Raw genomic sequence first — 46,281 nt, forward strand, 5'->3', positions numbered from 1 at the left:
ATCAAACGTCTGCAAGATGGACAATCATCCTTCCTGCAGGCGCCTTCACAAGATACCTGCGCATACTTTCAAAGATCCGGGGAAGTGGCCTCAGCGCCATTCCCGTGTGCTGCGAAGTTTCCTTCGTAGCGAGCCGCCCATTATAGCCGGCTTTTCCGCTTCGTCAACACCTTTTTTCAAGGCCGTCTCACCGAAGTGGACGTTGTTGCCGATGCTGCTTCGGCGTTGGACCCGAAGGCCTTTCGTCGTTGCGAGCCGCCTATTATGCCGGACTTTTCGAGTCCGTCAACACCTTCGTTCGATGATCTCGTCCGGCGGTGGTGGCGTTGCTGTTCGCGTTGCCGGCTTCCGAAGAAGTCGCCGCGCTGCAGCAAGGGAGCGAATTCTAGAGATCCTGCAGAATTCGTCAACACATTTTTTTCAGGAACATGACAACGCATCGGCTGCTGCATGCACAACGGGCGTGCAACGATCACGGCGGCGTTGCCCGCGCGTTGCGCGGTCAACGCCGCAGGCGCTATCTATAGCCGGATGCATACAGGAAGGAAGACGATGGACACGACGGTACGACAGGGATGGTGGCGCGATCTTTCGATGCCGGCGATCGTCGCCGGCTTCATCACCGTGCTGGTCGGCTTCGCCAGCTCGGCGGTGATCGTGTTCCAGGCCGCGCAGGCCGTGGGTGCCGACCAGGCCCACATCGCCTCGTGGATGTGGGCGCTGGGGCTGGGCATGGGCGTGACCTGCATCAGCCTGTCACTGCGCTACCGGGTGCCGGTGGTCACCGCATGGTCGACGCCTGGGGCGGCGATGCTGGTCGTCGGTGCGGGTGGCGCCTCTCTGTCCGAGGCCACCGGTGCGTTCCTGCTTGCGGCAGTGCTGGGCATGCTCGCCGGCTTCTCGGGAGTGTTCGCCCGGCTGATGAAACGCGTGCCCATGGCCCTGGCCGCCGGCATGCTGGCCGGTGTACTGCTGCGCTTCGGGCTGGACGTGTTCGTGGCGATGAACACCCAGCGCGTGCTGGCATTGGCCATGTTCGCTACCTGGCTGCTGGGCCGCCGCCTGTTCCCCCGCTATGCGGTGATCGCCACCCTGCTGGTCGGCATCGCCATCGCTGCCAGCCAGGGTCTGCTGCATGCACAGCAGGTGCACCTGCAACTGGCGGTACCGCAATGGGTCACTCCCTCGCTGTCGTGGACGGCGATGGTCGGCATCGCCCTGCCCCTGTTCGTGGTCACCATGGCGTCGCAGAACATTCCCGGTGTGGCGGTGATGCGCGCCTCCGGCTACGACGCGCCGGTGTCACCGGTGATCGGCTGGATCGGCGTGGTCAACACGCTGCTGGCGCCCTTCGGTGCCTACGCATTGAACCTGGCCGCCATCACCGCGGCGATCTGCATGGGCCGTGATGCCCACGAAGACCCGGCACGGCGCTACACGGCGGCGATGGCGGCCGGCGCCTTCTATATCGTCATCGGCCTGTTCGGGGCCACCGTAGCGGCCCTGTTCGCTGCCTTTCCCAAGGAACTGGTGGCCTGTGTGGCCGGCATCGCCCTGTTCGGCACCATCGGCAACAGCCTGGCCAGCGCATTGGCAGTGGAGCGCGACCGCGAGGCCGCGCTGGTCACTTTCCTGGTGACCGCCTCGGGCATGACGCTGGCCGGTGTCGGTTCTGCGTTCTGGGGCCTGGTCGCCGGAACGCTCTGCCTGTGGGTGCTGCGGCCGCGTTCGCCGGCTCAGTGATAGGTCTGCAGGAGGCCCTGGGTGATGTAACGCAGCGCGTAGATCAGGCCCAGGCAGACCACCACGGCCGAGGCACGGGTGCCACCACGGCGAAGCAGCTCGGCGCGGATGCGGTTCGGCTGGCCGGCGTGGGTCGCCTGCACCCTTGCCAGCAGACGGCTGCAATGGCGCAGGTACAGGGCGTTGGCGAAGATGGCCAGGGCGATACGCGGGAGCAGCATGCCAAAGGCGATCTGCGGTATGCCCGCGTCGGCCAGCAGCATCAGGATCGGCAGCAGCGTGGTGACCAGGTAGAAGCCGATGGCGGCCAAGTACATCCGGCGATGCACCATCCACAGGGTGCCGAACAGGAAGGCGGGCCAGTTCCAACGGCGCGGAGGCTTCGGCAGCGCACTGTCCACATGCCAGAAACGACGGTAGGCGGCGGCATTGGGCCCGACCACCAGCGTCAGGTAGTCGGCATCTTCCAGTGCAGTGTCTACATCGGCGTCAGCGCCGGGCGCCAGATAGGGGTTCTCGCTACCGGGCGAAGTCTGCGGATCGAGGGCGCTCATGCTGGCCTTCCATGCCAAAGGGAGAGCCTGCTATAGCGGCGCGCTGGACAGGATCTGAAGCAGAACATGACGCCCGCCCGGTGCCACGGTGACCACATCGGGACCGGCGTTGGCCGCTTCCAGGCAGACATAGTCGCGCCATCCGTCACCGACATCGGCCATCTTGGCGGCACCTTCGGCGCCAGGGTTCCATGCCACCAGCGAGCGGCTGCCTTCAGTGCGGAGGTCGATGCGGCGCTTGAGCACCGGGTCGCGCAGCACATAGTGCCCACCGGCCTGGGTGTAGATGCGGTCGCTGCGGCCCGGGTCACGCGGATCACGCAGCGACCAGGGGCCCTGCTGGCGGCGCGGCTGGGCGTAGTTCTCGAACTTGTCGAGGTAGTCCAGGCCGTCGACGCCGTCGACATCGACCTTGCTGGCGTCACCGACACGGAAGTAGTTGTGCAGCGCCTGGGTGATGGTGGCCGGAGCCTTGCCGGTGTTCTCGGTGACCAGCTGCTGGCGCAGTTCACGGCCGACACGGACGGTCATGGTCAGGCGCAGGCCGAGGTTGTCCAACGCCGGCGGGGCCAGGGTCAGCTCGATGCTGCCATCGTCGAGCCGGCGCGCCTGCTGCAGTTCCCAGGGCAAGGTGCGCACGAAACCGTGGGCGGGCACGTCGTCGCCCTGCCCCTGGCGGCCGAAGTAGGGCCAGCACACCGGGCTGCCGCCACGGATCGGCGTGGGCAGCGCGGCACGCTTGGGCGAGAGCCACATCACATCGGGCTGGCCCTTGGGCACGAACGAGAGGAGTTGGCCGCCGAACACGCTGATCGCGGCGGTGGCCTGGGGAGTTTCCACCAGCCAGGCGTCGAGTCCCTGGAACTGGCCACTGCTGACACCCTGGATCTGTTGCACGCTGGATCGACTCCGGATGGCCGGCGACTGCACGGCACTGTAGTTGTTGGGAAGGCTGAAGCGGGTCGGCGCGGCTGGCGCCTGTGCCTGCGGTTGTGCCTGCAGCGCGCGCAGGATGCGCTGGCCGGCGCGACCGTCGGCGTCGGCCCATCCGAGCCGACGCTGCTCGACCTGGATGGCACGACGACTGGCGGTACCGATCATGCCATCGGCGGCGCCGATGTCATGGCCGCGCGCGAGCAGCAGGGTCTGCAGTTGGCGGCGCTCGTCGCGGCCAAGGCCAGGATCATCGGTTGGCCAGGCGGTGACCAGGCCGTTGCTGCCACGCAGGCGGTCGGCCAGGGTGGCTATGGCCAGCGCATAGCTCTCGGCCGCGTTGTAACTGTAGATCGCGTCGTAATTGCGGAACACCAGCAGCGCCGGGCCTTTTGTCCCGGACGGCAGCAGCAGCGCGGCGCGGGCATCGGCGGGCAGGCCGGACGGTGCCAGCGCGCTGCCGTCCAGGCCGGTCACGCCCAGTGCGCGCCAGTCGGCCAGTGACCGGCGCTGGGTGCGTCCCGCCTGGCTGGCGTTGAAACCGGCGGGGACACGGACTTCCATGCCCCACGGTTCGCCGGTTCGCCAGCCGGCACGCTTCAGATAGTTCGCGGTGGAAGCCAATGCATCGGGAATGCTGCCGACCAGATCGCGGCGGCCATCGCCATCACCATCGACGGCAATGCGTGCGTAGGTGCTGGGCATGAACTGGGTGTGGCCGAAGGCACCGGCCCAGGAACCGGTCAGGCCCTGCGCCTGCAGGTCGCCCTGGTCGATGAGCTTGACCAACGCCAGCAGTTCGCCGCGGAAGAAGGGCTGCCGGCGGCCGGCACAGGACAGTGTGGCCAGCGACTGCAGCAGCGGGCGTTTGCCGAACACGCGGCCGTAGTCGCTCTCTACACCCCATACGGCGACGATGGTGACTGGATCGACGCCGTACTGCGCCGATACCCGCTGAAGCAGGTCACGGTGCTGCTGCAGCATGGCGCGACCGTCGTCCACGCGCTGGCGATCGACCAGTGCGGCCAGGTAGTCCCAGATCGGCGTGGTGAACTCCGGCTGCGCATCGAGCAGCGGCAGCACGGTAGGATCGGGCTGCAGTCCGGCGGTGATCGCATTGAAGCGGTCAGCGGCAATGCCCTGGCTGGCAGCCGTCGCCTGCAGGCCCGCCATGCAGCGGGCAAACGCGGGATCAGCGGTTGCCGCTGCTGCCGGCGGCGCGGCCGCTGGCATGGCAAGCGCGGCGGCCAGGCCGAGCGTGGTCAGAATGGGCATGGCGTCCTCCGTGTTGCCGGTGCTGCAGCCATGGTAACGCGGAGGGGCGACAAGGTTGGTCGAGATTGCTGGCCAGCGGCCGGTACTACCTGTGCCTAGGGTGAGGGGCGCAGGAGGCGCAGGCCATAGGCGGGATCGTCCGCGTTCCAGGATGCCGCCACCTCCAGCCCTGCCTGCTGCAGCAGGTGGCCGAAGCTGGCATCGGTGTACTTGTGGCTGTACTCAACGCGGATCGGTTCGCCAGCGCTGAAGTGGAAGGTACGGCCGTCGAGATGCACGTCCTGCTCGCGTTGGCTCACCAGATCGGTTTCGATGCGCAGGCGTGCGGTGCTGTAACGGGCCCGGTGACGGAAGCCGTCGAGATCGAAATCGCTGCCGACCTCGCGGTTGAGACGCGCCAGCAGGTTCAGGGTGAAGGCGGCGGTAACACCGTCGGCGTCGTTGTAGGCGGCCTCGATCAGTGCAGGGTCCTTGTGCAGATCGATGCCGACCAGGGCCAGGCCGTGCTTGCCCATGGTCTGGCGCATTGCGCGCAGCAGCGCGATCGCATCCTCATCGGCGAAGTTGCCCAGCGTGGAGCCCGGGAAGAACAGCAGCCGGCGCGCGGCAGGCCGCTCTGGCGCGGGGACCTGCACAGGGCGGGTGAAGTCCGCACACACCGGCAGCATTTCCACGTCCGGCAGCGCCGGGGCCAGGTGGTCGATGCTGGACAGCAACGCCGCGCGCGAGATCTCGATGGGTGTGTAGGCCACCGGGTCCTGCAGGGCAGCCAGCAGGCGCGCGGTCTTGCGGCCGCTGCCGCTGCCCAGTTCGACCACATGCACGCGCGGCCCCACCGCCTGCGCGATCTCCGGCAACACCCGGTCCAGCAGGGCCAGCTCGGTGCGTGTGGGGTAGTACTCGCGGGTGTGGGTGATCTGCTCGAACAAGCGCGAGCCGCGTGCGTCGTAGAAGTACTTGGAAGGCAGCTGCCGTGAGGCGTGCGACAACCCCGCCACGGCGTCGGCAAGGATCTGCTGGCGGCCGGGGGTAAGGTCGGTCAGCGCCTGCAGCGCATCCTGGACGGTACTCATGAAAGATCCCTTGCCAGGCGCACGCCTGAGAACTGCCAACGCGCTGGTGGCATGAAGAAGTTGCGGTAGCTGGCCCGTACATGGCCGCGCGGCGTGGCGCAGCTGCCACCGCGCAGGACCCACTGGCCACACATGAATTTGCCGTTGTATTCGCCGAGGTTGCCGGCGAAGGGACGGAAGCCGGGATAGGCGCCATAGGCGCTGCTGGTCCATTCCCACACGTCGCCGAACAACTGGCGCAGTCCATCGCCCTGCCCTGCCATCGGGTGCAGATGGTCGTCATCGGCGAAGTGGCCTTCGACCGGCTGCGTGGCGGCAGCCGCTTCCCATTCGAATTCGGTGGGCAGGCGGGCACCGGCCCAGCGTGCGCAGGCATCGGCTTCGTAGTAACTGAGGTGACAGACCGGCGCATGCGGATCGAGCTCGCGCCAGCCGCCGAGGGTGAACTCGCGCAGCAGGTCGTCATCCCAGTACAGCGGATGCTGCCACTGCTCGGCCTCGCGCAGCGCCCAGCCTTCGCTCAGCCACCAGCGCGGATCGCGGTAGCCGCCGGCGTCGATGAAGGCGCGGTACTCGGCGTTGCTGAGCGGGCGTTCGGCGATGGCATGCGCAGGAAGCAGCACGCGATGCACGGGCGATTCATTGTCATAGGCGAAGGCCGTGTGCTGCGGCCAGGCGGACGCACCGATGCTGACGATGCGTTCGCCCTGTTCGACCCAACCCTGCGTGCCGAGGGCGCTGACGGCGATGGGCAGGTCTTCGCGGTACGGCGGCTGCAGCGGATTGCACCAGAAGGCATGCTTGATGTCGGTGAGCAGCAGCTCCTGGTGCTGTTGTTCGTGCTGCAACCCGAGCTGCAGGTGCTGCAGGGCGTCGCTGCCGAGATCGCCATCGCGCAGTCCTGCCAGCACCTGCTCATCCACATGCTGGCGGTAGGCGTGGACCTGCTGCAGCGAGGGCCGCGACAGCAACCAGCGCTGAGGCCGTGCGTGGGCGGGGCCGAGACTCTTGTAGTAACTGTTGAACAGATAGTCCCAGGCCGGATCCCAGGGTGTGTAGCCGGGCTGGCTGGCCAGCACGAAGCGTTCGAAGAACCAGGTGGTGTGGGCCAGGTGCCACTTGGCCGGGCTGGCATCAGCCATGCTCTGCAGCAGGGCGTCTTCCGGGCTGAGGGGTGCGGCCAGCTGCACGCTGCGCCCCCGCACATGGGTGAAGTGGCGGGCGAGGTCACGCTGCGGGGCAGCGACGGCGGCGGGTACGCTGTCCATGCGACCAGCTTCGACCGCGGCCGGTGAGCGCAATGTCATGGCCCGGTGCCGTGGTGTTCACATCAGGCTGCGCGCATTCAAGAAGGGCACCGTTGCGCCGCTAACGGCAGTGCTGCGGCCGCGTCGTGACCGCGCTGGAATTCCGTGTGTCCCATCATCCGCTTCGACAGCCTGTGCACTATCTGTTCGTGCTGCCCGCCGTGCTGGTCGCGCTGGTGCTGTGGGCGAGCCTGGAAAGCGATGATGTCGGCCGCGCCGGGCAGCGCATCCTGCCGTGGTTGCTGGCCTGCCTGGGTGCAGGGCTGGCGCTGCTGTACAACCAGGTGCGCACGCTGTGCCTGTTGCTGCTGGTGGCGCTGGCCTTCGCGGTGCTGCACCAGGACCTTGGGCACTACCTGCGCGAGGGCCGGGTGACGGCGTTGACGCCACTGCGCTTCCACGCGATCTCGACCTGGCTGCCGTTGCTGTTCGCCGTCCATGCGTTGTGGCCCGAACGTGGCCGGCGCCGCCAGGACCTGCTGCTGAGGGCCACGATCAGTGGTGTTGCGGTGGCGATTTTCATCCTGCTTGCCGCACAGCAGCCACAGGGCATGCACGACCTGCTGTCGAACCGGCACTTCCCCTGGATACCGAGCGACTGGAACGCGCTGGCGCAGCTGCCTGCCGTGCTGTTCCTGCTGGCCACCGCTGCGCTGGCATGGCAGGCGTGGCGCCAGCCACGGCCGCTGCATACGGCGATGCTGCTGGCCCTGCTGTGCCTGTGGTGGATGCTGCCGCGGATCTTCCTGCAGCCGGCACTGCTGCCGGCGCTGAGCGTAGCGGCACTGCTGCTGATGCTGGGCGCGACCCTGCAGGAGTCCTTCCACATGGCCTTCGGCGACGAGCTGACCGGCCTGCCCGGTCGCCGTGCGTTCAACGAGACCCTCAAGCGCGCCACCGGCACTTACAGCATCGCGATGATCGACGTGGATCATTTCAAGAAATTCAATGACACCCACGGCCACGACACCGGCGATGACGTGCTGAAACTGGTGGCCTCACGGCTGTCGCGGGTGGGCGACGGCGGCCGTGCGTTCCGTTATGGCGGCGAGGAATTCGCCGTGGTTTTCCTCGACCGCCCGGCATCGGCCTGCGTGGACGCGGTGGAGGCGCTGCGACAGGGCATCGAGCAGAGCCGCATGCAACTGCGCGACCGCAGCACGCGCACCCGCGACGATACGCTCGGCCAGCAGCAGCGCGGGCGCGGCGGTGGCGGTGCGGTGGTGCAGGTAACCGTCAGCATCGGCCTGGCCGACAGCCGGGTCGATCGGCGCCCTGCCGGGGTGGTCAAAGCGGCCGACCAGGCGCTGTATGCGGCCAAGGAGGAAGGCCGCAACCGCGTGTGCGCGCATGGCGGCCAGCGCGTGCTGGCCGTGCGCGGCAGCCAGGCTCAGACGGCGTCGAGGTAGTACCAGCGACCCTCGACCCGCAGGAAGCGGCTGTGCTCGGTCATTTTCACCGCGCTGCCGCCACCGACGCGGTAACGGGCGGTGAAGCGGACCTCGGCGCTGTCGCTGCCGGTCACCTGGTGGTCCTGCACGGTCAGGCCCAGCCATTTGGTGCGCTGGCCGGGGGCATCATCGAGCGACAGTTCTGCCGGACGGGTGTCCGGGTGCCAGGTGGCACGCAGGTAGTCCGGCAGGTGGCGCACATAGGCGCTGTAACGCGAGCGCATCAGGCGCTCGGCATCCGGCGCGGCGTCGCCGGCATGGAAGCGACCGCAGCAGGCAGCGTAGTCGGCGGCCAGGCCACAGGGACAGGGATCGGGGGCGGTTCGGCTCATGCGGGTATTGTCGCGTGGGCGGCGGCAATGTGACAGGCGTATGCTGTCGCGCCCCCACTTCGATCGATCGCCGTGCTGGAACTGATTCCTCCTGAGTTGTGGTGGCTGGTGGTGATCGCCTTCATTGCCGGCCTGGTCGATGCGGCCGTGGGCGGCGGCGGACTGGTGCAGCTGCCCGGCCTGTTCACGGTACTGCCGCAGCAGACCCCGGCGATGCTGTTTGGCACCAACAAGTTCAGCTCGATGTTCGGCACCGGCGCAGCGGCATGGCGCTATGCGCGCAACGTGCGCTTCCCGTGGAAGCCGGTGCTGTTCGCCGCCGGTACGGCCTTCGTGTTCTCCTTCCTTGGCGCTACGGCGGTCAGCCTGTTACCCAAGGACGCAGTGCGGCCACTGGTGCTGGTGCTGCTCGTGGCGATGCTGGCCTACACGCTATGGAAGAAGGACTTCGGCGCGTTGCACCGGCCGCAGGACATCGGCCGCCGCGAGCTGGTGATCGCGCTGGCGATCGGTGCGGCGATCGGCTTCTACGATGGCTTCTTCGGGCCCGGCACCGGCAGCTTCCTGATCTTCCTGTTCGTGCGCTTCTTCGGGCTGGACTTCCTGCGTGCGTCGGCTGCGTCGAAGGTGGTGAACCTGGCGACGAACGTGGCGGCGATCTCGTTCTTCGTACCGACCGGCAACATCCTCTGGCTGTTCGCGCTGCCGATGGCGGCGGCCAACATCATCGGTTCGGTGGTGGGCACGCGGTTGGCGCTGAAGGGCGGCACGCCGTTCATCCGCAAATTGTTCGTGGGCCTGGTGGTGGTGCTGATCGCGCGGATGGCGTGGGATACGTTCCGCGGTTCGTGAGCGATGTTGCCGGCCAGCGGCCGGCACTACCACTATCGGGGTTCATGACCCGGTAGGTGCCAACCTTGGTTGGCACGGCGTTTCCAGAGCGGTCAGGCTTCGGCTTCTTCCGGTTCGTCGGCCTGCTGGCGGCTGCGCTCCGGCAGCTTCAGGCGCTTGCCTTCTTCGTCGTACTCGATGAGCAGCACGCCCGAATCGTGGCGGCCACTGATCTCGACGAAGCAGGCGCCACCGATGAACGGTTCCAGCGTCATCACCGATTTCAGCGGGGTGGCCACCACCATCTGGAAACCGAAGTTGTCGAAGATGTTCATCGCCAGCGCGGTGAACTCGTTGTCGGCTTTGTCGAAGGCTTCGTCGAGCACGACTGCGGCATAGCTGGGCAGCTGGCTGTCGGCGCCGCCAAGCTGGTAGCGCAGCGCCGCCGCCAGGCAGGTGGTGGCCAGCTTCTGCCGCTGGCCACCGGATTTGCCGGCGCCGCTGCGGTAGATCTCGACCTGCTGGCGCGTTTCCGCATCCAGCTCCACGCCGATGAACTCCACGTGCAGGCGTACGTCCAGCACCACTTCGCGCCAGCGCTTGTCTTCGCCTTCCTGCGAGCCGAGGCGGTTGACCAGCTGGCGCAGGACGGTGAACTGCGTTTCGGCCAGGTCGCGCTGCTCGGTCTGCTGCTGCGACAACACCTCGCGCAGCTGCTGGTGGAACTCCTGCACTTCCGGCAGGCGCCGGTCGTTCAGTTCGATGGTCAGCAGGGTGCCACGGTTGAAGGGCACCTGCTCCAGGCTGGCGTTGACTTCGTCCAGGCGCTGGCCGATCGACTTGCGGGCCTCGGCGCTGTGACGCTGCAGCGCGAGCAGGTTGTTCTTGCTCTGGTTCTGCAGCAGGTCGAAGAAGCGTTCTTCATGCTGCGGCAGGCCATCGCGTTCAAGGCGTTCGAGGCGAGCGAGGAAATCCTCGGCCGAGGCCACCGACACGGTGAAGTCGCCCGATTCTTCCGGCCACTGCTGGATGAAGCGGCGGAAGCAGCCCAGCAGCAGGTTCTCGATGCGGTTGACGTCCTGCTGCGACGACGAGAGCTGTTCGTTCAGCGCGTTGCTGACCTGGCGCATGTGCGCTTCCAGCGTTTCCAGGCTGAGCGGGCCCTGCTCCTGCAGGCGCTCGGCCAGGCCGGCCTCCTGGTCTTCGGCAAGCGCTGGCAGGACCAGTGCGCGGCTCTGCTGGCGGGCACGGTCCAGGCGGTCGCGTTCGCGCACCAGCTGGCCGCGCTCGACGCGGGTGTCTTCGTAAGTGCGGCGGGCCTGCTCGATATCGGCGCGGGTGGCGTCGATCTGCTGGGCGATCCTGGCCAGGTCGGCATTGCCTTCGCGCAGAGCGTGCAGGCTGGCCTCGATGTCGGCCAGGCGCTGCTGCGGCGCGGCGACGTCGATTTCGTTCCAGCTGATGCCCACCAGCTGGTGGCAGGCCAGGCGACGTTCGTTGTCGCGGTCACGCTGGCTGCGCAGGCGCGCGATGTCGGTATCGCAGCTGGCGATACGGGCGGCCAGCTCCTGGGCTTCCTTCTCGAAGACGGCGAGCTTGTCGCGGTTGCTGAAGCCCAGCAGCCAGCGGCGGCGATCGTTCACCGCACTGCGGTCGTCCTTCTCGAAGCGGTCGCCCGGATGCTTGACCTGGCCTTCGCGGGTGATGCCGCGGTCGACGTTGCGCAGCTGCTTGGCGTCCACGCATTCGTAGTCGAAGCGCTTGCCCAACTCGCGGCGCAGCCAGCTTTCGAACACGTGATCGCGCAGTTCCAGCTTGTGCAGCAGCGACTTGGCGGACGGTTCGCGGGCGAACGCATCATCGTTGCGACGCACGCGGTAGTAGGTGAAGCGCATCCCCAGGTGGGTACGGTTCACCCATTCGGCGACGTCGTTGTAATGCTTGTCGTCGACCAGCAGCGACTGCGCGAAACCACCGAGCACGCGCTCGATCGCGCCCTGCCAGCTCTGCTCCTCCGAGCGGACCTGGATCAGTTCGCCGACGAACGGCAGGGCCGCTTCGGAGATGCCGGTTTCTTCGGCCAGGCGTGCGCGCAGCTTCTGCATCGGCGCCGGAATGCTGGAGGGCGTGCGCTGCATCGCCTCCAGTTCGCCGCGCACTTCGGAGAAGCGCCGCTCGTCGTCGCGCTTGCCGCCCAACCGTTCGCTGATGGCGTCGTCCAGGGCGCTCGACGCACGCTGACGGTCTTCCAGTTCGGACTGCGCCTGCTCAAGCAACTCGGCGAAGCCATGTGCATCCTCGGGCAACGCGGCCTGCAGCTTCTGTGCGGCGTCACGCGCCTGCGCCTGCTTGGCCAGGCGGCGATCACGTTCGGCTTCGGCGCGGCCCTGCTCGCGTTCCAGTTCCTCGATGCGCTCACCGCCCTGCTGGCGGCGCTGCAGTTCCAGCTCGGCCAGGCGCTCGGTGTGATTGTCCAGCGCCGCGCGACGCTGCGCTTCTTCGCCCAGCAGGCCACGGTCGCGCGTATCCATTTCACGCAGGCGCGCTTCGATCAACAACTGACGGCGGCTTTCGCGGAAGCTGTCGATACCGAGCTTGAGCGCTTCGTCGTCGCCGCGACGACGGCTCATCGCCTGCAGGTCGCCATAGTGCTCGCGCGCCGGCTGCAGGGTTTCGACCTGACGCCGCGCGGTGACCACGGCCTGGTGCGCGCCATCGAGTTCGGCGAAATCGCTGACCAGTCGTTCGGCAGCGTCGAAGGTCTTCGGCGTGTCGAGCATGAAGTCGCGCAGGAAGACGTTCAGGTCACCCAGGTTCTTCGCCGACTGCGTCTTGTGCAGCAGGCGCAGCGCCATCTCGTTGTCGATGCCGAGCAGGTGGCGGAAGCGTTCGGCATAGCCGGAGAACGTGTCGAAGTGATGGACGTCGGCCAGCTTCTGCTTGAGCTTGCGCAGGTCCAGATCGAAGCCGCCCAGATCCTTGGCGATGTCGAACGGGCGCTCGGCGATCATGTAGTGCTTGCGCACGTCACCGGCGGAGGTGCTGCTGCCGGCGATCCAGAGCAGGCGTACCAGGCTGACCACGCGGCCATCGCCGGCGCGGTACTCCAGCACCAGCGCGGTCCAGGTCGCGCCCTTGCGCAGGTACTGGGTGGCGATTTCACCGGTGCCACTGTCCTGCTGGTCGGCCCACGCGCCGCGCACGTAGGACACCAGGTTGCGGTCGCGGCCGCTGCGTTCGGCTTCACGCGCTGCGGCGTTGAAGTCGACGATGGCCGGTGGCGTCAGCAGGGCGGACATGGCATCGAGCAGGGTCGACTTGCCCGAGCCGGAGCGGCCGACGAACAGGAAGCCGCGCTCGGCGATCGGCACTTCGGTCAGGCCGTTGAAGGTGCCCCAGTTGTGCACCTGCAGGCGGCGCATGCGGAACTGCTGCAGGCGCGGGTCCGGCAGGCCTTCGTTGAACAGGGCGGGGGTGTGCTTGGAAATGGCCATGCGGTGCTCGGGTCTCTCAGGCTTCAGCGGCCGGGGTTTCGCGCAGCTGGCGGTAAACCGCCGACAGCTGGGATACGTCTTCGGCGGAGAACAGCAGCTTCAACGCCGGCGAGACTTCGTGGCGGTCTTCCTGGCCGCCGAGGCGGGTCAGGATGTGGTTGTCCTTCATTTTCTGCACCGCCGAGGCGACACGGCGGTTGAAGCCGGCGCGATCGGTGGACAGGTTCTTCTCGTAGATGGCCAGCGCCTCGGCCATTTCAGCATCGGCGACCACGGCGCGGTTGCCACGTGCATCGGCTTCGCCCAGCTGCTGGCGCAGGTACAGCAGCAGCACCGAATCGATGAAGGTCAACGGCGACGTGCGCAGCAGTACCGGTGCATCGACATCTTCGGTGTCGGCCTGGCGGGTGAACGCCACGCCACTGTCACGGTCGAGCACCAGTTCCAGGAACAGGTCCGACAGCGCCGAACGGATACCGGCTTCGCTGCGGATCAGTGCCGGCCACAGCTTGGCGTGACGCAGCTGGTCGATGCTGGGGCCGATCAGCAGCTGGCACAGCGCGCGGCGCGCATCCAGCGGCAGGCGGCCGGTATCGCCCATGTAGTAGACGTCGTTGCCGCGCCGGGGCTGGGCCACGGTCGCCACCGGCTCGGCCTGGTAAGCGTCTTCGGCCAGGTCGGCATGCGGTGCGTCGATGGGGTCTTCATGCCAGCTCATGGCGTCTCTCCTGGGTAAACCAAACCAGCGGGATGCGGGCACGACGGATCTGCCCGTCGCCACCTCGCCATTCGGCAAGCTCCTGTTCGCCGGCGATCACGCTGCCAAAGCGCGTGCCCAGCGAGAGGTAGCCGATGACACTGCCCAACCCCTGCGGCGCTTCGCGCTGCGACAGGGCCTGGGCGATGCTGAGTTTCGGCTGCCTGTCGAGCAGGTCGTGCAGGTCGCGGCGCAGGGTGCGGAAATCGATTTCCGACGACGCCACCAGATCGCCCACGCTTTCCAGGCTGATGCTGGCCGCATCGTTGTATTCGACGTTGCCATCGACCTGCGCACTGCGCGGGTCGTGCAGCTTCCACTGCGACCACGAACGCAGGCGGCTGGTGGTCAGCTGCAGGTCGCGGCCAATGGCGCGCTGCGCCGGGAAGTCATCGCGCAGTGCCAGTGCTTCGGACTGCGCCTGCTTCAACAGCTGGTTGAGGCGGCGCTGTTCCAGGTAGCCACGGCTCTGCACGAAACCACGCAGGCTGCGCGCGAAGTTCTGCAGCACGTCATGCACCTGGCCACCACGTTCGAGCATGGTGCTGGTGAAGCCGCGCAGGAAGTTGCGCTCGTTGCGATTCAGCCGCCGGGCGAAGCCACGGGCCAGCAGCGTCTCCAGCGCGGCATCGAGCTGGGCGCTCTGTTCGGCGTCGTTGAGCAGGCGCCAGAACGCCTGGAAACTACGGCCCGCGTCGCTCTCGCCGATCACGTCCACGCCTTCGAACAACTTGGACAGCACGTCGCCGCGCTCGCCTTCGTCATCGATGATGCGTTCGCGGAAATCACGGTTGAGCTGTTCGAAGTCGTCGCGCACGCGGCGGAAGTCTTCGGTCAACTCGTCGGCCAGGCCGATGATCTGCCGCGTGCGTTCCAGCGCGCGCTTGCCGTCCAGGGCCGTCACCCGGCCAGCGCTGACACGGGCGATCTCGGCATCGATGCGGTCGCGCTCGTCGCGCAATGCGGACAGGCGTGCGTCCGGGTCGGCCTCGGTCTGCGCGGCCAGCTGCGACAGCTGCTCGATCACCAGTGCCAGACGGCTCTCGGTGGCGGCCACGCGGGCCTGCTCCATGCTGTCGGCGAAGCGGATCGCCTGCAGCGCCTGGGTCGAGAGCTCGTACTGCTCCTGGTCGGCGCCTTCAGGCAGCCGGCGTTCCAGCCAGCCCTGCGCGAGCCAATGGGCGACGTAGGCCTGCGCGGTCCGCGGCAGCTCGCGCGACAACTCGTCGCCGTTGAGCTGGTCCAGCGCACGCTGCAGGCGCTCGTTGAGGACCGATGCCGGCAACGTGCGATCGCCGTCCATCAGCAGGCCCTGCAGCAGGCCGATGATTTCCGGTGCGTGGTCGGCGGCGAGCAGCTTCCATTGCGGCTGTTCGCGCAGGTGGCGATAACGGGTGATGCGTTCGCGGTGCTTCATGCAGCGAGATCGGTCGGAAGGGCGCGGCGGCCAGCGCGCGCGCGAAGGCGCGGCGCAGGCACGGCGAAAGCGGCGGCCACGCGCGGCCGCCACCGGGAGGCGACGGCGCTCAGCGCTTGCCGCCCACTTCGATGAAGCGCAGGAACTCGGCGCGGGTGCGGGCGTCCTCGCGGAAGCTGCCCAGCATCTTCGAGGTGACCATGCTGACGCCGCGCTTGTGGATGCCGCGGGTGGTCATGCACTCATGGGCGCCTTCGACGACGACGCCGACACCGACCGGCTGCAGCACGTCCTGGATGCACTGGGCGATCTGCGCGGTCATCTTTTCCTGCACCTGGAAGCGGCGGGCGTAGGCTTCGACCACGCGTGCCAGCTTGCTGATGCCCACCACCTTGCCGGCCGGCAGGTAGCCGACGTGCACGCGGCCGATGATCGGCGCCATGTGGTGCTCGCAGTGGCTTTCGTATTCGATGTCGCGCAGGACGATCAGTTCGTCGTAGCCGGCCACTTCCTCGAAGGTGCGTTCCATGTAGGCGCGCGGGTCGTCGCGGTAGCCGCTGAACCAGTCGCCATAGGCTTCGGCCACGCGGCGCGGGGTATCCAGCAGGCCTTCGCGGGTCGGGTCCTCACCGGCCCAACGCAGCAGGGTGCGCACGGCATCCTCGGCCTGGACCTGGGTCACTTCGCCCTGCGGGGCGGCCTTTTCGTTGTTCTTGCTCATTGCATACAGCGCCCGAACGGGGGGCGAGCATCGTACCCGACCGGGGGGTGGGTCGTCCTCTGGGGACGGTTCATCGGGGGGCCGCCCGGCGCCGGATTGCTATCGATCTGGAGCGGGAAGGGCGGCAGGGCAGGACACGCCGTAAACCCATCCATGGGGGCTCGGTCGGCGCATCCCTGCGCCTCACGGTCCTGCCCTGCCGCCCTTCCCGCTCCCTGACGGTTTCCTGCGGGCGCGGCCGGTCCGCCCGAAAGCGGGGTCAAAAGCTGGGGTTCATGGCTTCGGAGGGTGTCCTGGCTGCTGCTGTGGTGGGTGCGGACCGTTGGTCCGCACTGCTTCTGCCCTTGCCTTTAAAGAGCCAACCCACCGCGCCCGCGAGATGTGGGGTAGGTGGCGGAGGGCCGGGCGGGGTGGGACCGTGAGGCGCAGGGATGCGCCGATCGAGCTTACAGGGACGTACTTGCAGCGTGTCCTACCCCGCCCGGCCCTCCGCCACCCCAACCGATAGCCAGCAGGCGCAACGCTTTCCTCAGCCCACCACCCATTCAGTAAAATCTATTGATAGGAATGAAATTAGTAGTATCCTATCTATTACTTATGGACCGCCCCCTCGACGAGCGCACCGTGCTGCAGATGCAGCTCAGCTCCGGCCTGCTGTACGCAGGGCGGCAGTGGCAGCGCTTGGCCGACAGCCGGTTGGGCAGCTACGGCATCTCCACCGCCTGCACCATGCCCCTGCTGATGATCGGCCGCTCCGGCGGTGGCATCCGCCAGGTCGCGCTGGCGCAGCAGCTGGGCATGGAAGGCCCTTCCCTGGTGCGCCTGCTGGACAAGCTCTGCGCCAGTGGGCTGGTCCGCCGCGAATGCGATGCCAGCGACCGCCGCGCCAACCTGCTTTGGCTGACCGAGGAAGGCCAGGCGTTGGTGCGCGAACTGGAAGACCAGTTGATCGGCCTGCGCCAGGACGTATTCGGCGAGCTTTCCATGGATGAACTGCATGCCGTGCTGAAGGCATGGCGCCTGCTGGCCGAGGCTGCCGACCGCATCACGTAAGCCCGTTGTCGGTGAATACCGCCGCTGCCGTGCATGCGCCAGCGGCTTTTGCCCGTTGCCGTTGTCCTGTTCCACCTCCCCTTCCCCTACCGTCCCCGCCCCTACCGATGCCCGGTGAATTCAGTCTCCACGGAGTGTTCGTCCCGACCCTGCTCGGGTTGATGGTGTTGGCCTACCTGGTCAACAGCGGCCTGCACGCGCTGCTGCAGCGTGCCGGTGCCTATCGCCACGTATGGCACCCGGCGCTGTTCAACCTGGCCTTGTACGGGATCGTGCTGGGCCTGCTGTTCCACCTCCTGCGTTGGATGCAATCGTGAACAAGATCGTGAAGAAGACCCTGCCGGTGCTGCTTACCTGCGCAGCCGTGATCGTCGCCCTGCTGGTGCTGCGCCAGCTGTGGGTCTACTACATGGACGAGCCGTGGACCCGCGACGCCCACGTCGGCGCCGACGTGGTGCAAGTGGCGCCGGATGTGTCCGGCCTGGTCGAAACGGTGCAGGTAGCCGACAACCAGGCGGTGAAAAAGGGCGACCTGCTGTTCGTGATTGATCGCGCGCGCTACCGCATCGCGCTGGAGCAGAGCCGCGCCAGCCTGGCCGAACGCCAGGCATCGGTCGCGCAGCTGCGCCGCGAGATCGGACGCGACCGCAGCCTGCAGGATCTGGTCGCCGCCGAGGACGCCGAAGTGCGCCGGGCCAAGCTGCAGGCCGCACAGGCCGCATTGGCCACCGCACAGGCCGCGGTCGACCTGGCCGAACTCAACCTGGCCCGCACCGAAGTGCGTGCACCGGCCAATGGCCGGGTCAACGACCGCACCATGCGCGTGGGCGACTACGTGGTGGCCGGCAAGCCGGTGCTGGCGCTGCTGGATACCGGTTCGTTCCGCATCGATGGCTACTTCGAGGAAACCCGCCTGCGCGGCGTTTCCCCGGGGCAGCGCGTGGACATCCGCCTGATGGGCGAAGACACCCCTCTGCACGGCCATGTCGAAAGCATCGCCGCCGGCATCGAGGATCGCTACCGCAGCAACGGCAGCACCCTGCTGCCGAACGTGACCCCGGCCTTCGACTGGGTGCGGCTGGCGCAGCGCATCCCGGTGCGCATCGCCATCGACGAGGTGCCTGCCGGCGTGGAGCTGATCGCCGGGCGCACCGCCACGGTGACCGTGGATACCGGCCGCCACGTGCAGAACAAGAAGGCCGGCGCTGCGCCGACACAGGCGGGCCTGTGAACGCCGCCCTGCCCCGCCTTGGCCTGATCGTCGCGCTGGCCAGCCTGGCCGCGTGCAGAACCGTCGGCCCGGATTACGCATTGCCCGAGGGCTCGGCGTTCAAGCGGCCGCAAGCGAATGCCGCGTTCATCGATACCCACAACCCCGAAGTGGCTGCCAACCAGGCACTGCCGGCACGCTGGTGGTCGCTGTACAACGACCCGGTGCTGGATGGGCTGATCACCCAGGCGCTGCGCGACAACGTCGAACTGAAGGCCGCCGACGCGCATCTGCGCCGCGCTGCTGCGGTGTACGAGCAGGCGATGGACGCCGGTGGCTTCGAGTACGAGGCCGAAGCCGGTGTCAGCCGCGCACAGTTGTCGGCCGAGTCGTTCCTGCAGGAGCACGAGCTGCCGGTGATCAACCTGGCCGACGGCAAGTTCGCGGTGAGCTACCAGTTCGACCTGTTCGGCAAGCTCAAGCGCGGTGCTGAAGCAGCCCGCGCCGACGAACAGTCGGTGGCCGCTGCACGTGACCTGGCCCAGGTGAGCGTGGTGGCCGAGGTGGCCGACAGCTACCTGGAGATCTGCCACGCCAACCATGAGCTGCATGTCGCCGAGCATTCCCTGCAGCTGCAGCAGCGCAGCCGTTCGGTCACCCAGCGGTTGATCAGCGCAGGCCGCGGCACGCCGCCGGAACTGGCGCGCGCCAATGCCCAGGTCGCGCTGCTGGAAGCCGCATTGCCCCCGCTGCAGGCGCAGCGTTCGGCTGCCGCCTATTCGCTGGCGGCACTGCTTGGGCAGACCCCGGGCCAGCTGCCGGCCGGAGTGATCGACTGCGCGCACGCACCCACCCTTGCCCAGCCGCTGCCGGTCGGTGATGGCCGCGCGCTGCTGCAGCGCCGTCCCGACATCCGCCAGGCCGAACGCAAGCTGGCCTCGGCCACCGCGCGGATTGGTGTCGCCACTGCCGAGCTGTACCCGGACATCCGCCTGGGCGCCTCGGTCGGCGCCGCCGGCCTGCTGGAAGACTTCGGCCAGCCGATGACCCAGCAGTGGTCGTTCGGCCCGCTGATCTCGTGGACGCTGCCGTCCTCGGGCACGCATGCACGCATCCACGCCGCCGAGGCTGGCGCCGATGCCGCGCTGGCCGAGTTCGACCATGCCGTGCTGCAGGCACTGCGCGAAACACAGACCGCACTGGACCGCTATGCGCAGGATCTGCGCCGCCTGCAGTCGTTGCGCGTGGCGCAGGAGCAGGCCGCGATGGCCGCAGAGCAGAACCGCCGGCTGTACCAGGGCGGCCGCACGCCGTACCTGTCCAGCCTGGACGCCGACCGCAGCCTGGCCAGCAGCGATGCCACCCTGGCCGCGGCAGAAGCACAGGTCTCGCGCGACCAGATCCACCTGTTCCTGGTACTGGGCGGTGGCTGGCAGGACAGTGCCGCGGCTGCGGCTGCGCCCACGGCGGCGAGGTAAGCGATGAACGGGCTGACTGACCGCCAGGCCTGGCTGTTCTCGATCAAGACCTACCTGGCAGCGATCGTCGCGCTGTACATCGCCATGGCCGGCAACCTGTCGCGCCCGTACTGGGCGATGGGCACGGTGTACATCGTCAGCCAGCCGCTGCTGGGCCCGACCCGGGCCAAGGGCGTGTACCGCATCCTCGGCACCCTGGCCGCCGGCCTGGCCACCCTGCTGATGTTGCCCGCCCTGGTGGAAACGCCGCTGGTGCTGAGCGCAGCGATGTCGATCTGGCTGGCCGGCTGCCTGTTCCTGGCCCTGCTCAACCGTGGCCCGCGTGGCTACGCGTTCCTGCTGGCCGGCTACACCACTGCATTCATCGGTTTCCCGGCGGTGACTTCGCCGGAGACCATCTTCGACACCGTGGTGGCGCGCAGCGAGGAGATCATCCTCGGTACGGTGGTAGCGGTGCTGTTCGCCTCGCTGCTGTTCCCGGCCTCGGTGCGGCCGATGCTGGGCGCGCGCATCGGCAACTGGATGGAGGACGCGGCGCAGTGGTGCCGGCAGATCCTCGAGCGCGGCCGCGCGCATGCCCCACGCAACCGGCTGGCCGCCGACCTGGTGCAGTTCGAGGCGCTGATCGAGTTCCTGCGCCGCGATGATCCACGCCATGCCGGCGCGGCGGTGTCGATGGAGCGCCTGCGCGAACGCATGCTGTTGCTGCTGCCGGTGCTGTCATCGATCGCCGACCGCCTGAGTGCGCTGCGCAGCGATGGACAGACCCTGCCCGAGGGCCTGCCGACGCTGGTCGATGACATCCACGACTGGATAGACACGCCGTCCAGTGCCAGCGACTACGCGCGCCTGCGCGCACGCATCAGTGCGCTGAAGCCACAGGTGGACCGCGATCTGCAGCACCTGCAGCTGGCCAGCCTGCTGCTGCGCCTGGAGGAGCTGGTGGACCTGTGGCAGGACTGCCGCACCCTGCAGCACGCGATCGACCAGGGCACCGCGCCGCTGGACCGTGCGCACTACCGCATCCGCACCGAACGCACCGCCACCGACAAGCACGTCGACTACGGCATGGCACTGTTCTCCGCGCTCAGCGCCGGCGTGGCGCTGATGAGCTACTGCGTGCTGTGGATCGGCCTGGGCTGGGAGGGCGGTGGCAACGGCGCGATGATGGCCGCGGTGACCGCCGCGTTCTTCGCTGCACAGGATGATCCGGCGCCGAGCATGGTCTCGTTCCTGGTGTGGGCGATGGTGGCTTCGCTGGTCGCCGGCGTGTACCTGTTCGGCGTGTTCCCCGCCGTACACGACTTCGGCCTGCTGGCGCTGGTGCTGGCGGTGGTGTTCCTGCCGTTGGGCCTGCTGCTGCACCACCCGAAGAGCGCGCTGTTCGCGCTGCCGCTGACGGTCAACCTGGCTGCGCTGCTCAGCCTGCAGAACACCTACAGTGCCAACGTGCAGACCTTCGCCAACTCGTCGATCGCGATGTTCATCGGCATTGGCTTTGCGGTGGTGATGACCCGGCTGTTCCGCTCGGTGGGTGCCGAATGGACCGCGCGCCGGCTGGTACGGCAGGGCTGGACCACCTTGGCCGAGGCGGCCGAAGGCCGTGGCCAGCAGGATCGCCAGCGCTTCGCTGCGCGCATGCTGGATCTGCTCGGCCTGCTGGCACCGCGCCTGGCGGCGACCCCGGAAGGCAGCGACATCGCGTCGGTGGACATGCTCAACGAGGCGCGCATCGGCCTGAACATCCTGCAGCTGCGCCGCGCCCGCCTGGAGCTGCCGGAGCGCAGCCGCGAGGCGGTCGAGCACATCCTGGAGGAAGTGGCCGTGCACTATCGCCGGCAGATCGCCGCACGCAAGCCGATTGTGGCGGCCGAGGCGCTGCGCGAACGGCTGGACACCTCGCTGGGACGGGTCGGCAGCGTGGCCGCCTGCAAGGCGCGCGACGAGGCGCTGATGGGCCTGGTCGGCCTGCGGTTTGCGCTGTTCCCGGAAGCAAAGGCGTTGGCGCCGGGACTGCTGGCAGCCGAGGGGCCGCAGCCGTAGCACGCTACCCTGTGCACCCATAGACCCCGCACCGGGGTCGGATCCTTCGCCACGGGCGAGGGCTCTGACCCCTGCGCTGCACAGGACGGTTCAATGAGTTACGACATGATGGTGTTCGAGGCCAGCGTCGCCCCGCGTGAAGCGGCGGCGTTCATCGCCTGGTTCGAGAAGCAGGCGCAGTGGGGCGAGAGCCACGAGTACGACGATCCGGCGGTCAGCAGCCCGGCGCTGCAGGCATGGTTCGCGGAGATGGCGCAGGAATTTCCGCCGATGAACGGCCCGCTGAGCAATGACGATGATGATCGCGCCGAGGTGACCGAGTACAGCATCGGCCGCCATGTGATCTATGGCGCGTTCGCGTATTCGGTGGCCGAGCGCGCGCATGGGCGGGTGCAGGACCTGGCCGAGAAGCACGGCGTGGGGTTCTTCGATGTCAGTGCGGACGAAGCGGCGATCGTGTATCCGGATGGGTTGGTGTTGATGCCGGAATAGGTTTGGCGGCAGGGCTGCGCCCTGCACCCGCCGAATCAACGGCAACGGCAACGTCAACATCAAATGCGTGCTCTCCGTGGGTTGGCGGGGTGGGTCCGGTTGAGGGGGACGCCGTAAACCCATCCATGGGGGCTTGGTCGCGGCATCCATGCCGCTCACACCCCCTCAACCGGACCCACCCCGCCTTCGACAGTTTCCCGCGATCTGTCGGAATGGCATGGCCTGCTTCTGGTGGGTGTCGACCTTGGTCGACACGGTAGATCCACGCCGTGCGTGGATGAAGGTGACCGATGTGATGGTAAGGCTGGCGTTTAGAACAACGTGCCCTGCACGGTGGGTTCTTCGCCGCGCACCGGTTCCTCGGTCACCTCTTCCGCACCCAGCCGCCAGGCCAGGCCACCAAGGCGGCTGGCATGTCGTTTCAATGCCGCCTCCAGCACCTCGGCGCTGCCGGCCACCTGCAGGCGCTGGCGGGCGCGGGTCAGGCCGGTGTAGACCAGTTCGCGCGACAACACGCGGCTGTCCTGCCTTGGCAGCTGCAACCACACTTCATCGAATTCCGAGCCCTGCGCCTTGTGCACGGTCATTGCGAACGCGCTCTCGTGTGCGGGCAAGGCTGCCGGGTGGAAGGCGCGCGGCTGGTCGGCGGTCTCGCCGGGGAACCAGGCCACCATCGCACCGCTGCCATCGCGCAGGCAGATGCCGATATCGCCGTTGAACAGGCGGTGGCGGTAGCTGTTTTCGGTGATCAGCAGCAGCCGGCCCTGGAAGTAGCCCGGGGTGTTGCCAGCCAGCAGCTGTTCAATGCGGCTGTTGAGGCCACGCGCGCCCTGCGGGCCTTCGCGCAGTGCGGTCAACACACGCAGGCGGCCGGCCTGCTGCAGTGCCTGCGCCGGGTCCGCTGCGTCGGCCAGTGCGCGCCAGTGGTCGAGCAGATGCTCGCGCTGGCCACGCAACGGGTCCGCCTCGCCTTCATGGAAGCGGACACCAGCCAGCCCGCCACTGCGCAGCAGGCGCAGGGCGGTACCACTGTCACCGCCACGCACGGCCTGCGCCAGCGGCGCCAGGTCCAGCGCATCACTCTGCCGGTAGCCACGCTGCAACTGCACGCGGCGGCCAGCGAACGCGCGCGGCGGTGCCTGCGGCTGCAGCGTCGCCGCTGCCAGCAGTCCATGCAGCGCCTGCGCATCGTCGGCGCGGGTGCCGATGCCATCGCCGCTGGCGCGCACGATGGCGCTGAGCACATCGCCGGCTTCCACCGACGGCAACTGGTCGGGATCGCCGAGCAGGATCAGGCGGGTACCGCTGGCGATCGCGTCGACCAGCTTGGCCATCAGCGGCAGGTCGATCATCGAGGCTTCGTCGACCACCACCACGTCCACCGGCAACGGGTTGTCGGCGTGATGGCGGAAGCGCGGTGAATCGGGAATCACCCCGAGCAGGCGATGCAGGGTGGTGCCTGTACTGGGCAGCGCGGTGCACAGCGCCGGGTCCAGCCCCTGCTCCTGCAGCCGCTGGACGGCCAGGCGCAGGCTTTCGGCCATGCGCTCGGCGGCGCGGCCGGTGGGTGCAGCCAACGCTACCTTCGGCACGGGCAGGCCCTGGTGCAGCGCCTGTGCCGCCAACAGCAGCAGCAGGCGGGCGATGGTGGTGGTCTTGCCGGTACCGGGACCACCGGTGACCAGGGCCAGCGGGTGGCGCAGGGTTACGCCAGCCGCACGGGCCTGGTGGTCCTCACCCGTTGCGGCGTGCGGGAACAGACGCGCGAACAGGGGCGCCACGGCGGCCATGTCCGGTGCAGGCAGCGGATGGCGGCCGATGCGTTGCAGGCCGACGGCCAACTGCCGCTCGTATTCGCGGTAGCGGCGCAGGTACAGCAGACCGTTCTCCAGCACCAGCGGCGCTTCCGCGGCGGCGGCGCTGGCATCCTGCGGGGTCGCCACCCAAGGCGAGGCCTGCAGCTGCGCCAGCCACTGCGCAGGTTCGGGCCATGCCGGAATGCCATCGATCACGCGCTGGGGCTGGCGCGGATCGAAGCCAGCGTGCCCCTGCGCCACGGCCAGCGAGGCCAGTGCGGCGGCCAGTGCCACGTCGTCCGGCGTGTCTTCGCGCAGGCGCTTGAGGCTGATGGCCAGGGCGTGGTCCAGGGTGCGCAGCTGGCCACTGCGATGCAGATCGCGCAGCAGGTTCATGCGGTTTCTCCGCGCGCGCGCGCCGCCATCTCGGCCTGGGCTGCTTCGCCGCCCGCAAACAAGGCATCCAGCGCATCCACCAGCTCAGGCGCGAAGCGCTGCACGTGCACGCCGTTGCCGGCGATATCCAGGCCCCGGCAGAACAGGTAGCGGATACCGCCCATGTCGCGCGCGTAGTCGTATGCCGCGCCCAGGCGGAAGCGCAGCCAGCGATGCAGGGCCACGGTATAGATCAGCGCCTGCAGGTCGTACTCGCTGTGGCGCATCGCGATCTCCAGCAGGTCCGGGCTGTAGCCCGGCAACCGGTTGGATTTGTAGTCCAGCACATACCAGCGGCCATCACGCACGTAGGTCAGATCGATCTTGCCGGTCATCAGGCCTTCCAGCCTTCTGCGCAGGCCGAAACCGCGCCGCGCGCTGGAGATGCCGTGCTCGTGCAGCAGCTGCAGCAGCACCGGTACTGCGGTCGGCTCGATGGCGAAGTGGAACTCGATTTCGGCCCGGCGCTCATGCTCGGGCACGCTGCACAGCGCACCGCCTTCGGGCAGCGGTACGGTGAGGGTGTGGCCGACCAGCGGCACCAGCACCGCCACGCCATCGTCCAGATCCTCGTCGGCATAGCCTTCGTCGTGCAGCGAGCGGCGCAGCACGTCGGCCTGTCCCTCCGGTGCCGGTTGCTGCGGCTGCCAGTGCGACCACAGTGCGAAGTCGACGTTCTCCAGTGCATCGTGCAGCACATTGCCGAAGCGGCTGCCCATGAAGCGCGGATCCGGCGGTGCTGTGTCTTCTGCGGCGGCGTCCGGCAACGCCGGTTCCAGCGGCAGCTCGGCACCGGCTGGTTCGTCGGCAGCCGGTGCCGGCAGTTCGGTGGCCGCCGCTTCGATATCGTCGCCGTTGCCAGCGTCGGCATGCGCCAGCTGGGTGAAGCTGTAGACCCACCAGTCATGTGGCACCCGGCGGGTCAAGGCACGCACCGCAGGCAGCTCACCTTCGGTTTCGGCCAGCAGCTGCGGCAGGCGGCCCGGCGGCGTACTGTCATCCAGGTCCACGTCCGCGTGCGCACGCAGCGCCTGCAGGTCGCCCAGCAACGGCGCCAGGCGGGTCTTCGCATGGCCTGCCAGATCGCCGGCGGCGATCCACAAGGCATGTTCGGCGCGGGTCAGGCCCACGTACAGCAGGCGCGCGTCTTCTGCACGCTGTTCGCGCTCGCGCTGGCTGCTGGCTGCGTCCCAGGCGTCGTCCCTGTCCAGCTTCCAGTGCAGCTGGCGCTCACCCTGCAGGTGCACGGTGCAGTGGGTGGCGGTGTTCGGCGCGCCGCCATCGATGCCCACGAACGGCAGGAACACCAGCGGGTATTCCAGGCCTTTGCTCTTGTGCAGGGTGATGATCTGCACCCGTCGGGCGTCGGACTCCAGCCGCAGCAGCTGCTGCTCGTCATCCTGGTCGGCGTTGGCCATCTGCCCCTGCAGCCAGTCCAGCAGGCCGTGCATGCCCAGTGCCTGCGCGGAGGCTTCCTGCAGCAGTTCGCCCAGCTGCAGGTAGTTGGTCAGGCGCCGCTCGCCGTCGATCAGTGCCAGCAGGCGTTCGCCCTGCGCGGCGCAGACGTCGGCCACCACCGCGAACGGGCCGCCACGCTGCCAGCGTTCGCGCCAGTGCAGCAGCTGTGCCTGGAACCCGCGCTGCAGGTCCCCCTCACGCTCCATGCTGGCAATCGCGCTTGCGCGCTGCCCCAGCAGCACCGTTGCCAATGCAGTGCGCAGGCGTCCTTCGTCGGCCGGTTGCAGCAACGCCAGCAGCAACGCACGCAGGTCACGGGCCTCGCTGGTGGCAAACAGGCTCTGCTTGCCGGCCGCCACCGCGGGAATCCCGACTGCGGCCAGTGCACGCTGCACCAGCGTGGCTTCGCGATGCGAGCGCACCAGCACGGCGATATCGCCGGGTTGCACGGGGCGCCCACGCAGCAGCGCGGTGCCGGCACGCGCCTCCAGCAGGATCTGGTGGATCGCGGCCACGCAGGCCTGGGTCGCCGCGTCGCGCGACGCATCGGCGCCAAGGGCCTTTTCACCGTCGCTGCGCAGCAGGCGCAGGGTCAGCGCCGGTGCGGCCCGGCCATCGCGCAGGTAGTCCTCATCGACACGCACGCCACCGGGCCGCACCGGCTCGAACCGGATGTCGCGTTCGAGGAAGGCATCTTCGCCAGCGTTGTCGTACAGCGCCTGCAGCGCGCGCAGCACGGCCGGGCGCGAGCGGAAGTTCTGGTCCAGCGCCGGTGCCTGCTCGGCCACCTGCTTGGCTTTCAGGTAGGTATGGATGTCGCCGCCGCGGAAGCCATAGATGGCCTGTTTGGGATCACCGATCAGGAACAGCGCCGGCTGCAGCCCCAGTTCGTCCACCTCCGGCGAGGCGCCGAACACGGTATGGAAGATGCCCCACTGGCGGTCATCGGTATCCTGGAATTCATCGACCAGGGCGATGCGGTACTGCGCCCGCAGCTGCTTGACCAGGGCCAGCCGCTGCGGGCCTTCCAGCGCGCGGGCGACGCCGTCGATCAGATCGTCGTAGGTCTGCACGCGGCGCACGCGCTTCAGCACCGACAGGCGCTGGGTGGCTTCCTCGCGCAGGGCGTGCAGGAAGTTCAGTGCGGTGGCACGCAGCCATTGTTCGCGCTGGGCCAGCAGTGCCACGTAGCGCTCAAGCGGTGCCTGCAGCGGTGAGGACGGTGTGCGGTCGGCGAACTTCTTGTTGGTCTTGGCCACCAGCGCATCGGGCAGCAGCGCCGGCAAGCGGTCGCTGGACAGCAGTTCGGCTGCGTCGCCGCGCTCGGCCCAGCCCAACAGCTGCCGGCCCAGCGGGTGCAGCCAGCCCAGCTTGTAGGAAACGCCGTTGATCCACTTGTTGTCGACCGCTTCGCACAGGTCCAGGAAGAAGCGCTCACCATGTTCGCGCACGGCCATCGACAGTTCCGCCGCCGCGCCCTGCAGCGCCGGGCGCGGATCGTCCACGGCCAGCGGCTGCAGTGGCGGGTGCAGCGGTGGCGATGCCAGCAGCGCGCGCAGGTCAGCCGCCAGCGCATCCGGGTGGGACCACAACCAGGTCAGCGGTTCCAGCGTTGCCGGGTCGTTGGCATGCACCCGCCACAGATCGGCCGCCAGTTCTTCCAGCAGCTCGCGATCGCTGGCCAGCAGCTCGGGCGGGTCGAAGGTATGCCCGCTTTCGAGCGCATGTTCGCGCAGCACGCGGGTGCAGAAGCCGTGGATGGTGAAGATCGCAGCCAGGTCGATCTCGTCGGCGGCTACCTGCAGGCGCCGCTTCAACGCTTTTGCGGTTTCCGTGCCGTCCTGCAGATGACGTTGCAGCACCTGCCGGGTCAGCAGCGCATCGGGTGTTTCATCGTCGCCCGGCTGCAGATCGACCAGGCGCGCAGCCAGGGCCAGGCGCTCGCGGATGCGCTTGCGCAGTTCCTGGGTGGCGGCGTCAGTGAAGGTCACCGCCAGGATCTGGCCGATACGCAGGCCCTGCTCGACCACCAGACGGGTGAACAGCGTCGCCAGGGTAAAGGTCTTGCCGGTGCCGGCACTGGCTTCGATCAGTCGCGTGCCGTGCAGCGGCAACGCCAGGTAAGGGTCGGGGCAATGCGTGTTGATGGAAGCGCCCTCGGCACCGCTGCTCATGCGTGGCCCGCCTGTGGATCATTGCCGAAGCTGCGCCCTTCGCGCACGGCGCTGAAGACCACCTGGCTGTTGCGCAGCAGGTCGGCGTAACTGGCGTCGTCGGCGAACGGGTCGGCGCCACGCAGCAGCAGCTGCCAGGCATCACTGTTGGCTTCACCCCAGCTGCGGTCGCTGCCATGCCATTGTTTCCAGCCTTCGCTGCGCTGCTTTTCCACCGGCGCGTTGAACAGCACCCAGCCGGTATAGGGCGCAAAGCGCAGTGGTTCGCGCAGCCCACGCTGGCGCAGCTGCAGCAGCGCGCGCAATGCCGCGCGCGCTGCGGGCACGGTCAAGGCAGGCAATGCATGCGGACCGGGGCCGGCATCACCGCCGTCGTAGAACTGCACCAGCGGCAAGGCATCGCCGGCGGCGTTGGCCAGCAGCCAGTCCAGCCCCTGGCGGATCACCGCGTTGCCGTTGAGCGCGCCGGCGCGCAGGCGCACCAGGCCTTCGGGATGGCGATCACCGACCCGGCCATGCAGGCGAGCGCCGTCGATCTCCACTTCATAGCGGCGGCTCTCCAGCGGCGTGCCCTGCAACCAGCCCAGCATGGCCGTGGCATACGGGCGGGTCTTGAGCCGCTCCACTTCAAACTGGCGCTCGCCGAGGATGCCCGACGGCAGCAGCCCGCGTGCGCGCAGCCGCGGGTACAGCGGCTCGCTGTCGCCGGCCAGGGTGGCCTGCACCACGGCCAGCTGCACACTGCGCTTCTCCGGCCCACGCGAGGACAGCACCAGCGGCTCCAGGTCGTCGACGTCCTCGACGTCGTCGGCCAGGCGCAGGCCCAGCGACTGTGCGAGGAACTGCCCGGCCGGATCACACAGGAAACGACGCAGGCTCTCCAGCGAGACCTCTTCTTCCACCGCGTCGTCCACCGGCGGCGGCAGTGCGGCGTCGAACCACGGCAGCAGGCCGCCGCGCTGCCCGCCCAGCCGCCCGGCGGCCGGGTGCCACTGCCGGCGGTAGCTGAAGCGGCGTGGATCGCCGTCACCGAAGGCGGCCGGCGAGAACGGCTGCAGCGCGTGGCGCACGGTGAAGTCCCGCGTGGCGGTCGACGGATCGAGGTGATAGGCCGCGGCGGCATCGATCAGTTCGCTGACCAGCACCGAGGGTTCGCGCACGCTGCCATCGCGCGGGTCCGCGCCGAGGTAGCTGAGGTAGAACACGTCCTGCGCAGCAGCAAACAACTGCAGGAACAGGAAACGATCGTCTTCGCGGGTGGAGCGGTCGCCGGGACGGCGGCGCGGCGTATCCAGTTCGGCGGTGAGCTGGTTGAGGCCAGCGGCCGGGTCGCGACGCGGGAAATCACCATCGTTGAGGCCGAGGACGCAGATCACCCGGAACGGCAGCAGGCGCATCGGCACCATGCGGCCGAAGCTGATGCCACCGGTCAGCAACGGCGCGCGCGTATCGGCCTCGGCAAGCGCACCGGCGAAGTGCGCACGCACCACCTCCGGTGGCACGCCATCGGCGAACCCTGCCTTGTACGCATCTTCGGCGAACTGGTTGAGCAGCTTGCGCAGGCGCTCCAGCGCGCGCTGGCTGTTGGGCGAGCTGGGTGGTGTCGGCAGCAGGGCATCGAGCAGCGACAGCAGGCGCTGCCGCCACTGTGCCGGGGTCAACAGTTCGCCCAGCCGGCGCTGGTAGACGGCCAGCACGCGCAGCAGGCGCAGCAGCCGGTCCAGCGCATCCAGCGCCCCGCCTTCCAGTTCGATCCACGGCGCCACCCCGACCAGATCCACCTCGCTGCCGGTGGCGTGGCCCAGCAGCAGGCGATCCAGCGCGAACTGCCAGGTGTAGGCGTCATCGCTGGGGGCCTGCAGCTGGTCGCGATGCTGGGCATCCAGGCCCCAGCGTGCGCCTGCCTGCTGCAACCAGCCATGCAGTCGGTCGAAGTCCACCGCTTCCAGGCCGGCGGCCTCGGCCAGGGGTGCACTGGCCAGCAGATCCAGCACCTCGTTCAGGCCGAAGCGCGAGATCGGCAGGCCAAGCAGGTGCACGAACACATCGGCCAGCGGCTCGCCGGCCAACGGACTGCTGTCGGCCAGCGCGTAGGGAATGTGTTCGTCCTCGCCCCCCCGTCCGCCGAACACCGCTTCCAGATAGGGCACATACGGATCGATGTCCGGCGCCAGCACGGCGATCTCGCGCGCCTGCAACGGCGGGTCGAAGCGCGGGTCCTGCAGCAGGCTGCGCAGCTGGTCGTGCAGCACCTGCAGCTCGCGCAGGCGGGTGTGGCAGGCGTGCACCTGCAGGCTCGGGTCGTCGCTGCGCAGGCCATCGCGCAGTTCACCGGAAGGCAAGGCACGACGGTGGAACAGGTCGCGCTGCAGGCGATGCAGCAGGCTGTCGGACAGCCCGCCCTGGTCCATCGTCGGCCGCGTGTCTTGCTCCGGGTCGGAATAGGCCGCGATCTCGCCGGCCGGATGCACCACTTCATAGCTGCCCAGCACCGCCATGAAATCGCGGCCGGCCGCACCCCACGCTTCCAGCAGGCGGTTCTCGCCGGCGGCCTCGCCGAACGGGTCCGGCGCACCGCTGCGCAGGCGCTCTGCCAGGGTCTGCAGGTCGCCCCAGTAGGACTGCACCGGCGTGGGCAGATAGAAATGCAGTTCGCCCACCCGCGACTGGGTGGCCATCACCCGCAGTACGTCGGGCGAGATGTTGAGGGTGGCGAACGCCGACATCCGCGGCGGCAGGCCCTGCGGCAGCGGTTGGCCGGCGCCCTCGAAGCGGTCCAGGTACGCCTGGATGCGGCGCGCGCGGTAACCATGGCCGGCGGCGATGCTGCGCCACAGGATGGCCTGCGGATCGGCCGCGTCGGCGCCGGCTTCCCAGCGCAGCAGCCAGTCGCGGCGCCAGGCCTGGTACTTCTCGAACACCGAGGCCAGTTCGCCGGCCAGGGCCCAGGGTTTGAGCGCGTCGCCCCCGGCAAGATAGGACTGCAGCGCGCGCATCGGTGGCTGCGCCAGCAGCTGCGGATCGCGCAGGGCCTGGTACAGGCGCCAATGCAGGGCGGCCGCATCCAGGTCGTCGGCTTCGCCCTCGACATTGGCGTTCAACGCACGGGCGACGAACTCACCGGGGGTCAGGAATTCCAGGTTGGCGGCCACGCCATACTCGGCGGCCAGTGTCGCCTGCAGCCAGCGCCGCATCGCCACCTGCGGGATCAGCACCACCTCCGGCGCCAGCAGCGGCTGTCCCGGCACCGGCACACGCACGTTGCGCGCCAGCAGGGCAGCCAGCACGTCCAGCGAATTGGAATGGTAGAGGCGGAAGTCGCTGCCCGGGTCACTCATCGTGCACAGTGTGCAGCACACCCGCCCGTATTCAATCCCGGGGTACGGTGATCGCGACGGATTGTTCCGGTCGTTTTCGGAATTGTCCCGGTCTGGCGACGGTCCGGCCGTGCAACAATACTGCACCGTCCAGTCTGCTTATGTTCAGCAGTCTGACCCGATGCTTCAATGTCGAAAAAACGTTAAGGGTGCCCATGTCGGCTTCCACTCCCAGTCTGGTGCAGTTGTCCAACGTCCGCATCGACCGGAGCGGGCGCACGATCCTGCGCGACGTTTCGCTGCAGGTGCCCAAAGGCAGCATCACCGCGGTGCTCGGTCCGTCCGGCAGCGGCAAGTCGACCCTGCTGGCGGCGCTGACCGGCGAACTGCGTCCGGTTGCAGGCGACGTCACCCTGTTCGGCAAACCCATCCCGCAGCGCACCGCCGAACTTCTGGAGATGCGCAAGAGCGTCGGCGTACTGCTGCAGGGCAATGGCCTGCTGACCGACCTGACCGTGGCCGAGAACGTCGCCCTGCCGTTGCGCACCCACACCCGCCTGCCGGCACCGGTGCTGCGCCGGCTGGTGCAGATGAAGCTGCATTCGGTCGGCCTGCTGGCCGCCGCCGATGCCTGGCCGCGTGAGCTGTCCGGTGGCATGGCCCGGCGCGTGGCACTGGCCCGCGCGTTGGCCCTGGACCCGCCGCTGATGATCTACGACGAGCCGCTGACCGGACTGGACCCGATCGCCTCGGGGGTGATCATGAGCCTGATCCAGCGCCTCAACCACAGCCTGGGCTTGACCAGCATCATCGTCAGCCACCACGTGCACGAGACCCTGCCGATCTGCGACCAGGTAATCGCGATCGCCAATGGCGGCATCGTGTTCCAGGGCACGCCGGAGGCGCTGCAGTCCAGCCAGGACCCGCTGCTGCAGCAGTTCCTGCATGGCCAGCCCGATGGTCCCATCCCGTTTGATGCCGCACCGCGCGCGAGGGTTGCCTGATGCCGTTCGTGCAAGCCACCCGCTCGCTGGGTCGTGCCGGCCTGTTCTCGCTGACCGTGCTGCGCGGTTCGCTGCCGACCCGTGATTTCCTGGCCGAGCTGACCCGCGAGATCTACAAGATCGGTGCGCGCTCGCTGCCGATCATCGCCGTGGGCGGCGCCTTCGTCGGCCTGGTGCTGACCCTGCAGGGCTACCGCACGCTGACCACCTTCGGTGCGGCCGACGCGCTGTCCACCCTGCTCGGCCTGTCGCTGTACCGCGAACTGGCACCGGTGCTGACCGCGTTGTTGTTCATCGGCCGCGCCGGCAGTTCGATCGCCGCCGAGCTGGGCCTGATGCGCGCCACCGACCAGATCAAGGCGCTGGAACTGATGGCCATCGACCCGGTGGCCAAGGCCGTGGCGCCGCGCTTCTGGGCGGCGGTACTGACCGTGCCGCTGCTGACCGGCATCTTCTGTTCGCTGGCGATCAGTGCCAGCTACTTCGAAGCCGTGCACGTGCTGGGCCTGGACAACGGCGTGTTCTGGTCGGCGCTGCGTGGCAGCGTGGACTTCTGGGACGACTTCGGCGTGGCGATGCTGAAGTCGGCGATCTTCGGTGGTACCGCGGCCCTGGTGGCCGCCTATGTCGGTTTCCACGCCGAACCGACCATCGAAGGCACGTCCGTCGCCACTACCCGTGCGGTGGTCAACGCCTCGCTGCTGGTGCTGATGTTCAACTTCGTACTGTCGGCAATGTTGTTCACCTAACCCCTCCATCGGCGGTGCGCATCGGCGCGCGGCCACCACGACTGATCAGGTAATCCACATGGCCATCCGCGGTCCCAGACTCGAATTCTCCGTCGGCGCCTTCCTGCTGCTGGCCCTGGCCTCGCTGATGGTGCTGGCCGTCGCCTCGACCAACCAGCGCTGGAGCTGGGGTGGCGAAGGCTATGAACTCAAGGCCCGCTTCTCCCAGGTCGGCCAGCTGCGCAAGCAGGCGCCGGTGAAGATCGGTGGTGTCACCGTCGGCCAGGTCGCAGCGATCGATCTGGACCCGGTGAAGTTCGAATCGATCGTGACCCTGCGCATGGACAGCAAGGTCAAGGATCTGCCGGCCGATACCTCGGCGGGCATCTTCACCAGTGGTTTGCTTGGCGAGAGCTATATCGGTCTGCAGCCCGGCGGCGATCCGGACGTGCTGAAGCCCGGCGAAGAGATCGTCTTCACCCAGCCGGCCGTGGACCTGATCCAGCTGGTCGGCAAATACATGTTCAGTGGCGGCGCCGGTGGCGGCGCTGCTCCGAAGCCCAACGATGGCGCGCAGGCGCCTGCAACGGAACCGCAACCATGAAGATGAAACTGATCCCGGCCCTGCTCGCCTCGTCGCTGCTGCTGGCCACCCCGTTCCTGGCCCAGGCGCAGGCCGCCGCCCCCGCTGCTGCGGCCCCCCAGGGCCAGGCCGGCAAGGTGGTGATCGACGCCAGCACGCGCATCCTCACCACCCTGCAGCAGCGCCGTGCCGAATTCAGCGGCAACCCGGCCAGCCTGCGCAGCTATATCGACAGCGAACTCAACCGCACCTTCGACCGCGACTATGCCGCGCGCCTGGTGCTGGGCACGCACGCCCGCGGCGCGGCGGACGCTGACATCAAGCTGTTCGCCAATGCGATGGCCGACAACCTGATGCAGCGCTATGGCTCGACCCTGCTCAACATCCAGGGCAAGCCGAGCTTCCGCCTGAAGGGCGAAAGCCCGCTGCCGGGCAACCGCGGCGTGCGCGTGAGCACCGAGCTGGTACGTGCCGGCAGCGAGCCGACGCCGGTCGAGTACTGGATGCGCAACGAAGGCGGCCAGTGGAAGATCTTCGACGTGAACATCGAAGGCATCTCCTACGTGCAGACCTTCCGCAACCAGTTCGATGCCCCGCTGCGACAGAAGGGCATCAAGCAGGTGGCCACCGAACTGCGCAGCGGCAGCATGCAGGCTGGGCCGGCCGGTAATGGCAAATAAGGCGCTGGCGCTGCTGGAAGGTGACACCCTGCGCCTGCGTGGGGTGCTCGACCGTGCAGCGGTGATCGCGCTGTGGCCGCAACTGCAGGCCCTGCCGGCGCAGCTGTCGCGGCTGGAACTGGCGGAGGTCGAGCGCGTGGACAGCGCCGGCCTGGCGTTGTTGGCCGAGCTGGCCGCACGCGCGCGCCAGGGCGGCCATCCGCTGACAATTTCCGGCGCCCCCGCCGGTTACAACGAGCTGAGCGCGGCCTACCGGCTGTCGCCCGACCTGGACTTCAACGCTACTTCTGCTGCGAGCTGACATGAACGTCGTGCGCGTTTTCCCTCTGATCCTCCTGGCCGCCGCGCTCAGCGCCTGTGCCGGCAAGCCGGCGCGCAGCGACGCGCCGACCGCCGACACCGTGGTGCCGGCGACGAACACCACCTCGGTCGACAACGCTGCTGGTGCGGCTGCGCCTGCTGCGAGCGTCGCAGCCGACGCCCCCGTACCCGCTGCGGCCGCCCCTGCACCGGCTACCGCCTCGCAGGGTGCAACCGGCAGTGATGCCACCGCCGCCGCACCGGGCGGCGATGACGACTTCGACGCGCTGTACGGCGCCAATGGCAGCACCACCAACACCACCGCGTACGACCCGTGGGAACCGTTCAACCGCAAGGTGCACGGGTTCAACAACGCCGTCGACCGCGGTATCGCCCGTCCGTTGGCGACCGCCTATACCCACGTGGTGCCGCGCTTTGCCCGTACCGGCGTGAGCAACTTCTTCAGCAACCTGCGTGCGCCGCTGACCATTACCAACCAGCTGCTGCAGGGCCGCCCCGGCGACGCCTGGGACAGCCTGGGCCGGTTCCTGATGAACAGCACGCTGGGCGTCGGTGGCCTGTTCGACCCGGCCAGCAAGGCGATGGTGCCGCGTCGCAACGAGGACTTCGGGCAGACCCTGGGTGCCTGGGGCTGGCGTCGTTCGCGCTACGTGGAACTGCCGTTCTTCGGCCCGCGTACCGTGCGTGATGTGTTCGGCCTGGCCGGTGACATCCCGCTGTCGCCGATCCGCCGCATCGAAAGCGACAAGTACCGCATCGGTCTGCAGGGCCTGCAGCTGGTCGATACCCGCGCGCAGCTGCTGGCGATCGACGACCTGCGCGATACCGCGGTGGACGAATACGCCCTGGTCCGCGATGCCTGGATGCAGCGCCGCAACTACCAGATCGAGAACGACCTGCGTGGCAAGCGCGAGCGTGGCAGCGACGATGCGAACTCGCCGATCCCGGTCGATGCGATGCCGATGCCGCAGTGGACCAATTGACCGCTGCCGGCAACGCATGAAAAAACCCCGCCTCGGCGGGGTTTTTTGTTTTACCGGCAGGTGCCAACCTTGGTTGGCACGTCGTCTTCAGGCCGCCAGTGCCGCCTCGACCGCTTCGCGCAGGCGCGCGTCATCGGCAGCAACGTCCGGGGCGAAGCGGGCGATGACCTTGCCATCGCGGCCAACCAGGAACTTCTCGAAGTTCCACAGCACCGCCGGTGCCGGGTGGATCGGAATCTCCTTGCTGGCCAGGCGCTCGCGCAGCGGGCCTTCGCCGATCGCCTGCGGCTGCGCGGCAGTCAGCTGCTGGTACAGCGGGTGGGTGTCTTCACCGGCCACGCTGATCTTGGCGAACATCGGGAAGCTCACATCGTAGGTCAGCTGGCAGAACTGCTGGATCTCCGCCTCGCTGCCCGGCTCCTGGCCGAGGAAGTTGTTGGCCGGGAAGCCCAGTACTTCCAGCCCCTGCGCGTGCTTTTCCGCATACAGCGCCTGCAGGCCTTCGTACTGCGGGGTCAGGCCGCACTTGGACGCCACGTTGACCAGCAGCAGCACCTTGCCCTGGTAGTCGGCAAGAGAGGACGGCTGGCCGTCGATGGTGGTGAGGGAAATATCCTGGATCGAGGTGCTCACGCGGGGCTCCGGCTACAGCGGGGAAAGGCCCACCAGCATACCGCCGCACGTGACCGGTAGTGCCGGCCGCTGGCCGGCAACCTCATGAACGTTCCAGAAGATTCTTGAGGTTGCCGGCCAGCGGCCGGCACTACCCTCAGTCGACGCAGAGGGTGCCTTGTGCCTTGCCACCGTCGATGCGTTGCCGGCAACCGAAGTTCTGGCTGACATCACGCTGGCAGGTGCCAGTCGCCACCGCACCTGCGGTCACCTCGGCGGACGCCAGGCACTGGCCGCTGCAGTCGCTCTTGCTGCTGCAGGACTTGCCGGCGTCGGCATAGGGAATCACGCACTGCACCCGTTGCAGGCGGCCCAACGGCTGCAGGGTACCGCCCGCCGCACGGCAGTCCACATCGCGTGCTTCTTCATAGGCTGCAGCGGCTTCAGGGCTGTCGGCCACCGTGGCTGCCGTGCCTGCGTCTTCACTGGCCGGTGGGGTGCTGCTGCAGGCGGCAAGCAGTACGCCCAGGGCAAGGCTGGCAAAGAGATGGAAACGCATGGCGGTACCTGATCGAGGTGGGCGCCTGCCAGCATACGCACAGCGCCATGCATGTGGCGTGTCAGCCCCGCTCAGGCCTCTTCGCCCTCATTGCCTTCTTCGCTCCCCTCCTCGGGCAGCAGGCTGTCGGGAAGCAACTGCCGACTCTGTTCGGCCGGCAGCGACTCTACGTCCCGCAGCTTCCGGGCAATGGCACGCGTGCGTACCCCCGTCTGGTCAATCTGCTTGCTGGCCTGGTCGAGCTTGGTCTTCACGCTGTCGAGCACGCTACCGAATTTACCGAACTCGGTTTTGACGGCACCCAGCAATGTCCACACTTCACTGGACCGCTGTTCGATGGCCAGCGTACGGAAGCCCATCTGCAGGCTGTTGAGCAACGCGGTGACGGTGGTCGGCCCGGCCACCACCACGCGGTGCTCGCGCTGCAGCAGGTCGACCAGGCCCGGGCGCCGGATCACCTCGGCATACAGTCCTTCGGTCGGCACGAACATCACCGCGAAATCGGTGGTGTGCGGGGGCACGATGTACTTTTCGCAGATTGACTTGGCCTGCACGCGGATCGCGCGTTCCAGCTGGATACCCTGCAGGCGCACGCCCTCGGCATCGCCCTGTTCCTGCGCATCAAGCAGGCGCTCATAGTCTTCGCGCGGGAACTTGGAATCGATCGGCAGCCAGACCGGCGTGTCGTCGTCGCGACGGCCCGGCAGGCGCACGGCGATGTCGACCATCTCGTTCCCGTCAGGACGTACTTTCACCCCGCGTGCGTACTGTTCCTGGGTAAGGGTCTGCTCGAGGATGTTCTCCAGCTGAACTTCGCCCCAGCTGCCGCGGTTCTTGACGTTGGTCAGTACCCGCTTCAGGTCGCCCACGCCGGTCGCCAGCTGCTGCATTTCACCCAGCCCGCGCTGCACCTGTTCCAGCCGTTCGGACACCAGCTTGAACGAATTGCCCAGCCGCGTTTCCAGCGTGGACTGCAGCTTCTCGTCGACGGTGTGGCGCATCTGCTCGAGCTTCTGCGCGTTGTCGGCCTGCAGCGCGCGCAGCTGTTCTTCCAGGGTGGCGCGCATTTCCGAGATGCGCTGTTCGTTGCGCTGGGTCAGCTCCTGCAGGCGCAGGCCCAGGCTCTCGGTCAGGCGCTGCTGCGATTGCGCACCCTCTTCGCGGCCCTTGCGGGCATCCTCCACCAGTGCCTGCCGCAGCGCACCGAACTGGGTGTCGGTACGGGCGGTCAGTTCCTGCAGCTGCTGGCCGAAGGCATGGATACGCGCCTCCTGCTGCTGGCCGAACACATCCAGCTGCACGCGCAGTTCCTGCAGGCGTTCGCCCAGCGAGACGGCGCTGCGCTGCTGGCTGTCGGCTGCCTCGGCGCGGGCCTTGCGTGCGTCTTCGCCCAGCGCTTCGCGCAGCAGGTCCAGGCGCTGGTCGGTGCGGGTGGACAGATCGGTCAGCGCGCGCGCGAACCCATCGAGCTGCTCGCGCAACTCGCTGCGGCCGACGCGTGCTTCATCACGCACGGCCTGTTCCAGCCGGTCGTGGGGCGGGCGGCGCAGCAGCGCCACCAGTTGCAGGATCAGCACGACCAGCAGCAGGCCGGCGACGAGGAGGAATTCGGTTTGCATGTGGCAAGTGTAGGCTGGCCCAGTCTCACGTGCTGAAACGAGCCCATGTTTGTACTGTACGGAAAGCCCAGCTCGATCAACGTGCGCAAAGTGCTGTGGCTGTGCGCCGAACTCGATCTGCCGTTCTCACATGATCCGGCACCAGCGCCGGAGCGCTTGGCGGCGCTGAATCCGAACCGACAGGTACCAGTGCTGCGCGATGGCGACTTCATGCTGTGGGAGTCCAACAGCATCTGCCGCTACCTGGCCACCCGCCAAGGACGAGTCGATCTGCTGCCGGGCGCTGCACAGGCCCGTGCCTTGGTCGAACAATGGATGGACTGGCAGGCCAGCGACCTCAACAGCGCCTGGCGCCACGTGTTCATGGCCCGCGTGCGCCAGCACCCCGACTTCGCGGACGACGCACGCGCCGAGGCAAGCCTGGAACAATGGAACCGCCTGATGACCGTGCTCGACCACCAGCTTGCCGCCAGCAATGCCTACGTGGCGGGCACCGACTTCAGCCTGGCCGACATCGTCCTCGGCCTGTCGACACAGCGCTGGCGCAGCACCCCCGGCAACAAACCTGTGCTGCCCCACGTAGACGCCTGGTTCGAACGCCTGCGCCCCCGGCCGGGCTTTGCCGAGCATGTGGACAACGGCGTGGCGTAGCACGCTTGCTTGGCTTCATCCACGCATGGCGTGGAGCTACTGTGTCGACCAAGGTCGACACCTACCAACAGCGGCGGGAAACCGTCGAAGGCGGGGCGGTGTGGGTTTGCGGGGTGTGAGCCGCATGGATGCGGCGACCAAGCCCCCATGGACGGGTTCACGGCGGCCCCGCACACCCACACCGCCCCGCCAACCCACAGGAAGCCTGCTCTGGCTCTGGCTCTCGCTGTTGCCGTTGCCTCTGCGGGTGCCGGGCGCAGCCCGGCGCTACCAGCCTTCCAGCACGATCTTGCCCTTGGCCCGGTGGCTCTCCAGCAGCGCATGCGCGCGCCGCAGGTTGGCCGCGTCGATGCGCCCGAAGTGCTCGCCCAGCGTGGTCTGCAGCACGCCGGCATCGACCAGATCGGCCACCCGGTTCAGCAGTTCGTGCTGGCGCTGCATGTCCGCGGTCCTGTACAGCGGTCGGGTGAACATGGATTCCCAGTGCAGCGACAGCGCCTTGCGCTTGAGCGCCATCACATCGATCTGGCCCGGATCATCGATCAGCCCCAGCTGCCCCTGCGGCGCCAGCAGTTCGATGAGCTGCGCATAGTGCTGGTCGGTGTGGGTCAGGCTGGCCACATGGTCCACCTGGGTGATGCCCAGCCGGGCCAGGCCCTCGGCCAGCGGCAGTGTGTGGTCGATCACATGGTGCGCGCCCATCGCCTGCACCCAGTCCTGCGTCTCCGGCCGCGAGGCGGTGCCGATCACCGTCAGCTTCGTCAGCCGGCGCGCCAACTGCACCAGGATCGAACCCACGCCACCCGCTGCACCGATCACCAGCAGGGTCTGGCCGTCGCCGCCGCCTTCGGCGATGCGCAGGCGGTCGAACAGCAGTTCCCATGCGGTGATCGCGGTCAGCGGCAGCGCCGCAGCGGCGGCATCGTCCAGGCTGGCCGGCTTGCGGCCAACGCTGCGCTCGTCCACCAGCTGGTATTCGGCGTTGCTGCCCGGGCGATCGATCACACCGGCGTAGTACACCGCATCGCCGGGCTGGAACAGGGTCACCTCGCTGCCGACCGCATCGACCACGCCGACCGCATCCCACCCCAGCACGCGCGGGCCGTCGGTGGCGGCGCCGCGCCGCACCTTGGTGTCGACCGGATTCACTGCCACCGCGCGCACCGCCACCCGCAGGTCGCGCGGGCCCGGCTGGGGCAGGGGCAGGTCGAGATCGATCAGGGCCTGCGGGTCGTCGATCGGCAGGCCGGCTTGGGTGTAGGCAATGGCACGCATGGGGGATATCCAGGGAGGAGAGGCCACAGCGTGCGCCGTGCGCAGGGGGGCGGAAAGGCGCAGAATCGGTCAACACTTTCACTGCAGCAATGAAAATGGTCCGCTTCGACGATCTGCAGCTGTTTGTCCGTACCGCCGCGCTGGGCAGCTTCTCCCAGGCCGCGCGCGAGGCCGACCTGCTGCCGGGCCAGGTTGCCGCGGCGGTAGCACGGCTGGAACGCGAACTGGACCTGCGCCTGTTCGTGCGCACCACCCGCAGCCTGCGCCTGACCGCCGAAGGCGCGCTGTACCTGCCCTACGCACAGGAGGTTCTGAGCACCCTGCGCGAAGGCCAGGCGCGGGTGCAGGGCGAGGACGCCGAACTGCACGGCACCCTGCAGTTGTCGGCGCCGTCGGACTTCGGCCGCAACCTGCTGCTGCCGTGGCTGACCGCGTTCCGCGCTGCGCATCCACGGCTGCGCCTGCACCTGCGCCTGTCCGACGAAGTGGCCGACGTGTTCCGCGACCCGGTCGACGTGGCCATCCGCATCGGCCACTTCGACGACGCCAGCTACGTCGCCCTGCCCTTGCTGGAACAGAACCGGCGGGTGCTGGCTGCGTCGCCCGGGTACCTGCGGCAGCGTGGCACGCCCAGCCGCCTGGAAGATCTGCGCGAGCATGATTGCCTTGTCTACCAGCTCGGCGGCCGCGCCTACGACCGCTGGTCGTTCGAGATTGAGGGGCGCCGCGTGGTGATCCCGGTGCGCGGGCCACTGGTCTGCGACGACGCCGACGTGGTGCGGCGCTGGGCGGTCGCCGGCGAAGGCATCACCTACAAGTCCTGGCTGGACGTCCGCGACGACGTGCTGGAAGGGCGCCTGCAGGTGCTGCTGGATGGCATCGGCAGCCACATTCCCCTGCAGCTGGTCTGCCCCCATCGCAAGCAGTTCTCACCGGCGGTGCGGCAACTGCACGCGCAGCTGCGCCAGCATTTGCAACCGCTGCTGTCCGCCATGCCCGGCAATGGCGACACGCCCCTGTCGCCTGCGCCAGCACTGGCCGACAATGGCGCTCCCCCGTTGTAAGAGAGTCGCGCCATGCCGTGGATGGGCATCCAGGACCTGTGGACCTTCCTGCTCGCTGTGCTGGTGTTTCTGGCGCTGCCCGGGCCGGGCACCTTCACCCTGCTGACCGCTACCGGTCGCGGCGGTGTGCGCGGCGGCTACACGGCGCTGGCCGGCCTGCTGGTCGGCGACCAGATCCTGATGTGGCTGGCACTGGCCGGCGTGGCTGCGCTGCTGAAGGCCAATCCGACGGTGTTCCATGCCGTGCAGTATCTCGGCGCGGCGTATCTGGTGTGGGTAGGCATCAGCCTGCTGCGCACGCCCAAGGGTGACGGTGCCGACGTTGGCCCGGTGCGCATGCAGCCCGGACGCTACTTCCACCAGGCGATCCTGGTCAGCCTGCTCAATCCGAAGGCGATCCTGTTCTACATGGCCTTCCTGCCGTTGTTCATCGACCCGAAGGCCCACCAGGGCATCGCTACGTTCGCCGCGCTGGCAGGGATCATCTTCGTGGTCAGCATCGCCTACTGCTCGCTGCTGATCTGGGTCGGCAACCTGGCCCGCCGCCGGTTGATCCAGCACCCGCGGGTCAGCGATGCGCTACGGCGTGTTGCCGGTCTGTTCCTGGTCGGCTTCGGCATCCGCCTGGGCCTGAACGGCTGAGATCCCGTCGGCCTGGCAGGCCGCGCGCAGGTGGTCGATGAACACCCGCAGCTTGGGCGCCATATGCTCGCGCGCCGGATAGTACAGATGAAAGCCGGGGAACGGCGGCTGCCATTCCTCCAGCACGCTGCGCAGGCGGCCGGCAGCCAGGTCGTCGGCGACCAGTGAGGCGAACCCCTGCGCCATGCCCAGCCCGGCCAGCACCGCCGCATAGGCAAGTTCGGCATCGTTGAACACCAGCCGGCCCTCGACGGCTACGTCCAGGTCACGCCCCTCACGGCTGAATTCCCAGGGCATCAGCCGGCCATTGGCGCGGCGATGGACGATACAGTCGTGGCCCTGCAGCTCCTGCGGGCTCTGCGGCACACCGTGGCGCGCGAAGTAGCCCGGCGTGGCCACCACCACCTGGCGCTCGGGCGGCCCGATCGGCACCGCGATCATGCCCTGCGCCAACGATTCCCCCAGGCGGATGCCTGCGTCGAAACCCTCGGCGACCAGATCGGTCAACGCCGGTTCCACGCACAATTCCACCTCCACCTGCGGATACCGGGCCAGGAAGGACGGCAGCGCCGGCAGGACCCGGCGCTCGGCAACGATGCGTGGCAGGGTGATGCGCAGCCGACCGGCCGGCACGGTCCGAGCGCTGTCCAGGTCTTCGAAGGCCGATTCGATCTGTGCCAGCCCGCCACGTACGCGCTGCAGGAAGCGTGCACCGTGCTCGGTCAGCCCCACCCGGCGCGTGGTCCGTTGCAACAGGCGCACGCCCATCCGCGCTTCCAGCGCGCGCACGCTCTGTGACAGTGCCGAGGTCGAAACACCAAGCGCATCTGCGGCGCGGGTAAAGCTGGCGTGGTCGGCCACGTGGACAAACGCGACCACCGCCGACAGCGGTGCGGAGGGATCCATTGTGAAGCCTTCCTTCATTGTCAGTTCGGCTGTGTCCAGTTTATCCACAGGATCATCGGGCGGATGCTTTGCCTCCCGGCGGCACACCGCCTCCTCCGATGGAATGCCACATGTCACTTGATCACTACCGCCTGCTCGGTCGCTCCGGCCTGCGTGTCAGCCCGATGGCGCTGGGCACGATGACCTTCGGCGCCGACTGGGGGTGGGGTGCGGACGAAGCCGAGGCCCGCCGCATCTTCGATGCCTACGTCGAGCGCGGTGGCAACTTCGTTGATACCGCAAACAACTACACCAATGGCAGCGCCGAGACGCTGCTCGGGCGATTCGCCCAGGGCCGCCGCGAACGGCTGGTGATCGCCAGCAAGTACACCCTGGCGACCGTGCCCGGCGATCCGAACAACGCCGGCAACCACCGCAAGAGCATGATGCGCTCGGTGGAGGACAGCCTGCGCCGGCTCGGCACCGACTACCTGGATCTGCTGTACCTGCACGCTTGGGACGACACCACCGGGGTGGACGAGGTGATGCGCGGTTTCGACGATCTCGTGCGCAGCGGCAAGGTGCTGTATGCCGGCATCTCGGACACGCCGGCCTGGCAGATCGCCCGCATGCAGACCCTGGCCGACCTGCGCGGTTGGGCGCCGCTGGTGGCCCTGCAGATCGAATACAGCCTGATCCAGCGCAGCGTCGAACAGGAGCTCCTGCCGATGGCCGAGGCGCTCGGGTTGGGCGTGGTGGCGTGGTCGCCGCTGGGCAGCGGGGTGCTGACCGGCAAGTACAGCGCGGCTGATCTCACCACGGCCGAGCCGCCGGAGGCTACGCCGGGCGGTTCCCGGCGCAACGTGGCCCTCATCAATGGCGCGTTGACGCCACGTTCGTTGAACATCGCCGGGGAAGTCGCTGCCGTCGCGGCGGAACTGTCGCACTCGGCTGCGCAGGTCGCTCTGGCCTGGCTGCTGCAACGACCCGCGGCCGGGGCCATGCCGATCGTCGGTGCACGCACCCTGGACCAGTTCGAACACAACCTGGCGGCGCTGGATCTGGCGCTGCCGGCTGAGGCGTTGGCACGGCTGGATGCGATCAGCGCGGTTGCGCCTGCCTTCCCGCACGACTTCCTGCAGATGCCGCTGCCACGCATGCTGATGAGCGGTGGTACGCGTCTGCAGCCACGCGCACTGGGCAGGTAACAGCGGGGGCGCGCTATGCTGGCGCCCCTCGTTGGACAAAAGCGCCATGGCCGCAACACCAACGCTCGCGGTCGCAGCAGCCCTGGTGCTGCTGCTTGCCAGTGGACCGGCCACGGCCGCACCGGAGCACCGCTGCCTCAGCGGTGGCCGCGACAACACGATCCACCTGGAATGGCGCTGGCTGGACGATGGCCGCGCCGATGTGCGCTATGCCGGGCACAGCGAGCGCCTGCCGCTGCGGCGGGTCTCCGAACAGACCACGGTGCTGGACGAAGACCGCCCCTACCAGTTCGATACCGTCTGGGAAGAGCGCGTGGACGGGCGCATCAACGGTCACTACACACTGAGCACGCAGGGCGCACGGATCTACAGCTTCAGCTACGTGCGTGCCCGGGACGGTCGCCGCACGGACTTCGACGAAGACGTCAACGCCTTCCAGGGCGACGGCTGTCACTGGTAGGCACCTGCGCTGAGGCCGTTTGTGCCGTTTCCGGCAGAGTGCCCAGCGTCCAGCGCGCGCTGTGTCGGCCATGACCCCCGTCAGTGGCAATGCTGCGCTGCGTTCGGTCACACTCGGGGACTTGTCGTTCTCAGTCACCCCTTCCGAGGCCTGCATGTCCCTGCTCCGGCGCAAGTCCCTAGATTCCGTCACCGTCCATGAAGCCGGCCGGCGTCTGGTCCCGACCCTCAGCTGGCCGCACCTGATCGCGCTGGGCATCGGCGCCATCGTCGGCACCGGCATCTATACCCTGATCGGCGTGGGTGCCGACCGCGCTGGCCCGGCCGTGCTGATCTCCTTCGCCATCGCCGGCGCGGTGTGTGCCTGCGCGGCATTGGCCTATGCAGAGCTGTCCACGATGATGCCTGCCGCCGGCAGCGCCTATACCTACAGCTACAGTGCCCTGGGCGAAGTGTTTGCCTGGGTGGTGGGCTGGAGCCTGATCCTGGAGTACTCGCTGGTGGTGAGTACCGTGGCGGTCGGCTGGTCCGGCTATTTCGTCGGCTTCCTGGAATGGGTACATACCCAGTTCGGCTGGGACCTGCGCCTGCCGGCGATGCTCGCGGCAGGCCCGCACGTCGATGGCGGCATGATCAACCTGCCCGCCATCGTCATCACTTGGCTGGTGGCCCTGATGCTGATGGCCGGTACCAAGGAAAGCGCCACCCTCAACGCGATCCTGGTCGTGTTCAAGCTGATCGCGCTGGCGATCTTCGTGGCGGTGGCCCTGCCGGCGTTCGACGCCAACAACCTGCAGCCGTTCATGCCTTACGGATTCGCCAAGACGCTGGGCCCGGATGGCGTCGAGCGCGGCGTGATGGCGGCAGCGGCGATCATCTTCTTCGCGTTCTACGGCTTCGACGCGATCTCCACCGCCGCCGAAGAAACCAAGAACCCCGGGCGCGACCTGTCCATCGGCATCATCGGCTCGATGGTCGGCTGCACCATCGTGTACGTGCTGGTGGCGCTGGCTGCGATTGGTGCGATGAGCTACACCGTGTTCGGCCAGAGTGCCGAGCCGCTGGCATTGATCATGCGCCAGCTGGGCCAGCCCACCGCCGCGATGCTGATCGGCGTGATCGCCATCATCGCCCTGCCGACCGTGCTGCTGGCCTTCCTGTACGGCCAGAGCCGCATCTTCTTCGTCATGAGCCGCGATGGACTGCTGCCGCGTGGCCTGTCCAAGGTCAACGCACGTACCGGCACGCCGGTGGCGACCACGCTGTTCACCGCCCTGGTGGTGTCGGCACTGGCCGGCGTTGCACGCCTGGACGAGATCGCCGCACTGGCCAATGCCGGTACCCTGGCCGCGTTCACCGCCGTTGGCATCTGCCTGGTGGTGCTGCGCGTGCGTGAGCCGAACCGCGAGCGCACCTTCCGCACGCCGTTGGCCTTCATTGTCGGCCCGCTGGCGGCACTGGGCTGCATCTACCTGTTCATCAGCCTGCCGCACACCACCCAGCTGTACTTCCTGGCGTGGAACGTGGTCGGCCTTGTGCTGTACTTCGCCTACAGCCGTCGCAACGCGCTGATCGGCCGGTAAAGGCCCAGCTGTACTTCCTGGCGTGGAACGTGGTCGGCCTTGTGCTGTACTTCGCCTACAGCCGTCGCAACGCGCTGATCG

At 68.1% G+C, this 46,281-nt stretch carries 38 protein-coding genes; 21 read left to right on the forward strand and 17 right to left on the reverse strand.

What is annotated here, in order from left to right; genetic code table 11:
- Nucleotides 1-552: 552 nt before the first annotated feature.
- Entirely contained in the window at nucleotides 553-1,743 is a 1,191-nt protein-coding gene (locus tag AC07UW_RS19735) for a benzoate/H(+) symporter BenE family transporter (protein WP_495212699.1), read from the forward strand.
- Here AC07UW_RS19735 and AC07UW_RS19740 read toward each other — a convergent pair.
- From AC07UW_RS19740 to egtB, 4 genes are all read right to left on the reverse strand, one after another.
- A complete protein-coding gene (locus tag AC07UW_RS19740; protein WP_223497335.1) occupies nucleotides 1,737-2,297 on the reverse strand; it encodes a DUF2628 domain-containing protein in 561 nt (186 codons plus the stop codon). The two genes, AC07UW_RS19735 and AC07UW_RS19740, sit on opposite strands and share 7 nt — an antisense overlap.
- A 30-nt stretch (nucleotides 2,298-2,327) precedes the next feature.
- A complete protein-coding gene (locus tag AC07UW_RS19745) occupies nucleotides 2,328-4,463 on the reverse strand; it encodes a lytic murein transglycosylase (RefSeq protein ID WP_495212731.1) in 2,136 nt (711 codons plus the stop codon).
- Between the two features lie 137 nt (nucleotides 4,464-4,600).
- Complete coding sequence (gene egtD, locus AC07UW_RS19750; RefSeq protein WP_080150175.1) at nucleotides 4,601-5,578, reverse strand: L-histidine N(alpha)-methyltransferase; 978 nt, start codon at nucleotides 5,576-5,578, stop codon at nucleotides 4,601-4,603.
- Entirely contained in the window at nucleotides 5,575-6,846 is a 1,272-nt protein-coding gene (gene egtB / locus AC07UW_RS19755; protein ID WP_495212732.1) for an ergothioneine biosynthesis protein EgtB, read from the reverse strand. Before egtB ends, egtD begins: the two co-directional genes overlap by 4 nt.
- Before the next feature lie 146 nt (nucleotides 6,847-6,992).
- Here egtB and AC07UW_RS19760 point away from each other — a divergent pair, with 146 nt between their 5' ends.
- Nucleotides 6,993-8,294, forward strand: a complete 1,302-nt coding sequence (locus AC07UW_RS19760) for a GGDEF domain-containing protein (RefSeq protein WP_495212700.1) — start codon at nucleotides 6,993-6,995, stop codon at nucleotides 8,292-8,294.
- Here the strand turns inward: AC07UW_RS19760 and AC07UW_RS19765 are convergent.
- Nucleotides 8,276-8,668 (reverse strand): YchJ family metal-binding protein, encoded by a 393-nt coding sequence (locus AC07UW_RS19765; RefSeq protein WP_495212701.1) that lies wholly within the window; start codon nucleotides 8,666-8,668, stop codon nucleotides 8,276-8,278. The genes AC07UW_RS19760 and AC07UW_RS19765 overlap by 19 nt on opposite strands.
- 72 nt (nucleotides 8,669-8,740) lie before the next feature.
- Between AC07UW_RS19765 and AC07UW_RS19770 the strand changes: the two genes are divergently transcribed.
- Complete coding sequence (locus AC07UW_RS19770; RefSeq protein ID WP_495212702.1) at nucleotides 8,741-9,520, forward strand: sulfite exporter TauE/SafE family protein; 780 nt, start codon at nucleotides 8,741-8,743, stop codon at nucleotides 9,518-9,520.
- Nucleotides 9,521-9,612: 92 nt separating this feature from the next.
- Here the strand turns inward: AC07UW_RS19770 and AC07UW_RS19775 are convergent, their stop codons facing one another.
- From AC07UW_RS19775 to folE, 4 genes are all read right to left on the reverse strand, one after another.
- The gene (locus AC07UW_RS19775; protein WP_495212703.1) at nucleotides 9,613-12,993 is read right to left on the reverse strand and encodes an ATP-binding protein; all 3,381 of its coding nucleotides are present in this window, start codon (nucleotides 12,991-12,993) and stop codon (nucleotides 9,613-9,615) included.
- Nucleotides 12,994-13,009: 16 nt separating this feature from the next.
- Entirely contained in the window at nucleotides 13,010-13,711 is a 702-nt protein-coding gene (locus AC07UW_RS19780; protein ID WP_025875661.1) for a DUF4194 domain-containing protein, read from the reverse strand.
- The gene (locus AC07UW_RS19785; RefSeq protein ID WP_495212704.1) at nucleotides 13,698-15,167 is read right to left on the reverse strand and encodes a DUF3375 domain-containing protein; all 1,470 of its coding nucleotides are present in this window, start codon (nucleotides 15,165-15,167) and stop codon (nucleotides 13,698-13,700) included. Before AC07UW_RS19785 ends, AC07UW_RS19780 begins: the two co-directional genes overlap by 14 nt.
- A 109-nt stretch (nucleotides 15,168-15,276) precedes the next feature.
- Complete coding sequence (gene folE, locus AC07UW_RS19790) at nucleotides 15,277-15,888, reverse strand: GTP cyclohydrolase I FolE (RefSeq protein WP_025875657.1); 612 nt, start codon at nucleotides 15,886-15,888, stop codon at nucleotides 15,277-15,279.
- Nucleotides 15,889-16,485: 597 nt separating this feature from the next.
- On the opposite strand from folE, the gene AC07UW_RS19795 reads away from it, so the two are divergent.
- The 6 genes from AC07UW_RS19795 to AC07UW_RS19820 all read left to right on the forward strand — a co-directional run bounded on the left by AC07UW_RS19795 (nucleotide 16,486) and on the right by AC07UW_RS19820 (nucleotide 22,164).
- Nucleotides 16,486-16,941, forward strand: a complete 456-nt coding sequence (locus AC07UW_RS19795; protein ID WP_025875653.1) for a MarR family winged helix-turn-helix transcriptional regulator — start codon at nucleotides 16,486-16,488, stop codon at nucleotides 16,939-16,941.
- A 107-nt stretch (nucleotides 16,942-17,048) separates the two neighbouring features.
- A complete protein-coding gene (locus AC07UW_RS19800; RefSeq protein WP_025875651.1) occupies nucleotides 17,049-17,258 on the forward strand; it encodes a DUF1656 domain-containing protein in 210 nt (69 codons plus the stop codon).
- The gene (locus tag AC07UW_RS19805) at nucleotides 17,255-18,172 is read left to right on the forward strand and encodes an efflux RND transporter periplasmic adaptor subunit (protein ID WP_495212705.1); all 918 of its coding nucleotides are present in this window, start codon (nucleotides 17,255-17,257) and stop codon (nucleotides 18,170-18,172) included. Before AC07UW_RS19800 ends, AC07UW_RS19805 begins: the two co-directional genes overlap by 4 nt.
- Nucleotides 18,169-19,629 carry an efflux transporter outer membrane subunit gene (locus AC07UW_RS19810; protein ID WP_495212706.1) on the forward strand — a complete coding sequence of 487 codons (1,461 nt, stop codon included), beginning with the start codon at nucleotides 18,169-18,171 and terminating at the stop codon, nucleotides 19,627-19,629. Before AC07UW_RS19805 ends, AC07UW_RS19810 begins: the two co-directional genes overlap by 4 nt.
- 3 nt (nucleotides 19,630-19,632) lie before the next feature.
- The gene (locus AC07UW_RS19815; protein ID WP_313251379.1) at nucleotides 19,633-21,672 is read left to right on the forward strand and encodes an FUSC family protein; all 2,040 of its coding nucleotides are present in this window, start codon (nucleotides 19,633-19,635) and stop codon (nucleotides 21,670-21,672) included.
- A gap of 93 nt (nucleotides 21,673-21,765) precedes the next feature.
- On the forward strand, nucleotides 21,766-22,164 hold the full coding sequence (locus AC07UW_RS19820) for a hypothetical protein (RefSeq protein WP_032978532.1): 399 nt from the start codon (nucleotides 21,766-21,768) through the stop codon (nucleotides 22,162-22,164).
- A gap of 311 nt (nucleotides 22,165-22,475) precedes the next feature.
- On the opposite strand, the gene recD is transcribed toward AC07UW_RS19820, so the two are convergent.
- Genes recD through recC form a run of 3 tightly spaced genes read right to left on the reverse strand, consistent with a single transcriptional unit; the run spans nucleotide 22,476 to nucleotide 31,365 of the window.
- Nucleotides 22,476-24,356, reverse strand: a complete 1,881-nt coding sequence (recD, locus tag AC07UW_RS19825) for an exodeoxyribonuclease V subunit alpha (RefSeq protein ID WP_495212707.1) — start codon at nucleotides 24,354-24,356, stop codon at nucleotides 22,476-22,478.
- Complete coding sequence (recB, locus tag AC07UW_RS19830) at nucleotides 24,353-28,027, reverse strand: exodeoxyribonuclease V subunit beta (protein WP_495212708.1); 3,675 nt, start codon at nucleotides 28,025-28,027, stop codon at nucleotides 24,353-24,355. The genes recD and recB overlap by 4 nt, the downstream gene beginning before the upstream one ends.
- Entirely contained in the window at nucleotides 28,024-31,365 is a 3,342-nt protein-coding gene (recC, locus tag AC07UW_RS19835; protein WP_495212709.1) for an exodeoxyribonuclease V subunit gamma, read from the reverse strand. Before recC ends, recB begins: the two co-directional genes overlap by 4 nt.
- 194 nt (nucleotides 31,366-31,559) lie before the next feature.
- Between recC and AC07UW_RS19840 the strand changes: the two genes are divergently transcribed.
- Genes AC07UW_RS19840 through AC07UW_RS19865 form a run of 6 tightly spaced genes read left to right on the forward strand, consistent with a single transcriptional unit; the run spans nucleotide 31,560 to nucleotide 35,643 of the window.
- Nucleotides 31,560-32,348, forward strand: a complete 789-nt coding sequence (locus AC07UW_RS19840; RefSeq protein WP_080150186.1) for an ABC transporter ATP-binding protein — start codon at nucleotides 31,560-31,562, stop codon at nucleotides 32,346-32,348.
- Nucleotides 32,348-33,097 (forward strand): MlaE family lipid ABC transporter permease subunit, encoded by a 750-nt coding sequence (locus AC07UW_RS19845; protein WP_006404088.1) that lies wholly within the window; start codon nucleotides 32,348-32,350, stop codon nucleotides 33,095-33,097. The genes AC07UW_RS19840 and AC07UW_RS19845 overlap by 1 nt, the downstream gene beginning before the upstream one ends.
- Before the next feature lie 58 nt (nucleotides 33,098-33,155).
- The gene (gene mlaD, locus AC07UW_RS19850; protein WP_006404090.1) at nucleotides 33,156-33,680 is read left to right on the forward strand and encodes an outer membrane lipid asymmetry maintenance protein MlaD; all 525 of its coding nucleotides are present in this window, start codon (nucleotides 33,156-33,158) and stop codon (nucleotides 33,678-33,680) included.
- A complete protein-coding gene (locus AC07UW_RS19855; RefSeq protein ID WP_025875629.1) occupies nucleotides 33,677-34,339 on the forward strand; it encodes an MlaC/ttg2D family ABC transporter substrate-binding protein in 663 nt (220 codons plus the stop codon). The genes mlaD and AC07UW_RS19855 overlap by 4 nt, the downstream gene beginning before the upstream one ends.
- Entirely contained in the window at nucleotides 34,329-34,640 is a 312-nt protein-coding gene (locus AC07UW_RS19860) for an STAS domain-containing protein (protein WP_025875628.1), read from the forward strand. The genes AC07UW_RS19855 and AC07UW_RS19860 overlap by 11 nt, the downstream gene beginning before the upstream one ends.
- A 1-nt stretch (nucleotide 34,641) precedes the next feature.
- Nucleotides 34,642-35,643: an MlaA family lipoprotein gene (locus tag AC07UW_RS19865; RefSeq protein WP_033832627.1), complete on the forward strand. Its 1,002-nt coding sequence runs from the start codon at nucleotides 34,642-34,644 to the stop codon at nucleotides 35,641-35,643.
- A gap of 87 nt (nucleotides 35,644-35,730) precedes the next feature.
- On the opposite strand, the gene AC07UW_RS19870 is transcribed toward AC07UW_RS19865, so the two are convergent.
- The 3 genes from AC07UW_RS19870 to AC07UW_RS19880 all read right to left on the reverse strand — a co-directional run bounded on the left by AC07UW_RS19870 (nucleotide 35,731) and on the right by AC07UW_RS19880 (nucleotide 38,433).
- Nucleotides 35,731-36,276, reverse strand: a complete 546-nt coding sequence (locus AC07UW_RS19870; protein WP_025875625.1) for a glutathione peroxidase — start codon at nucleotides 36,274-36,276, stop codon at nucleotides 35,731-35,733.
- A gap of 136 nt (nucleotides 36,277-36,412) precedes the next feature.
- Entirely contained in the window at nucleotides 36,413-36,814 is a 402-nt protein-coding gene (locus AC07UW_RS19875; RefSeq protein ID WP_033832628.1) for a hypothetical protein, read from the reverse strand.
- Between the two features lie 71 nt (nucleotides 36,815-36,885).
- Entirely contained in the window at nucleotides 36,886-38,433 is a 1,548-nt protein-coding gene (locus tag AC07UW_RS19880; RefSeq protein WP_312107792.1) for a DNA recombination protein RmuC, read from the reverse strand.
- 45 nt (nucleotides 38,434-38,478) lie between these two features.
- Between AC07UW_RS19880 and AC07UW_RS19885 the strand changes: the two genes are divergently transcribed.
- Nucleotides 38,479-39,084, forward strand: coding sequence for a glutathione S-transferase family protein (locus AC07UW_RS19885; RefSeq protein ID WP_495212710.1), 606 nt, complete (start codon nucleotides 38,479-38,481; stop codon nucleotides 39,082-39,084).
- A 267-nt stretch (nucleotides 39,085-39,351) separates the two neighbouring features.
- Here the strand turns inward: AC07UW_RS19885 and AC07UW_RS19890 are convergent, their stop codons facing one another.
- On the reverse strand, nucleotides 39,352-40,359 hold the full coding sequence (locus AC07UW_RS19890) for a zinc-binding alcohol dehydrogenase family protein (protein ID WP_495212711.1): 1,008 nt from the start codon (nucleotides 40,357-40,359) through the stop codon (nucleotides 39,352-39,354).
- 89 nt (nucleotides 40,360-40,448) lie between these two features.
- On the opposite strand from AC07UW_RS19890, the gene AC07UW_RS19895 reads away from it, so the two are divergent.
- Together AC07UW_RS19895 and leuE are read left to right on the forward strand one after the other, a co-directional pair.
- Nucleotides 40,449-41,423, forward strand: coding sequence for a LysR family transcriptional regulator (locus AC07UW_RS19895; protein ID WP_495212712.1), 975 nt, complete (start codon nucleotides 40,449-40,451; stop codon nucleotides 41,421-41,423).
- Between the two features lie 12 nt (nucleotides 41,424-41,435).
- Nucleotides 41,436-42,065 carry a leucine efflux protein LeuE gene (leuE, locus tag AC07UW_RS19900; RefSeq protein ID WP_025875614.1) on the forward strand — a complete coding sequence of 210 codons (630 nt, stop codon included), beginning with the start codon at nucleotides 41,436-41,438 and terminating at the stop codon, nucleotides 42,063-42,065.
- Here the strand turns inward: leuE and AC07UW_RS19905 are convergent.
- Nucleotides 42,003-42,971 (reverse strand): LysR family transcriptional regulator, encoded by a 969-nt coding sequence (locus AC07UW_RS19905; RefSeq protein WP_495212713.1) that lies wholly within the window; start codon nucleotides 42,969-42,971, stop codon nucleotides 42,003-42,005. The two genes, leuE and AC07UW_RS19905, sit on opposite strands and share 63 nt — an antisense overlap.
- A gap of 110 nt (nucleotides 42,972-43,081) precedes the next feature.
- On the opposite strand from AC07UW_RS19905, the gene AC07UW_RS19910 reads away from it, so the two are divergent.
- From AC07UW_RS19910 to AC07UW_RS19920, 3 genes are all read left to right on the forward strand, one after another.
- The gene (locus tag AC07UW_RS19910; protein ID WP_080277669.1) at nucleotides 43,082-44,158 is read left to right on the forward strand and encodes an aldo/keto reductase; all 1,077 of its coding nucleotides are present in this window, start codon (nucleotides 43,082-43,084) and stop codon (nucleotides 44,156-44,158) included.
- A gap of 46 nt (nucleotides 44,159-44,204) precedes the next feature.
- Nucleotides 44,205-44,618 carry a hypothetical protein gene (locus AC07UW_RS19915; RefSeq protein WP_495212714.1) on the forward strand — a complete coding sequence of 138 codons (414 nt, stop codon included), beginning with the start codon at nucleotides 44,205-44,207 and terminating at the stop codon, nucleotides 44,616-44,618.
- A gap of 154 nt (nucleotides 44,619-44,772) precedes the next feature.
- Entirely contained in the window at nucleotides 44,773-46,200 is a 1,428-nt protein-coding gene (locus AC07UW_RS19920) for an amino acid permease (RefSeq protein ID WP_032978503.1), read from the forward strand.
- Nucleotides 46,201-46,281 lie beyond the last annotated feature (81 nt).

The organism is Stenotrophomonas sp. GW821-FHT02D01 (genome assembly GCF_059421765.1).

Bases quoted from the DNA above. Each gene is read 5' to 3' on its own strand.
- AC07UW_RS19735 (WP_495212699.1), top strand. From the start codon at position 553: ATGGACACGACGGTACGACAGGGATGGTGGCGCGATCTTTCGATGCCG.
- AC07UW_RS19740 (WP_223497335.1), bottom strand. From the start codon at position 2,297: ATGAGCGCCCTCGATCCGCAGACTTCGCCCGGTAGCGAGAACCCCTAT.
- AC07UW_RS19745 (WP_495212731.1), bottom strand. From the start codon at position 4,463: ATGCCAGCGGCCGCGCCGCCGGCAGCAGCGGCAACCGCTGATCCCGCG.
- egtD (WP_080150175.1), bottom strand. From the start codon at position 5,578: ATGAGTACCGTCCAGGATGCGCTGCAGGCGCTGACCGACCTTACCCCC.
- egtB (WP_495212732.1), bottom strand. From the start codon at position 6,846: ATGGACAGCGTACCCGCCGCCGTCGCTGCCCCGCAGCGTGACCTCGCC.
- AC07UW_RS19765 (WP_495212701.1), bottom strand. From the start codon at position 8,668: ATGAGCCGAACCGCCCCCGATCCCTGTCCCTGTGGCCTGGCCGCCGAC.
- AC07UW_RS19775 (WP_495212703.1), bottom strand. From the start codon at position 12,993: ATGGCCATTTCCAAGCACACCCCCGCCCTGTTCAACGAAGGCCTGCCG.
- AC07UW_RS19780 (WP_025875661.1), bottom strand. From the start codon at position 13,711: ATGAGCTGGCATGAAGACCCCATCGACGCACCGCATGCCGACCTGGCC.
- AC07UW_RS19785 (WP_495212704.1), bottom strand. From the start codon at position 15,167: ATGAAGCACCGCGAACGCATCACCCGTTATCGCCACCTGCGCGAACAG.
- folE (WP_025875657.1), bottom strand. From the start codon at position 15,888: ATGAGCAAGAACAACGAAAAGGCCGCCCCGCAGGGCGAAGTGACCCAG.
- AC07UW_RS19795 (WP_025875653.1), top strand. From the start codon at position 16,486: ATGGACCGCCCCCTCGACGAGCGCACCGTGCTGCAGATGCAGCTCAGC.
- AC07UW_RS19800 (WP_025875651.1), top strand. From the start codon at position 17,049: ATGCCCGGTGAATTCAGTCTCCACGGAGTGTTCGTCCCGACCCTGCTC.
- AC07UW_RS19815 (WP_313251379.1), top strand. From the start codon at position 19,633: ATGAACGGGCTGACTGACCGCCAGGCCTGGCTGTTCTCGATCAAGACC.
- AC07UW_RS19820 (WP_032978532.1), top strand. From the start codon at position 21,766: ATGAGTTACGACATGATGGTGTTCGAGGCCAGCGTCGCCCCGCGTGAA.
- recD (WP_495212707.1), bottom strand. From the start codon at position 24,356: ATGAACCTGCTGCGCGATCTGCATCGCAGTGGCCAGCTGCGCACCCTG.
- recB (WP_495212708.1), bottom strand. From the start codon at position 28,027: ATGAGCAGCGGTGCCGAGGGCGCTTCCATCAACACGCATTGCCCCGAC.
- recC (WP_495212709.1), bottom strand. From the start codon at position 31,365: ATGAGTGACCCGGGCAGCGACTTCCGCCTCTACCATTCCAATTCGCTG.
- AC07UW_RS19840 (WP_080150186.1), top strand. From the start codon at position 31,560: ATGTCGGCTTCCACTCCCAGTCTGGTGCAGTTGTCCAACGTCCGCATC.
- AC07UW_RS19845 (WP_006404088.1), top strand. From the start codon at position 32,348: ATGCCGTTCGTGCAAGCCACCCGCTCGCTGGGTCGTGCCGGCCTGTTC.
- mlaD (WP_006404090.1), top strand. From the start codon at position 33,156: ATGGCCATCCGCGGTCCCAGACTCGAATTCTCCGTCGGCGCCTTCCTG.
- AC07UW_RS19855 (WP_025875629.1), top strand. From the start codon at position 33,677: ATGAAGATGAAACTGATCCCGGCCCTGCTCGCCTCGTCGCTGCTGCTG.
- AC07UW_RS19860 (WP_025875628.1), top strand. From the start codon at position 34,329: ATGGCAAATAAGGCGCTGGCGCTGCTGGAAGGTGACACCCTGCGCCTG.
- AC07UW_RS19865 (WP_033832627.1), top strand. From the start codon at position 34,642: ATGAACGTCGTGCGCGTTTTCCCTCTGATCCTCCTGGCCGCCGCGCTC.
- AC07UW_RS19875 (WP_033832628.1), bottom strand. From the start codon at position 36,814: ATGCGTTTCCATCTCTTTGCCAGCCTTGCCCTGGGCGTACTGCTTGCC.
- AC07UW_RS19880 (WP_312107792.1), bottom strand. From the start codon at position 38,433: ATGCAAACCGAATTCCTCCTCGTCGCCGGCCTGCTGCTGGTCGTGCTG.
- AC07UW_RS19885 (WP_495212710.1), top strand. From the start codon at position 38,479: ATGTTTGTACTGTACGGAAAGCCCAGCTCGATCAACGTGCGCAAAGTG.
- AC07UW_RS19890 (WP_495212711.1), bottom strand. From the start codon at position 40,359: ATGCGTGCCATTGCCTACACCCAAGCCGGCCTGCCGATCGACGACCCG.
- AC07UW_RS19895 (WP_495212712.1), top strand. From the start codon at position 40,449: ATGAAAATGGTCCGCTTCGACGATCTGCAGCTGTTTGTCCGTACCGCC.
- leuE (WP_025875614.1), top strand. From the start codon at position 41,436: ATGCCGTGGATGGGCATCCAGGACCTGTGGACCTTCCTGCTCGCTGTG.
- AC07UW_RS19905 (WP_495212713.1), bottom strand. From the start codon at position 42,971: ATGGATCCCTCCGCACCGCTGTCGGCGGTGGTCGCGTTTGTCCACGTG.
- AC07UW_RS19910 (WP_080277669.1), top strand. From the start codon at position 43,082: ATGTCACTTGATCACTACCGCCTGCTCGGTCGCTCCGGCCTGCGTGTC.
- AC07UW_RS19915 (WP_495212714.1), top strand. From the start codon at position 44,205: ATGGCCGCAACACCAACGCTCGCGGTCGCAGCAGCCCTGGTGCTGCTG.
- AC07UW_RS19920 (WP_032978503.1), top strand. From the start codon at position 44,773: ATGTCCCTGCTCCGGCGCAAGTCCCTAGATTCCGTCACCGTCCATGAA.